Origin of the sequence: Methanoregula sp., assembly GCF_050010295.1 — an archaeon.
GTDB lineage: Archaea > Halobacteriota > Methanomicrobia > Methanomicrobiales > Methanospirillaceae > Methanoregula.
Genome location: NZ_JBEKLH010000009.1, coordinates 56,747 through 102,607 on the forward strand (window position 1 = coordinate 56,747; position 45,861 = coordinate 102,607).

General features: G+C 53.1%; 55 protein-coding genes (1 of these 55 running past the window's edge). 29 read left to right on the forward strand and 26 right to left on the reverse strand.

The window, feature by feature from the left end:
- Both ABSB80_RS11215 and ABSB80_RS11220 read left to right on the forward strand, forming a co-directional pair.
- Positions 1 to 82, forward strand: the 3' portion of a protein-coding gene (locus ABSB80_RS11215; RefSeq protein ID WP_428370708.1) for a hypothetical protein. 44 nt of this gene lie to the left of the window's left edge; only the last 82 of its 126 coding nucleotides appear in the window; its start codon lies off the left edge, out of view; it ends in the stop codon at positions 80 to 82.
- A gap of 116 nt (positions 83 to 198) precedes the next feature.
- A complete protein-coding gene (locus ABSB80_RS11220) occupies positions 199 to 1,200 on the forward strand; it encodes a mechanosensitive ion channel family protein (protein ID WP_428370709.1) in 1,002 nt (333 codons plus the stop codon).
- Positions 1,201 to 1,401: 201 nt separating this feature from the next.
- Here the strand turns inward: ABSB80_RS11220 and ABSB80_RS11225 are convergent, their stop codons facing one another.
- A complete protein-coding gene (locus ABSB80_RS11225; protein WP_428370710.1) occupies positions 1,402 to 2,841 on the reverse strand; it encodes a carboxylesterase/lipase family protein in 1,440 nt (479 codons plus the stop codon).
- Positions 2,842 to 3,480: 639 nt separating this feature from the next.
- Between ABSB80_RS11225 and ABSB80_RS11230 the strand changes: the two genes are divergently transcribed.
- The gene (locus ABSB80_RS11230) at positions 3,481 to 4,479 is read left to right on the forward strand and encodes a ligand-gated ion channel (RefSeq protein ID WP_428370711.1); all 999 of its coding nucleotides are present in this window, start codon (positions 3,481 to 3,483) and stop codon (positions 4,477 to 4,479) included.
- A gap of 530 nt (positions 4,480 to 5,009) precedes the next feature.
- Here ABSB80_RS11230 and ABSB80_RS11235 read toward each other — a convergent pair.
- The gene (locus ABSB80_RS11235) at positions 5,010 to 5,471 is read right to left on the reverse strand and encodes a DUF1016 N-terminal domain-containing protein (RefSeq protein ID WP_428370712.1); all 462 of its coding nucleotides are present in this window, start codon (positions 5,469 to 5,471) and stop codon (positions 5,010 to 5,012) included.
- Here ABSB80_RS11235 and ABSB80_RS11240 point away from each other — a divergent pair.
- The 3 genes from ABSB80_RS11240 (at position 5,403) to ABSB80_RS11250 (ending at position 6,468) form a co-directional block, all read left to right on the forward strand.
- On the forward strand, positions 5,403 to 5,762 hold the full coding sequence (locus tag ABSB80_RS11240) for a hypothetical protein (protein WP_428370762.1): 360 nt from the start codon (positions 5,403 to 5,405) through the stop codon (positions 5,760 to 5,762). The genes ABSB80_RS11235 and ABSB80_RS11240 overlap by 69 nt on opposite strands.
- A gap of 10 nt (positions 5,763 to 5,772) precedes the next feature.
- Positions 5,773 to 6,048 (forward strand): hypothetical protein, encoded by a 276-nt coding sequence (locus ABSB80_RS11245; RefSeq protein WP_428370713.1) that lies wholly within the window; start codon positions 5,773 to 5,775, stop codon positions 6,046 to 6,048.
- A 198-nt stretch (positions 6,049 to 6,246) separates the two neighbouring features.
- Positions 6,247 to 6,468 (forward strand): hypothetical protein, encoded by a 222-nt coding sequence (locus ABSB80_RS11250; protein WP_428370714.1) that lies wholly within the window; start codon positions 6,247 to 6,249, stop codon positions 6,466 to 6,468.
- Positions 6,469 to 6,981: 513 nt separating this feature from the next.
- On the opposite strand, the gene ABSB80_RS11255 is transcribed toward ABSB80_RS11250, so the two are convergent.
- The gene (locus ABSB80_RS11255; protein WP_428370715.1) at positions 6,982 to 7,155 is read right to left on the reverse strand and encodes a hypothetical protein; all 174 of its coding nucleotides are present in this window, start codon (positions 7,153 to 7,155) and stop codon (positions 6,982 to 6,984) included.
- Between the two features lie 149 nt (positions 7,156 to 7,304).
- Between ABSB80_RS11255 and ABSB80_RS11260 the strand changes: the two genes are divergently transcribed.
- Positions 7,305 to 8,120: a methyltransferase domain-containing protein gene (locus ABSB80_RS11260; protein ID WP_428370716.1), complete on the forward strand. Its 816-nt coding sequence runs from the start codon at positions 7,305 to 7,307 to the stop codon at positions 8,118 to 8,120.
- A 39-nt stretch (positions 8,121 to 8,159) separates the two neighbouring features.
- Here the strand turns inward: ABSB80_RS11260 and ABSB80_RS11265 are convergent, their stop codons facing one another.
- From ABSB80_RS11265 to ABSB80_RS11275, 3 genes are read right to left on the reverse strand one after another with little or no spacing between them, the layout of a single operon-like run.
- Positions 8,160 to 8,909, reverse strand: coding sequence for an ABC transporter permease (locus tag ABSB80_RS11265; protein ID WP_428370759.1), 750 nt, complete (start codon positions 8,907 to 8,909; stop codon positions 8,160 to 8,162).
- A 2-nt stretch (positions 8,910 to 8,911) separates the two neighbouring features.
- Complete coding sequence (locus tag ABSB80_RS11270; protein WP_428370760.1) at positions 8,912 to 9,907, reverse strand: ATP-binding cassette domain-containing protein; 996 nt, start codon at positions 9,905 to 9,907, stop codon at positions 8,912 to 8,914.
- A gap of 60 nt (positions 9,908 to 9,967) precedes the next feature.
- On the reverse strand, positions 9,968 to 10,744 hold the full coding sequence (locus tag ABSB80_RS11275) for an MBL fold metallo-hydrolase (RefSeq protein WP_428370717.1): 777 nt from the start codon (positions 10,742 to 10,744) through the stop codon (positions 9,968 to 9,970).
- 17 nt (positions 10,745 to 10,761) lie between these two features.
- Here ABSB80_RS11275 and ABSB80_RS11280 point away from each other — a divergent pair, with 17 nt between their 5' ends.
- Together ABSB80_RS11280 and ABSB80_RS11285 are read left to right on the forward strand one after the other, a co-directional pair.
- A complete protein-coding gene (locus ABSB80_RS11280; RefSeq protein ID WP_428370718.1) occupies positions 10,762 to 11,208 on the forward strand; it encodes a winged helix-turn-helix transcriptional regulator in 447 nt (148 codons plus the stop codon).
- Between the two features lie 76 nt (positions 11,209 to 11,284).
- The gene (locus tag ABSB80_RS11285; RefSeq protein ID WP_428370719.1) at positions 11,285 to 11,854 is read left to right on the forward strand and encodes a flavodoxin family protein; all 570 of its coding nucleotides are present in this window, start codon (positions 11,285 to 11,287) and stop codon (positions 11,852 to 11,854) included.
- A 1,655-nt stretch (positions 11,855 to 13,509) separates the two neighbouring features.
- Here the strand turns inward: ABSB80_RS11285 and ABSB80_RS11290 are convergent.
- Positions 13,510 to 14,097, reverse strand: a complete 588-nt coding sequence (locus tag ABSB80_RS11290; RefSeq protein ID WP_428370720.1) for a DUF4352 domain-containing protein — start codon at positions 14,095 to 14,097, stop codon at positions 13,510 to 13,512.
- A gap of 156 nt (positions 14,098 to 14,253) precedes the next feature.
- On the opposite strand from ABSB80_RS11290, the gene ABSB80_RS11295 reads away from it, so the two are divergent.
- Complete coding sequence (locus tag ABSB80_RS11295; RefSeq protein WP_428370721.1) at positions 14,254 to 14,904, forward strand: flavodoxin family protein; 651 nt, start codon at positions 14,254 to 14,256, stop codon at positions 14,902 to 14,904.
- Between the two features lie 90 nt (positions 14,905 to 14,994).
- Here ABSB80_RS11295 and ABSB80_RS11300 read toward each other — a convergent pair whose 3' ends face one another.
- Complete coding sequence (locus ABSB80_RS11300; RefSeq protein WP_428370722.1) at positions 14,995 to 15,234, reverse strand: hypothetical protein; 240 nt, start codon at positions 15,232 to 15,234, stop codon at positions 14,995 to 14,997.
- 755 nt (positions 15,235 to 15,989) lie between these two features.
- Between ABSB80_RS11300 and ABSB80_RS11305 the strand changes: the two genes are divergently transcribed.
- Positions 15,990 to 16,160 (forward strand): hypothetical protein, encoded by a 171-nt coding sequence (locus ABSB80_RS11305; protein ID WP_428370723.1) that lies wholly within the window; start codon positions 15,990 to 15,992, stop codon positions 16,158 to 16,160.
- Between the two features lie 355 nt (positions 16,161 to 16,515).
- Complete coding sequence (locus ABSB80_RS11310) at positions 16,516 to 16,941, forward strand: flavodoxin family protein (protein ID WP_428370724.1); 426 nt, start codon at positions 16,516 to 16,518, stop codon at positions 16,939 to 16,941.
- A gap of 217 nt (positions 16,942 to 17,158) precedes the next feature.
- Here ABSB80_RS11310 and dinD read toward each other — a convergent pair whose 3' ends face one another.
- The gene (gene dinD, locus ABSB80_RS11315) at positions 17,159 to 18,040 is read right to left on the reverse strand and encodes a DNA damage-inducible protein D (RefSeq protein ID WP_428370725.1); all 882 of its coding nucleotides are present in this window, start codon (positions 18,038 to 18,040) and stop codon (positions 17,159 to 17,161) included.
- A gap of 160 nt (positions 18,041 to 18,200) precedes the next feature.
- Here dinD and ABSB80_RS11320 point away from each other — a divergent pair, with 160 nt between their 5' ends.
- The 6 genes from ABSB80_RS11320 to ABSB80_RS11345 all read left to right on the forward strand — a co-directional run bounded on the left by ABSB80_RS11320 (position 18,201) and on the right by ABSB80_RS11345 (position 24,067).
- Positions 18,201 to 18,488 (forward strand): hypothetical protein, encoded by a 288-nt coding sequence (locus ABSB80_RS11320; protein WP_428370726.1) that lies wholly within the window; start codon positions 18,201 to 18,203, stop codon positions 18,486 to 18,488.
- A gap of 79 nt (positions 18,489 to 18,567) precedes the next feature.
- Positions 18,568 to 19,599 (forward strand): hypothetical protein, encoded by a 1,032-nt coding sequence (locus tag ABSB80_RS11325; RefSeq protein ID WP_428370727.1) that lies wholly within the window; start codon positions 18,568 to 18,570, stop codon positions 19,597 to 19,599.
- Between the two features lie 122 nt (positions 19,600 to 19,721).
- Positions 19,722 to 20,171 carry a hypothetical protein gene (locus ABSB80_RS11330; protein WP_428370728.1) on the forward strand — a complete coding sequence of 150 codons (450 nt, stop codon included), beginning with the start codon at positions 19,722 to 19,724 and terminating at the stop codon, positions 20,169 to 20,171.
- The gene (locus ABSB80_RS11335; RefSeq protein WP_428370729.1) at positions 20,168 to 21,583 is read left to right on the forward strand and encodes a hypothetical protein; all 1,416 of its coding nucleotides are present in this window, start codon (positions 20,168 to 20,170) and stop codon (positions 21,581 to 21,583) included. The genes ABSB80_RS11330 and ABSB80_RS11335 overlap by 4 nt, the downstream gene beginning before the upstream one ends.
- A complete protein-coding gene (locus ABSB80_RS11340; RefSeq protein WP_428370730.1) occupies positions 21,580 to 22,731 on the forward strand; it encodes a DUF6159 family protein in 1,152 nt (383 codons plus the stop codon). The genes ABSB80_RS11335 and ABSB80_RS11340 overlap by 4 nt, the downstream gene beginning before the upstream one ends.
- Before the next feature lie 289 nt (positions 22,732 to 23,020).
- Positions 23,021 to 24,067 (forward strand): hypothetical protein, encoded by a 1,047-nt coding sequence (locus ABSB80_RS11345; RefSeq protein WP_428370731.1) that lies wholly within the window; start codon positions 23,021 to 23,023, stop codon positions 24,065 to 24,067.
- Between the two features lie 148 nt (positions 24,068 to 24,215).
- Here the strand turns inward: ABSB80_RS11345 and ABSB80_RS11350 are convergent, their stop codons facing one another.
- The gene (locus ABSB80_RS11350; RefSeq protein WP_428370732.1) at positions 24,216 to 24,857 is read right to left on the reverse strand and encodes a DUF1847 domain-containing protein; all 642 of its coding nucleotides are present in this window, start codon (positions 24,855 to 24,857) and stop codon (positions 24,216 to 24,218) included.
- Between the two features lie 104 nt (positions 24,858 to 24,961).
- Between ABSB80_RS11350 and ABSB80_RS11355 the strand changes: the two genes are divergently transcribed.
- Positions 24,962 to 25,306, forward strand: a complete 345-nt coding sequence (locus ABSB80_RS11355) for a winged helix-turn-helix transcriptional regulator (protein WP_428370733.1) — start codon at positions 24,962 to 24,964, stop codon at positions 25,304 to 25,306.
- 225 nt (positions 25,307 to 25,531) lie between these two features.
- Positions 25,532 to 26,407 carry a CPBP family intramembrane glutamic endopeptidase gene (locus ABSB80_RS11360; RefSeq protein WP_428370734.1) on the forward strand — a complete coding sequence of 292 codons (876 nt, stop codon included), beginning with the start codon at positions 25,532 to 25,534 and terminating at the stop codon, positions 26,405 to 26,407.
- Between the two features lie 550 nt (positions 26,408 to 26,957).
- On the opposite strand, the gene ABSB80_RS11365 is transcribed toward ABSB80_RS11360, so the two are convergent.
- On the reverse strand, positions 26,958 to 27,248 hold the full coding sequence (locus ABSB80_RS11365; protein WP_428370735.1) for a 50S ribosomal protein L30e: 291 nt from the start codon (positions 27,246 to 27,248) through the stop codon (positions 26,958 to 26,960).
- A 625-nt stretch (positions 27,249 to 27,873) separates the two neighbouring features.
- On the opposite strand from ABSB80_RS11365, the gene ABSB80_RS11370 reads away from it, so the two are divergent.
- Positions 27,874 to 28,143 carry a hypothetical protein gene (locus tag ABSB80_RS11370; protein ID WP_428370736.1) on the forward strand — a complete coding sequence of 90 codons (270 nt, stop codon included), beginning with the start codon at positions 27,874 to 27,876 and terminating at the stop codon, positions 28,141 to 28,143.
- A gap of 15 nt (positions 28,144 to 28,158) precedes the next feature.
- Here ABSB80_RS11370 and clpB read toward each other — a convergent pair whose 3' ends face one another.
- Positions 28,159 to 30,750 (reverse strand): ATP-dependent chaperone ClpB, encoded by a 2,592-nt coding sequence (gene clpB, locus ABSB80_RS11375; protein WP_428370737.1) that lies wholly within the window; start codon positions 30,748 to 30,750, stop codon positions 28,159 to 28,161.
- Positions 30,751 to 30,889: 139 nt separating this feature from the next.
- Between clpB and ABSB80_RS11380 the strand changes: the two genes are divergently transcribed.
- Positions 30,890 to 31,063 (forward strand): hypothetical protein, encoded by a 174-nt coding sequence (locus ABSB80_RS11380; protein WP_428370738.1) that lies wholly within the window; start codon positions 30,890 to 30,892, stop codon positions 31,061 to 31,063.
- 303 nt (positions 31,064 to 31,366) lie between these two features.
- Here ABSB80_RS11380 and ABSB80_RS11385 read toward each other — a convergent pair whose 3' ends face one another.
- The 6 genes from ABSB80_RS11385 to ABSB80_RS11410 all read right to left on the reverse strand — a co-directional run bounded on the left by ABSB80_RS11385 (position 31,367) and on the right by ABSB80_RS11410 (position 33,503).
- Positions 31,367 to 31,564: a DUF2283 domain-containing protein gene (locus tag ABSB80_RS11385; RefSeq protein ID WP_428370739.1), complete on the reverse strand. Its 198-nt coding sequence runs from the start codon at positions 31,562 to 31,564 to the stop codon at positions 31,367 to 31,369.
- A gap of 82 nt (positions 31,565 to 31,646) precedes the next feature.
- On the reverse strand, positions 31,647 to 31,856 hold the full coding sequence (locus tag ABSB80_RS11390) for a hypothetical protein (protein WP_428370740.1): 210 nt from the start codon (positions 31,854 to 31,856) through the stop codon (positions 31,647 to 31,649).
- The gene (locus ABSB80_RS11395) at positions 31,853 to 32,065 is read right to left on the reverse strand and encodes a PIN domain-containing protein (protein ID WP_428370761.1); all 213 of its coding nucleotides are present in this window, start codon (positions 32,063 to 32,065) and stop codon (positions 31,853 to 31,855) included. Before ABSB80_RS11395 ends, ABSB80_RS11390 begins: the two co-directional genes overlap by 4 nt.
- 6 nt (positions 32,066 to 32,071) lie before the next feature.
- Positions 32,072 to 32,290 (reverse strand): hypothetical protein, encoded by a 219-nt coding sequence (locus ABSB80_RS11400; RefSeq protein ID WP_428370741.1) that lies wholly within the window; start codon positions 32,288 to 32,290, stop codon positions 32,072 to 32,074.
- A gap of 341 nt (positions 32,291 to 32,631) precedes the next feature.
- Positions 32,632 to 33,246, reverse strand: coding sequence for a methyltransferase family protein (locus ABSB80_RS11405; RefSeq protein ID WP_428370742.1), 615 nt, complete (start codon positions 33,244 to 33,246; stop codon positions 32,632 to 32,634).
- A 77-nt stretch (positions 33,247 to 33,323) separates the two neighbouring features.
- On the reverse strand, positions 33,324 to 33,503 hold the full coding sequence (locus ABSB80_RS11410) for a YgiT-type zinc finger protein (protein ID WP_428370743.1): 180 nt from the start codon (positions 33,501 to 33,503) through the stop codon (positions 33,324 to 33,326).
- A gap of 242 nt (positions 33,504 to 33,745) precedes the next feature.
- Here ABSB80_RS11410 and ABSB80_RS11415 point away from each other — a divergent pair, with 242 nt between their 5' ends.
- Positions 33,746 to 34,234 carry a hypothetical protein gene (locus ABSB80_RS11415; RefSeq protein WP_428370744.1) on the forward strand — a complete coding sequence of 163 codons (489 nt, stop codon included), beginning with the start codon at positions 33,746 to 33,748 and terminating at the stop codon, positions 34,232 to 34,234.
- A gap of 72 nt (positions 34,235 to 34,306) precedes the next feature.
- Here the strand turns inward: ABSB80_RS11415 and ABSB80_RS11420 are convergent, their stop codons facing one another.
- From ABSB80_RS11420 to ABSB80_RS11430, 3 genes are all read right to left on the reverse strand, one after another.
- Positions 34,307 to 34,525 (reverse strand): type II toxin-antitoxin system HicA family toxin, encoded by a 219-nt coding sequence (locus ABSB80_RS11420; RefSeq protein ID WP_428370745.1) that lies wholly within the window; start codon positions 34,523 to 34,525, stop codon positions 34,307 to 34,309.
- A complete protein-coding gene (locus tag ABSB80_RS11425; RefSeq protein ID WP_428370746.1) occupies positions 34,525 to 34,743 on the reverse strand; it encodes a type II toxin-antitoxin system HicB family antitoxin in 219 nt (72 codons plus the stop codon). Before ABSB80_RS11425 ends, ABSB80_RS11420 begins: the two co-directional genes overlap by 1 nt.
- Positions 34,744 to 35,422: 679 nt before the next feature.
- Positions 35,423 to 36,280 (reverse strand): alpha/beta fold hydrolase, encoded by an 858-nt coding sequence (locus tag ABSB80_RS11430; RefSeq protein ID WP_428370747.1) that lies wholly within the window; start codon positions 36,278 to 36,280, stop codon positions 35,423 to 35,425.
- Positions 36,281 to 36,701: 421 nt separating this feature from the next.
- On the opposite strand from ABSB80_RS11430, the gene ABSB80_RS11435 reads away from it, so the two are divergent.
- Positions 36,702 to 38,723: a PAS domain-containing protein gene (locus ABSB80_RS11435; RefSeq protein ID WP_428370748.1), complete on the forward strand. Its 2,022-nt coding sequence runs from the start codon at positions 36,702 to 36,704 to the stop codon at positions 38,721 to 38,723.
- Positions 38,724 to 38,774: 51 nt separating this feature from the next.
- On the opposite strand, the gene ABSB80_RS11440 is transcribed toward ABSB80_RS11435, so the two are convergent.
- From ABSB80_RS11440 to ABSB80_RS11455, 4 genes are all read right to left on the reverse strand, one after another.
- Positions 38,775 to 39,167, reverse strand: a complete 393-nt coding sequence (locus ABSB80_RS11440; RefSeq protein WP_428370749.1) for a Rieske (2Fe-2S) protein — start codon at positions 39,165 to 39,167, stop codon at positions 38,775 to 38,777.
- A 54-nt stretch (positions 39,168 to 39,221) separates the two neighbouring features.
- The gene (locus ABSB80_RS11445) at positions 39,222 to 39,878 is read right to left on the reverse strand and encodes a CDGSH iron-sulfur domain-containing protein (RefSeq protein WP_428370750.1); all 657 of its coding nucleotides are present in this window, start codon (positions 39,876 to 39,878) and stop codon (positions 39,222 to 39,224) included.
- 190 nt (positions 39,879 to 40,068) lie between these two features.
- Entirely contained in the window at positions 40,069 to 40,506 is a 438-nt protein-coding gene (locus tag ABSB80_RS11450) for an ester cyclase (RefSeq protein WP_428370751.1), read from the reverse strand.
- 265 nt (positions 40,507 to 40,771) lie between these two features.
- On the reverse strand, positions 40,772 to 41,281 hold the full coding sequence (locus ABSB80_RS11455; protein WP_428370752.1) for a multiprotein bridging factor aMBF1: 510 nt from the start codon (positions 41,279 to 41,281) through the stop codon (positions 40,772 to 40,774).
- Between ABSB80_RS11455 and ABSB80_RS13160 the strand changes: the two genes are divergently transcribed.
- The 4 genes from ABSB80_RS13160 to ABSB80_RS11470 all read left to right on the forward strand — a co-directional run bounded on the left by ABSB80_RS13160 (position 41,178) and on the right by ABSB80_RS11470 (position 44,641).
- A complete protein-coding gene (locus ABSB80_RS13160; RefSeq protein ID WP_490356198.1) occupies positions 41,178 to 41,402 on the forward strand; it encodes a hypothetical protein in 225 nt (74 codons plus the stop codon). The two genes, ABSB80_RS11455 and ABSB80_RS13160, sit on opposite strands and share 104 nt — an antisense overlap.
- A 7-nt stretch (positions 41,403 to 41,409) precedes the next feature.
- The gene (locus ABSB80_RS11460; protein ID WP_428370753.1) at positions 41,410 to 42,720 is read left to right on the forward strand and encodes a proteasome-activating nucleotidase; all 1,311 of its coding nucleotides are present in this window, start codon (positions 41,410 to 41,412) and stop codon (positions 42,718 to 42,720) included.
- A gap of 547 nt (positions 42,721 to 43,267) precedes the next feature.
- Positions 43,268 to 43,396, forward strand: coding sequence for a hypothetical protein (locus ABSB80_RS11465; protein WP_428370754.1), 129 nt, complete (start codon positions 43,268 to 43,270; stop codon positions 43,394 to 43,396).
- 546 nt (positions 43,397 to 43,942) lie between these two features.
- Positions 43,943 to 44,641: a TIGR00266 family protein gene (locus ABSB80_RS11470; RefSeq protein WP_428370755.1), complete on the forward strand. Its 699-nt coding sequence runs from the start codon at positions 43,943 to 43,945 to the stop codon at positions 44,639 to 44,641.
- A 113-nt stretch (positions 44,642 to 44,754) separates the two neighbouring features.
- Here ABSB80_RS11470 and ABSB80_RS11475 read toward each other — a convergent pair whose 3' ends face one another.
- On the reverse strand, positions 44,755 to 44,919 hold the full coding sequence (locus ABSB80_RS11475) for a hypothetical protein (RefSeq protein ID WP_428370756.1): 165 nt from the start codon (positions 44,917 to 44,919) through the stop codon (positions 44,755 to 44,757).
- 466 nt (positions 44,920 to 45,385) lie between these two features.
- On the opposite strand from ABSB80_RS11475, the gene ABSB80_RS11480 reads away from it, so the two are divergent.
- A partial coding sequence (locus ABSB80_RS11480; RefSeq protein ID WP_428370757.1) for an IPT/TIG domain-containing protein occupies positions 45,386 to 45,861 on the forward strand: 476 nt, incomplete at its 3' end.

Consider the following 45,861-nt stretch of genomic DNA (forward strand, 5'->3'; position numbering starts at 1 on the left):
TCTCAAAGGCGGCACAGCATACACCGGCAAGACGGTCAGCCAGCCCGTAACAGTCGTGATCCGGTACCCGCCCCCCCGGTGATTCCGGAGACTTCAAAAAATTTTTTTAGTGTACCCATTTTTTTAAAAGGGTCAGTGGGTATTTGTGACTTACTGTATCTGAAATCTTCATCATCACAGAATACAAAGACTTCGTCCATGGCTGCTATCATGGATACAATTCTCTACCTTGCGGCAGGAATTTGTGCTGCCGTTGTTGTCCATTTTGTTTTCTTCTTCCTCAAAAAAAAGTCAGAGAAGACAGAGAATTTGATGGATGATTTATTGGTGCACTCGCTTGGCGCACCGCTGACACTCCTCGCATTTTTTATTCCATTCTTTTTTGCGATCCAGCATTTGATCGATATCTACCCCCAGTACGAATGGATTCTGAATGAGAACTTACTCCATTCCGGATACATTGTTGTCGGAACGTGGATTGCTGCAACGTTTCTGGACGATTTCCTGCGGACCTATGGAAAGGCCTGGGCCGAGACGACCGAAACTGACATTGATGACCAGATCGTGGATATCCTTCAGAAAATCGGGAAGTACGTAATCTGGTTCGCCGGCATCGTCTGGATCCTGACACTGTACAATATCAATGTCACGCCGCTCATTGCCGGAGCGGGGATCATCGGCATAGCGATTGCCCTTGCCGCCCAGGACCTCATTTCCAATTTCTTCGGGGGTGCAGTCATCATCACCGACCAGCCTTTCAAGGTGGGGGACCGTGTGCTGATCAACGATATCCTTGGGGACGTGATCCATATCGGACCCCGCAGCACCCGGATCATTACGCTCGATTCCGATGTCGTGACCATCCCCAATACCAAGATAGCAACAAGTGTTATCCATAATTACTCGCTGCCAAACCCGCAGGTCCGTATCCAGATTCCGGTTACCGTTTCGAACTCAGAGGATATTCCCCGGATCAAACATGTGCTTGGCGATATCTGTAATGAGGCAGTGAAGAACCGGGATGATATAATCGCTCACGATCGCGTCCCGACAGTATATCTTATGGGGATGAACAAGTCATCGATGACATTCCAGATCACCGTTTTTGCCGCTGGATTTTCGTTCAGCAATGACATTCAGGATTACATGAACAGCCAGATTATCGAACGGTTCAGGAAAGAGGGAATCCTCCTCTCCTGATTATTCATTGCAGAGTGCCACCATGAATGTTCCTGTTCCGGACAATAGTCAAACGGCATGCGATGACCGGCTTAAGGCTGGGCCGTTACGCGGAGACCCGGCCAGCCCCGGGTTTCGGAGGTGACGGGTGGGGCCCGGGCCCGGGAAGAGCAACCCGGGATTTTTCCGGCCCGCTCATTTTATCCGGCTAAAAAAGGAGATCTAATACCCGCTCTTCACGATGGGGACAGCCCCGATATCGAGATACCGGCCCCCGTCCCGGGTATACTTCGGCCAGGTGACATTCATCCCACCGTTCGGGTTCCCGGTCTTTGCGAACCGGGTCCAGAGATCCACGAGATTGTCAGAGACCGAGTCCGTCACCGGATCCGGTCGTTTCGGGACCTTAAACAGTAAGACAGCTTCGCTCCCGTGGAACGCCCCATAAGGCTGACCGGGCAAGACATAGGAGTACCGGTACAGGTACGTGCTCGTATTCAGGTCTGCCATCGATCCCGCTACAAACTTCGCAGCGTCTTTAAATTCGTAGTCCGTCAAGATCTGTTCGAGGCGGATCTGGACCTCTGCGGTTGAATTAGCAGGATACTTTGCGAGAACCGTATCTGCATCCTTCCCGAACCGGTTCTGGACGAGTGTTTTGTATTCCGGAACGGTCATGTTCGCATCCGCAGCAAGTGTGGCCCCTTCATCGCTGTTCGTCCCGATGATAAGGGGAACCGGGTTCTCACGGTGGAGACGGTACAGGGTATCCGGGGAGTCGGGGATCAGCCACCCGTCAATCACGGGCTTGAACCGGAGGGTATGCACGAGCCAGAACGACGATGACGGCCACGGTGTTGCATTAACCAGATCCCCGGAACTCACATTTCGCATCTGCCGGATTGCATCCGGGCCCTGGTATCCAAGGCTTTTTGCGTACTCTTCCCCCCACTGTTCAGCTTTTACTTTTGGATCGACAATGCTCGCGATACTCCCATTCGTCCACAGCGGACCGCTCTCGACAATAGCCTGCCGGTAAAGCCCCGTGCTTGCCGGGCTGACAAGATGTATGAGGGTGCTTGCTGCTCCTGCCGACTCCCCGAATACAGTCACCCGGGACGGGTCACCGCCGAACTGTCCGATATTACGCTGGACCCACTGCAGAGCAGCAATCTGGTCGAGGAGCCCGTAATTGCCTGAGACATTATACGGGGACTCGTTATCGAGCTGGGGATGGGCGAGGAACCCGAGAGCGCCAACCCGGTAATTGGTCGTAACGACAATAACTCCTTTCTGTGCGAGAGCTGTGCCGTTATACAGCGGCATATTTCCGGCTATCGTTCCAAATGCCCCGCCATGGAAAAAGACCATGACCGGCAATTTCTCGTCAGCACTCTTTGCAGGCGTCCAGACATTGAGATACAGGCAGTCTTCGCTCATATTCAGGGTGGGATCTACAGCAGCCGGCTGAGGACAAGCCGTTGAGTATAATTTCGTTTCCTTCACACCGCTCCAGGGCTGTACTGGCGCGGGCGGTCTCCACCGCAGGTCTCCGGTCGGGGGAGCTGCGAACGGGATGCCGGTGTAAACCCGGAGACTGCCCTGCTGTAATCCTGAAACCGAGCCGGCGTCCGTCTTGACAACTATGTCATCTGTTTTCACAAGACCGGCATCAGGTCCCTTCTGGGTACATCCTGCCAGGAAAGAAAATCCGATAAGGATTAGGCAGATTACCAGAACACTACTTGTTACTTTACACGATTGCATACGATTTCATCCCTCTCTGCTTTCAGACAAAAAGTGCCAGGGTTCCGCTGAATGGCAGATTGTTAAGGGACCCGCTTTCTCTTTGTCATCTGGATCAGACCAGAGAACTTTTGTGAATATTACGCTACAATATTTTTAACGCTATGTATCTGCCATTTTCTTAGCCTCCCTTCCTTTCTGGTAGTGCTCAGTCGTTTCCGGTGTTCACTCTCCCAAAATCTCCGTTACCCACACGTCCCGGTGCCCGTTCATGTTCCGGGCAATTGTCAAACGGCATGCGATGACCGGCTCAAGGCTGGGCCGTTACGCGGAGACCCGGCCAGCCTTCGGGTTTCGGAGGGGACGGGTGGGGCCCGGGCCTTCCGGTACCGAAATAGCCCCGCCCTTTCCGGTACCGTTCACTCTCCCAAAGGCTCTGTTACCTTGTTATGGGATAATCAATTTTTCAACGCTTGAAAAAATTTTCAATCCCACGCCACGGTAACAGAACCCCGGATCCAATAATTCTTTATTTATCAAAGAAAATATTCAGCAATGCGATATACCTCCCGGAACATGGTAATGGGTATCCTGTTCCTGCTCATGGTTCTGGTACTGGTACCCTGCGTTCAGGGAGAATTTTCCTTACCGCCGCTCCCCCCCGCAGATAACTCATCGAACGACACTGCCTCCAAAATGCAGGTCGGGATCTACGTCATCTCTATCGATAACCTCGATATGGTCAAGGGATCCTACACCGCAGACTTTTATCTCTATTTCCAGTGGACTGATCCCAGCATCGAGGAGGCCCATTTCGAGCTTATAAACGGTGAGCCATCACAGGGTGCAGATTCAATACAGTTAAATTCTGAGAATAAATCCGGGCCGATAAAATATGAATGGTACCGGGTCCGGGGGGATTTCAGGATAATCCCGAATAACATGGATTACCCCTTCGAATCCGGGACCCTGAAGATACAGATCGAAGACCTGGACCACGACCGTGCGCATCTCAAATACGTCCCCCTGACCGAAGAAAGCGGGATTGAACCCGGGTTTGTTATCCCTGGCTGGAAGTTAGGTGACCCGACGTTCTCGGTCACAGACCCCACCTATCCCGGGGCCCCGACCTATTCCCGTCTCTCGTACAATATCCCGATAACCAATGATATGCTGGCCTCGCTTCTTCAGACGGTTGTTCCCCCCCTTCTCTTCTGTTTCATCGCCGGACTCTCCTTCCTGATCCATGTCAGGGAAACCGATCTGGTCGGCCTGCGGTACTCCCTTACCACGGGCATGCTCATCTCCGCGGTGATGTACCACTTCAGTCAGGTCGGTCTGGTCCCGGGTCTCGGGGTGCTCAAGTTGTTCGACAAATTCATGATAGCCGTGTACCTGTTCCTTGCCATAACTGTCGTGGTTACCACCTTCTGTTATCTCGCCGAGCACCAATGGAAGAGGTCTGATCTGGTGACACCCATCAACCGGTACGGTGCGGTGGCGGCTATACTCATGCCGGTCGTTTTGTTCTGGATGCTCGTTACCCTGGTATAACACCCTTTTTTGCATAATCCATTGAAAAGAAACAGTACCGGAAAACCCGGATGCTTTTTTTTATAACACACAGTTGACTGTGGATGAATCGAAAAGAAAATTGACGGTTACATGCTGAAACACTATCACGGTATCTCCCGGCTAACCCCTCAAAGCCGGAAATTACCGGCTCCGGCTCAGGGAGGGGAACGGTCATGGACTTAAGTCAGAAAACAGGCATGTCGGCCGGGGTTCCCGATCTCTCTTTTTCATCCTCCATCTCGTTCCTCTCCCTCTTATTCCGCCCCTCCGTCACCCACATCACCGAGGGAAAGCCGGTGGATTCATGGCCTGTGCCCGTACCGAATACGCCAACCCGGACCTTTCTCCAGAATGACAGGGGCCGGTCTCCCCCTCCATCAACGCAAGGGGTGGGTACCCTCCCCCCTTCCGGTTCTGTGGAGAGGGGACCCCCCCACCCCCTATCAGCGAATGAGGGGGGACCCCCCAACGATCCCGCATTGACCTGGAACACCCGTCCATTCACCCGCTCACGTCCCCGGCCGGTCCCGGGCTGGCCGCCGCATAATCTCCTTCTCCCGCTCGAAAAAGCCGGCTGAAGCAGGGACATCCAGAAACTCGAGCACGTAGGGGTCCCGGATAAATTCTTCCGGCTGTTGCGGGGAGGACCTGGATCGCTTCGGGTTTTTCCGGCCGGCAGCTTCCCCCGCCCGGCTCGCGAGAAGCCGTTCGTAGGACAGGGAATCGATCTGGCGTTCGAGTGTCCTGACGGTCCAGTTCTGGCTGACGGTCTCCCGGATATAATACCCGCGGGCATCCGGGTCCTCCACCCGCATCAGGTAGCGGTAATGCGACCAGCTCAATTCGCTACACACTGTGTAGCAGATCTCCTCACCGGGAATTTCCCCTTCGCGGAACCCTTTATGAAAGACCAAGTAAAACTGCCGGAAATTCTTCAGGTTTGCCGCAGAGAAACCCCGGCCCCCTCCCATTTTTGCGAAACCAGATCTCGAAGATCCACGCTCCGTTCTCTCCCAATCCACGATTATCATTCCCGGATTTCCCTCCGGAAAATTTATTCAGCCAAGACCATTACCTTTGGCAGTCTCATACTTTTGTCCAAGGAGTTCTTCAGAACCCCGCGGACGAGAAGAATGTTGAAGGTCATCAGACCTGAAGCAGGAGAGGACCTCAGGTCTTCGAATGCATCAGAATTCTCCGAGTTCCGACAGGTTTCACAAAACCTAGAGGACGAGAAGAACGGTACAGCGTTCTTCGAGTAAAGGGGTACCCATGACAAATGCAGGATTGGACAGAAAGATGAAAATGGAGAAAACGCCGGAGGAACATTTTATGTACCTTCAAAAGAAGCGGGTATCAAGCCCCGACTCTTTCGGGCCGCTCGCAATTCACTCAGTTTTCCGGAAAGATCGCGTTATAATAAAAGCGCTTAAAGTATCCAAACCCATGCAATTCAAGTCAAAGGGCCCGATGACGCAAGAACAGAAAAACAGGGAGGTGAAACAAACCATGAAAGAACCAACAAACTGCACGGGGAGGCCGGCATGAGCCGCGGTCCCCGCCCGCACCGGGCGCTGGCGGAAGCGATCCCGATCGCAAAGGCGCGTGGCATCGTGCAGCTCGCACTGAGCGGGCCGGAGCGGGTCTTCGACATCCGATGGGTTCACACGAACCCGGAGGAGGAGAAGACCGCAGGTCTTCGACATCGCAATCGTCTCGAAGATTCCGGTCACGTTCACCCGCGTCATGTTCGCGCCGGAGATCCTCGCGAGCATCCAGCAGTTTGCCGAAGATTTCAAAGAAGAGATCGCCCAGCTCCGGGTCATTGCCCGGGATAAGGCCATCACGGCCGAGCTCTGGCTCCGGTCAAAGCACGGGACGTGGCGGTTCTTCCTGGTCACGCCGAACTCGCTGGTCGAGATCGACCGCGAGGGAAAACCGGTTGTGTCGGGACAGACGATTGGGTGAAGGGCCGGGATAATTTTCTGATTTTTTTCATGGCAGATCTTTTGTAAAATTTTTCCGGAGAATTTTTCCTGAAGGATTGCATGCGGGCCGGAATTTTTCCGGTACCGTTCCGATCGCAGAGGGCTCCCGGAAAATTTTCAAGATTTATTTCATACGTACCATCCGGCCGAGGTTGGGAGACCTGAAACTCCATCAATACCTTGGCAAGAGGTTACCGTCGGAGGAAGGGATTATCCACCCCCTGAAAACCCCTGCGGGAATTCTGGTACAACCGGGTTCGCAAAGGGTCCGGTTGTACCACTTTTACCTTAACATCCTGATTGTAGAGGTCATAATTCGGAAAAACGCGGAATCCGGGCCGGAATAATCAGGCAGTTACCGGCGGGAATGGATGAGGTTATATTTAGCAACGTTACGGTGGCTGAAGGGGGGAGTGGATGTGGTTTGGGACGTGGGGCGGCCCTGGCCGGATCGCCCGGATCGGAGATATAGGAGAATGACGGATCTCAGCCGTCACTGTTTTTTATTCCTCATCCACATGACCCAGGGAAAGCCGGGTACCTTTCTGCCGATGCCCAGGTCAAATAATGCCAGGCGGATCTTTCTTGTCAGGGAACGGGGCCTGGTGCCGGCAATGATCGCTTCCCTCGTGACCGGACCGGATGGCGGGACAAGTGCCGGAGACATAGCTGCAGATAGGGACTGCGGGACAATAATAGTTCGTCCGGCAATTGTTGATTTCCTGACCGGGATCGGACGGCAAAATACGGCACACAACCGCACCCTATTCCCATTTATATGAACGGTCCGGAATATTCTAAAGAGGCAGTACACCGATGTCTCCATCAGATCCATCAGAGACATTTACCTGGAACCCGGCCGATTACCACAAGAGTTCCGGGGCCCAGCAACAATGGGCGAAGGAACTGATTGCAAAGCTCGGGCTCCGGGGGAATGAGCGGGTGCTGGATATCGGCTGCGGGGACGGGAAGGTGACCGCAGAGATCTCCCGCAACCTGCCGGGAGGGAACGTAACGGGTGTGGACAGTTCACCGGAGATGATCCGGTTTGCCTGCAATCATTTTCCGCGCAGTGAATACCCGAACCTCTCGTTTATTCAGCTGGATGCCCGGGCCCTCCCTTTTTCCGAAGAGTTCGATGTGGTATTTTCAAATGCAGCACTGCACTGGATCACGGATCACAAGCCGGTGCTTGCAGGGATTGCACGGGGCCTCCGCCCGGAGGGGAAACTGCTGATCCAGATGGGTGGCAAAGGGAATGCAGAGCAGGCGCTCGGCGTTGGCGATATCATACAGAAGAGACCGGAATGGGTGCAGTTCTTCCACGGGTTCGCCTTCCACTATGGTTTTTTCGACAGGACAGAGTACCGCCGGTGGCTTATCGAATCGGGATTCGAACCGTTACGGGTCGAGCTGATCCCCAAGGATATGACCTATACATCCCGTCAGGATTTTGCGGCTTGGATCCGCACTACATGGCTTCCCCGGATGTCGAGGCTGCCAGAGAGCAGGCGATCAGGATACATCGAAGCAGTCATGGATGAATATCTTAAAAAATATCCGGCAGACTCCGACGGGATGATTCATATCCGAATGGTACGGCTGGAGGCCGAAGCAAAAAAACCGGCCTGAGTCTGGACAGACAATTAGGTGAGCGGCTGGCAATTTTTTTTAATAATTCATCCTCCTGAATAAGAATGCCCCCAATATCGTCATCACTATCGCGAAAAACCCCAGTACTGCCAGGCATAAAATTGGGTTGATTTGAGATATTCCTGTTAATCCGTACCTGATTCCTTCAACACCATAGGTCAGAGGATCATAAAGGGTAATTGGAGCGATCCACGCTGGAAGACTGCTGATCGGAAATAACGCCCCTGACAGGCCGAATATCGGTAAAACGACAAAACTCATGATAAACTGGTACCCGGTCGGGTCTTCCATTCTCGAAGCGATCGCAATCCCAAATGCAGTAAATGCGATGCCGATTAATACCATAAATCCGAAGGCAATGAGAAAACCAATTACGTTTACTCTATGAAGCCCGATGAAGAGTGATATCACCATGATGATGATACCTTGCAGAAATGCCGTTGTTGCGCCTCCAAGTGTCTGTCCAAACATGATATCAAACCTTGAAACCGGGGCGACAAGCATCTCTTTAAGGAAACCGAATTGTTTATCCCATAATATCTGGATGCCCGATTGAAAGGATGTGTACACTACCATGAAGCAAACTATTCCTGGGATAATGAACAGTGTATAGTTCTGACCGAGCCCGGGTATGGTTACCACGGAATCCAGACCCAAACCGAGGAAGAGCAGAAAGAAGAGAGGCATGCCAACACTCCCGATTATTCTACTCTTCAAACGGATGTACCTCTTCATGGTCCGTAACCAGATGGTATAGATAACGTTCAGGTTCATCGATGCCTCATCCTCTCATACATCTGCATATTCTGCAGATTCCCCGTAGCATCCGCCTCCTGTTCGCGGATTGTCTTGCCGGTAAACGAGAGGAATACGTCCTCAAGTGTCGGTTTGTTAATTGCGAGGGAATCGATCGGTATCCGTTTTTCGTACAACAACGTTACAATAGCACTGACATGGAGTTCGGCATTCTGAAGGCTGATGGTTACCTCCCCGTTTTTTTGCTCGATATGAGAAACCCATGACTCTTTCAATGCCTCGACAATCGCTTCCGGCTTCGGGGACCGGATAGTTACTACATCCCCCCCGATTCCATCTTTCAGGTTCTTTGGAGTGTCGAGGGCAATTACCTTCCCATGGTCGATAATGGCGATCCGATTGCAGAGGTGGTCCGCTTCTTCCATGTAATGGGTGGTGAGAATGATCGTGATCCCCTTCTCCCGGGCGAGGGTCGCGATGTACTGCCAGAGGTGGTTTCGGGTCTGGGGATCGAGACCGAGAGTTGGCTCGTCGAGGAAGAGGACGACGGGATGGTGGAGCAGCCCCCTCGCGATCTCGAGACGCCTTCTCATCCCTCCGGAAAATGTCTTGACGAAATCATCCTTTCTGTCTGTGAGCTCTACAAGTCTCAGGAGTTCAGTAATTCTCTGATTTCTCTGTGCGGAGGGGATCTGGTACAGACGGCCGTGGAAATCCATATTTTCCCATGCGGTCAGCTCATCGTCGAGGCTCTGGTTCTGGAAAACAATTCCTATTGACTTCCTGACACCGTCCTCTTCACGTTCAATATCCATTCCATTCACGGTGGCAGACCCTGACGTAGGTTTTAGCATAGTGGCGAGCATCGACAATATCGTAGTTTTGCCGGCTCCATTTGGTCCGAGGAGTCCAAAGATCTCCCCGTGTTCTATATCAAATGAAATTTTATCTACAGCCACAAGGCTGCTAAAATGCTTTGTCAGCTGATCGATGTGTATTGCGACAGACATGTTACGAGGTCCCATGTAAATTTCCAAAACACTCTTCAAATATTCTCATAGTCTTCCTTCTCATTTTTCCGGGAATCCATTTTTCCGGGTATTTTTCTTTGCAAACTCCCGGACCTTTGCCGATGCATCGGGTCTAAGAGGTATTCCATGTCCCGACAGCATGATATCAAAATCAATTGCGGCGATTTTATTGATTGATTGTTGTACCTCACTTGTGTCTAACGGCGATACTCCAATTTCGATTTTACTGCCGTTAAACCTCAATAGGTCCCCGGCAAACAGAATTTTTGATGCCGGATCAAAAAGACAAATACTTCCCGGTGTATGTCCTGGTGTATGAATGGAAGTGAGACCGGCGATGGTGTCACCGTCGTTGAGTTTTATATCCGGATCAACAGGCCTTGATCCGAAAAACAAGGGGATGAGGACCTTAAAGATCATTCCCATAACACTTCTCGGTACAGGCGGGGTTTTTCTACCGGCAACGTAGTCCGCATCCGCTTCATGAATGGCCACCTTCGCACCGCTAAGTTTTTTGAGATCGCTAGCGTCGCCCACGTGATCAATATGAAAGTGCGTCAGGACAATCGTTTTGATTTCTGAAGGTTTACGTTTAAGAATTTCCTGAATATATTTTACTATTTTTGCGCTGTTTTTGGGCATTCCCGTATCGATAAGTGTTAGATCGTCCCGAAAAATAATGAAACAATTACCATTTACACCATCGACTTGGTGTATTCCAGGTACTATCTCCATAATCCTCCAACTCCATTTTTTGTAGTATCCACCGTATGTCAATTTATAGCAGATACCAACAATTTTGGCCTGTGCTAACAAAATATATAGTGACTGAAATGGCGAAGAACAAGGATTTTTGGCGATGGATCGAGGCTGCACTTAATGTGATCGGAGGGAAATGGAAACTGCTGATCGTTATTGCATTAATGAACGGGACTCAGCGGTATAGCGAGATCTCGCATAGGCTTCCGGCAATCAGCGAGAGGATGCTCGTTAAACAGCTCCGTGAGATGGAGCACGATGGTATTATCACAAGGACAGTCTATGCAGTAGTCCCCGCGAAGGTTGAATATTCGCTTACGCAGTCAGGTGAAAAACTGATTCCGGTTTTGAAGATTCTCGGCATATGGAGTATAATCTACCTTGGATCCGATGTTGTCGGTGAGGGGTTGTCCGAGCCAGTGGAAGTAGATCCCGCCAAACTTAGTCAGCTGCTCGAAGATCTCGACGGTATACTTAAAGATGTCGACAAAAAACTGAAACGCAAAGGCAATCCCGGTTAAGGAGCATCTCGTTAATCACTCGGATTTTTCTCTTACTGCAGGTTATATATTCAAGCCAGACACTCAGGGAGGAATAATGAAAATCATGGGAATTATCGCCAGTCCGCGAAAAGTTGGCAATACCGCATGGGTAGTAAACAAAATACTCGAGGGTGCGAAAGAACAGGGCGCTTCTACTCAATCCTGGTCTTTCAGCGATCTTGATATCAAACCGTGCAGTGGTTGTCTCTGCTGTCACAGTGATGGCGATCGCGGTTGTATTATCAATGACGACATGCAGGAACTGTATGGCGCGATTGAGCAGGCCGATGTCCTGATCCTCGGCTCACCGGTGTACATGGGGCAGATGAGTGCCCAGGCAAAGATTTTCACCGACAGGTTGTTTGCGCAAATCTCTCCGCGGTTCTCACCGCATTACAAAGAAAAAGCCAGAAAACAGAAGCTGCTTCTTGTGTTTACCCAGGGTAATCCTGATCCCGGCATGTTCCAGGTATATTTCGATTATACGAAACATATCTTTCAGATGCTGGAATTTGATGTTAAGGACGTCGTCGTTGTCGCGGGCATGCGAAATGAACCGGCGCAGGAAAGAAAAGATCTGGACACGGTCATGAAGGATATCGGCTCATCGCTGGTTTCGGGATGATTCCCGGAATAATGAGGAAATTGCAATCGCGGACTTAAACGTCGCGGCCATCACGGCCGAGCTCTGGATCCGGTCGAAGCACGGGACGTGGCGGTTCTTCCTGGTCACGCCGAACTCGCTGGTCGAGATCGACCGTGAGGGGAAACCGGTTGTGTCAGGTCAGACAATCGGGTGAACGGCCGGAAAATTTTTTTAATAGCACACTGTTGACTGTGTTTAAGTAAAAAGGAGATTTTGATCTTCCCTCTGACTTATACTCTATGTGCTAAATTAATGTCGTAACCATCAGGACGGGAATAAATAACAAAGTCTTTAAAATTAGCATATATATTGGAATTCGAAGTTTGCATGACGCAAAAGAAGTATAACTTACCAATGATGGTAGTCCTCCTTACCCTTCTGGAGGGACTGGTTATATACCTCAATATGGTGGTACATCCTGATAGTCAGCCCGCCCTCACCATTGTCATCGTCATTCTTTTTGCTATCGCAAGCGGATTCGGGGTATGGTATCGAACCAGAGTTCGTGGCATGATAATCTCCTGACGAATGCAAGGATCAAATTACAACGGTTTTTTAATTTTTTCATTGCGGAATTTTTGTAAATTTTTTCTGGAGAATTTTTCCCGGAGGATCGCTTGCGGGTCGGAAATTTTCCGGTAACCGGCCCGACCACAGCGAGCTCAAATTTTTTTTGATCGTGTCAGGCTTTTACCCAATCCTAGAAACCTGGAGACCTGAGCCTCCACATCGTACCCGGGCAGGGATCCGCCGTCGGAGAGTAGGATCGTTCACTCCCTGAAAACCCCTACTGGAATTCTGGTACTCCGGAGCCCTCTGCGGGCCCGGTTGTACCTCTTTTCCCTCAATCCCAAAATTTCAGAGGTCATAATTCGCAAAAATGCGGAACCGAGCCGGAATAATTGCATGTTGTCCGGCGGGAATGGATGAGGTCGTATTTAGCGATGTTACAAGGGACAGGTAACCAAGGGCACAGGATTTGGAACGTAGCCGCGGCGGGAGAGGGACGCTCTGGACCACTTTATGGTTGAGAACCCTGCCGGGGTTATCGTCTCCTTTTCGGGTACCCCCCCCTTCCGGTTATGTGGAGGGGTTACCCCCCTCCAGGTTCCCATCTGCCACAACCCGGCCACGTCCCAAAACCCGTGGCGGGTGACTTTTGCCATCCTAACTCTCCCATATTGTCCCATGCTCCGGACAAGATTTTCCGGCGAAATTTCCGGCGGAATTGTTGTGGACTTTGCGGAAACTATTCTGCATTTTCGCGAAACTGTCGTATTTTCAGGGTGCCGGATCGTGATCTGGCCGGATATCTCCGTCGGAGGCTTTCCGGACAGTGCGCCGGTGCGGGAAAACGTCCGGCCCGGGTGCTGGGGATCCCAAAAAAAGATCGGATCAGGTGCTGAGAATCGAAAAAGGATCGGGTCGCGGGCCGATAATTTCAAAAAAATCTGGATCGGTTGCTGATAATTACGGTAAAAAGGCCAGACCGATCCTATGAGATGAGAGTGACGTCTCCCTTCTTCAGGCTCAGGTCACCACCATTCCGTGTGCAATTTCGGGCGATCAGAAGAGCACGTGACCTGTGAAAGCAAGGAAAAAATGACACGGTAAAAAATAAGAGAAAATCCAGATTATGACGGACTGATATTGTCAGTTTCAGAAACAACCGTTCCTGCTGAATTTACCACGGTAAACTTAAACATATTTGCACTGTCAAGAACCGCAAAGACAATTTTGCCGGTTAACTCCGAGTTCGCCGGGATAGTCCCGGAATTAAGGTCGGACGATAAGAACGAGGCTCCGTGCGATGACCCGCCGTAGCCATATCGTATAATCTGAAAGGTATCTTTTGAGAACGCAAAATCCTTCGTGTCATTATTTTTAAGAGTGACATCTAATACCAGCACGGCATCACCTTTCGGCGGAAAAATACCCATCCAGTTTGTTACTTTTTTTGCTGAATTAACGGTGACCCCAATAACCTCGTCTGCCGGTGTCTGGCTGGCAGATGCAAGCGTGGCCTTGACCGTCGTTGGAACAGGTGTTGTCACCAGGGATGTAGCAGGTGGCGCCTGCGTAACGGAGGTTGCAATTGATTCTGCCGGGGTTGGAGATATCTGTGCAACAGCATTTGTCGTGTTTGCTGATGTGCATCCGGAAATCAAAACACCGGAAATAAGTAACACAATACAAATGACGCTAATATCTGATTTTTTCATAACTATATATATCACTAAAATTAGGATATATAGTTTTTTAACTGAAATGAGCAGACACCGATGAGTTTGTTGATACCTATTTTACCTCGTTAGAATTTTTAAAAAAATCCTCCTCCTGCCTCAATCTTTTTTACCGCAAGCCCCCAACCGATAACTATGAAACTTCTTGCATTCAACGGGAGCCCCCGGAAAAAATGGAACACGGCACAACTCCTTGAGCATGCGCTGGAAGGCGCGGAATCGGAAGGGGCAAAGACAAAACTGTACCACCTGTACGACCTTGACTTCACGGGCTGCATCAGCTGTTTCGCCTGCAAGCGGGCCGGCGGGAAGAGCTACGGGCATTGCGCAGTAAAAGACGATCTTGCACCGATCCTTGAAAAGATCGGGAAAGCCGATGCAATCCTGATTGGCTCGCCCATCTATCTCGGGATCACGACCGGTGTCACCCGCTGCTTCCTGGAACGGCTCATCTACCCGTACCTGGTCTATGACGCGGAGCGGTCCTCGCTCTTCAAGAAGAAGATCCAGACTGCCTTCATCTACACAGCCGGGGCAACGGACGAGATGGTACAGGAGATGGGCATTGAACGGAACGTGAAAGGAACCGAGATGGTAATGGAGAAGATCTTCGGGTCGTGCGAGTCCTTCTTTGTCACCGACACGCTGCAATTCGATGATTATTCGAAGTTTGTAGCCACCCGGTTCGATCCGGAGGCAAAGAAGAAACGGCACGAGGAGCAGTTCCCGCTTGACTGTAAGAAGGCGTACGAACTCGGGGCCCGGCTGGTCCGGGAAGACTCATAATTAAAAAATCCGGAATATGTGGCCGGATCCCGGAAAGAATTTTACATTTTTTTTCATTTTTCACCCTGGCATTTCATGCCCTTCATCGCTTCACATGCCAAGGAATTTCAGCACCCCATATACCAGGAAAGCGGGCCAGACGAGCGCTTTAAGGAATCCCAGGAACCCGGCCAGGAGGCTTGTGGCAGTGGTGAGGTAATACACCAGGGCACCGAGGAAGCCTAATCCGTACAATGCCCCTCCCGATCCATGGCAGCACACACGCTGCTTCATAGTACTCTTGAACCCGCACCAGTCTTTCGTACCTTGCTCAGATGTTTCTGTCTCCATATCACTCAACTCACTGATTCTGATACCATAACTCTTTTTTTATGAATAAAAAAGGATTTTCAAACGGCGTTCGGCTGTAATCCATGACAGAACACAGTTCGATTGATCAACTCTATCGACATGTATCTTTTTGGTTTACTCCCGGTTTTCTTTAACCGGACAACTTTTTTCCTCCCAATATTCTCTATTGAAATCATAGCCGGATAGAGAATTTGTCCGGGGTAAAAATCAGATCGAATCGTTCATACGATCCAGTGGTAAGGATTTGAACGGGGGTATACGTATGTCACTCATTGCAGAACAGGTGACTGATGAAAGAAAAAGAGTACTGCATCCGGATCCGGACGAACAACCCTTTTCTCCCGGATGGAAATCATCAATAACAGAATTTTCAGGCGATCACCCATATCGTCGTCGCCGGCTATAACGAAGTATTCCTGTTTAATGCTGGTACAACCGGGGATGCAGGTACAGCAGACACTGATCGGCAATGGCCAGATCTTTCGTGGGAATTACAGCTCTCTGGAAGCTTCCGCCCATCGTCGCGGCTACTGAATAAAGTGAAATTTGAGCCTTTTTAGCGGGGAAATCCATTCTATTTTGATCGAAGGCCCGGATTCAAGCAAAAGATACAGTATCACGGGCACCTGCCCGCCGGCGGTGACCTAGAGGGATATATAAGCTGGGACTATGTAGCCGACTATAGACCTCTAGTGCTCTCCGTCGGAAACCATAAAATATTCCGGGGGTACAGGATGGGATTAACTGGTATGGAACTGAAGCACAGCATAGATCTGATTCATCTCAGCGCACAAAATGCGTCGCGGGACATCCGCAGGAAAGCCATTGCTGAATACCTCAGGGGTCACCCGGAGATCGATAAGGAGGAGGTCATAGCGATGATGGCGGAAGCTGACATTGACTGATACGGGCGGTTCACTGCCGCCCCTCCGGAAAACCTCCCGCCCACCTTAGCCTTAACCCATGTGACCCTGAGTTCCGCCTCCCCAATTCTGCCAAATACTGCTGTCATTATCCGGTGTGAAACAGCACGTTTTGGCCTGAAACCCTGCTGTTTTTCTGAAAAACCCTGTCATTTTCCGGAAAAAAGGGGCTATCCGGGGCCTTACATGGCCCGGATTGAGACCTGGGGGAGATGATATCCTAAACCCCCAGCCCTCCCCATTCTACTGTCGGAGAACCCGGACCGGCTGCCGATCCTGCCAGACGGATTCCTGGCACTATCCCAAGCGGTAAATTCCGGAACTTTCAGGATACTGTATGGACGGCATAGCAGTACTGGTGGATTCACAGGGCGGGAACACGAAGAAGATCGCGCGTGCCATCGCCGAAGAGCTGGGTGTCGTGCCGGGAGACATCGCGGCGCCCGTGCCGGAGGATGCGCAGCTCCTCTTCCTTGGCAGCGGAACCTACAGCGGCCATACCCCAGGTGACGCAATCATGCGTTTCATCCGGAACGGGACCTTTGCGGGACGCCGGGTTGCCCTCTTCGGGACCGCGGGATATGAGAATGACGGGCAGCGGATGATCGGCATCATGGCCGATGCGCTGGAGAAGAAAGGGGCGACCATCATCGGGGTCAACGGCGGCCGGGGAAGGCTCTTTGTCATCAAGCTCGGGAGACCCCATCAGGAGGACTTCGACGGCGCAAAGGCGTTTGCCCGCGAAGTGGTCGGGAGCGGCTGAAGCGGCCGCGAGCCGCGGAAGCGGACGGGTACCCCCCCTCCGGTTTTGAGGAGAGGGGTCCCCCCTGCCCCTCTGAGAATGGGCGGGGTAGGTACCCCCTCCCGCTCCAGGCATCCGGCTCTCTTGATCTCATGACAAGTTGCCGGCCACTGCAACTACCCGCCCCGTGTCAGAGGGCGGGATTGAATTCTCTTTGCGAGTACGTAAGTGATACCATTTATTGCGGGTCTTCCGGTTTCTGCAACGGTTCGATGAATTCCGGAGTAATCTTCCCCGCCCGTCCTGCGATCTGTTTCTCCTGCAATTTTACCCGGCGCTCAAGTTTTATGAGATCTTCGTCCGGGGGGAGGGTTTCGGGCCGGATTCCCCGCTTCAGGAGCAGCTCGCGGACATCCTGGTTGTTCTGGACATGTTCGACCGTAATCGGATCTTCGCCCTGCATGTCTTCCTTGGTAACATTGAGGTTCGTGATCTCCGTTGCGAGATTTTTGGCGGTGATAGTAACCGTTGGGAGAAAATCAGCGAGCGGCCGGTTGTCCGGAACTTCCATACGTTCTTTCATCACGAGAGTGGAATAGCCCCCGAAGAGGGCCATGTCGCCTTTACTCCGGATACGGGCAAAACCCGATTCATCTACCCCGCGTTCGTAAATATTCCGGGACAACTCTCTCTCGGAATCCTTCAGATGTTTTCTCGCTCTCAGCCGTTCAGCAAGCCGGATATGGTCTTCGATGATCTCCTGCTTTCGGGTCTGTACTGCAAAATAACTCTGGGCAAACGCGATCTCTTCTTTACGGGGATCACCGTTCTGGGCGATGAGATAACAGGCATACCGGGTCAGAAAGAGATCTTCGATCTTCCGTTTGGCACCCGATCCAAGTGAAACCATTTTGTTGGCGTCAACAAAATGGTCCGGAACGGTATTACCGGATGTCTCACAGGATTCTTTGGCTTTTTCAATAACCTTTAAAAAATTTCTCCATTCATCATAACCGAGAAGGTTTTGTAAATCCCGGGCAAACCAGAATTCAACGCCATCCTGTACGTGAACGTAGTCCTCGAAATTTTTGTGAAGGCATCGGATAATCGCTGGTTTCATGACATGGTTCCCGGTTTGAGAATATACTTTCTACAACTATATACCGGAATTACTGGCACATATAGTGTGACGATGCGGGGTGAAAATAAACATCAGGTTCCGGTTCATCGGAATTTTCCGTTTGGCTCTCCCCTCCTTCATCGCATCACCTGGATCCGCCATGCGATTTTCATGGAGTGTCGTCGGCCACATCAATCCCAAGCCCCGTGCCCCTCACAGGGCCGGCCCGGCACAGCCCCCTCCGCCGCTCTCACCAGCGATGTGCTCCCACCCCCTTTCGGGATCCTGTCCGAATGCCGGGAAATATACCGGCAAATTCCGCGATGGTACCCCAATCACGTTCCGGGTCGTTCCGGACATCCCAGTCCCGGTTCGGCTCCGGTTCCCCGGTAACTCCCTTGAAGGAGAAGACCCGGTCCAGGCGTTTGAGCTGAAGCGGTGGGAATGAACACGGTGCTCTTTTTTCAGAATTGTATCGACTCCCAAAACTCATAATTTTTATATAGTAAACATCAATAAATTTACTTATGGTACTACAAAGCAACAACAACCGATCCGCTTTCTGGAAAATCCTCCTGCTGCTCATCATGGCAGGTGCAGCAGTATTTCTGATCTCTCCCGTATCTGCAGAGACGTGGGTTACTATTGCCGCGAAAGGGGGCCAGTCCTATTATCTTGGGGAAGAAGTAGTTTTTTCCGGTATGAATACTGATTCAGATTCCACGTACCTCTTCATAACCGGACCCAACCTTCCGGATGGTGGCGGGAAACTTTATTTGCCGCATCAAAATCCGGTTAGTGGAGATCCCGGTTCATTCACCATGGCGAAAACAAAACCGGATACAACGTGGGAATATACCTATTATACGTCTAATGTTGAGCTGGGTGCCGGGGCATATACTTTTTATGCAGTGAGCCAGCCAAAAACGAAAGACCAGTTCAACGATGTAACAACCTATGGTACGACCAGTATAATACTCAAAAAACCCTTCATAACTGCAGGGATCTCACCTTCATCCGTCTCAAAAGGACAGCCTTTCACGATCACCGGATCTGCGGAAGGGAACCCCTCTGCGGTCCAGATATGGATTATTGGCGATAACTACGTGTATACCACAACAACTCCGGTAAATCCTGATTCATCATATACTTTTAATGGCGATACGCACCTTTCAGGAAAACTTCCCAAAGGACAATGTTATCTCATCGTCCAGCACCCGATGCAGAACAACACGTTCGACATCGTTGTCAGCGGAGATTACGTCCGCAACCTTCAACTTAACAACGGTACGTATATCTTCAGGATCAACGGCCCGGGAAGCCTGCAGGGCAACGACGCGGCAGAGGCACTCATTGCTGCGATCAGTGACCACAATAATGGTGATGACACCTATACCGAGATCCCTTTCCTGGTTGATGATGCGGGCATTTCAACGCCTCAGGCACAACCAGCCACGACCGCTCCGGTTCAACGCCAGACCCCGGCATCCCCGCTTCAGTTTGCCCCGGTCGGAGCAATCGTCCTGATTTTGGGAATTGCAGTGTGGCGCCGGCGTTAGAGATCCATTTTTTTTAGAAATCGTCTGGAGACCCGCATCCCCCATCATCTTTTGTCAGGATTGCCGGGATACACCGGTATCCCCCCAATATTTTTATATTGTAAATGTCCATACATTTACATATGTTCTTACCCACGAATGAGAAACAGTTCGGGTTCTGGAAGATGCGGCGCAGCGGGATGTCCAATGTCTCTATTGCAAACCTGCTCGGAATAACAAGGCAGGGGGTATCCCAGGCACTCCTCGTGATGAACGAGAAGATCGATGCCTCGCTGCGGGAGATGGCGCAGGCAAACCGGATCCAGATCGAGAAGATCGATGTGGAACGGGGCGTCCTGTTCGGGCGGTCCATCCCGTTCCAGACCAATGCCTATATTTTCGTGTCGGAGAAGCACGGCATGCAGGTCTGGTACGAGCATGACGGCGAATGCGGGTCATGCGACGAGTACACCAAGTGTATCGAATTTATCTGGGATTTCGCTTCAGAACTCGGGATCAAAATTGAGAGAACTGCCGACCCGACAAAAATGGCTGAAGAATTGCTCGCAAAAATCAGGGAGAGCGTAAAATGACCCGGGTATCTGAAATTGCCGAACACTGGTTCGGCCTGTGCCGGAAACCGCCGGTGTTCCATGCCTCGCATGCAGATATTGTTAACCTGCCTGAACCCGCCCATGAGGGCCGCCCGGACGGCGGGGCCGGCGGACCGGAAACGATCCGGCGGGGAATCGGAGCTGCCCTGTCAGGTACGAAAACCCTTATCCATAACCCGCAGCTCCTCTGGTTCTCACTCCTGGTCGGACTTGTGCTGGCCGTGCACCTCATCGCCCAGGCGGGGCTCTATGGATTGCCTTTCCCATCAGAGTGGCTGTCCTTCGTGATGCCGACTCTATCCTTTGACCTTGTCCTGACATTTGCGGCCGGGCTCCTCACGGTGTTCTGCCTGGTATTCTTACTGGCGGGCCTCGCCTTAAGCCTCTCGTCAAAGAAAGACGGTCCGGTCTCATTCTTTCAGGGACTCAGGATGGCAAAAAAATACCTGATACCTCTTACCGGGGGGTCCGTGGTCGCGGCACTCGCAGGGATTCAGCTCTTCGTTCATCCCTTCATCGCCCGGGGGGAGCTCTTCGTTCGTAACCCCCGGTGGCTGCTCTTTGATCCTCACTATGCCGGTATACCTTCATTGCTTGTCCAGACATTTGCGATCGAGTTCCTGACGGTGTTCTGCCTGGTATTTTTGCTGGCTAGCCTTGTCTTAAGCCTCTCTTCAAAGGAAGGCGGTACGGTCTCATTCTTCCAGGGACTCAGGATGGCAAAAAAATACCTGAGGCCTCTTACCGGGTGGTCCATAGTCGTGGCACTCGCCGGCACTCTGATCTTTATCGCCGGCATGTATTCCTATGTGCCGACGTGGCTCTCGCCATTCAATATAATCTCGGCACTCTACTTTAAACTCGCGTATTTCCTGTTTACCGTGCGCTACACGTTCCCCTTCAACTTCGTCCTCGTACCGTCGTTCTACGTTCCCAACCTGCATCCTGGCGGGGGTGAGTGGCTATTCAGCTGGGCGCTCGAGTGTACACTGATCCTTTCAGCAATCACGGTAATCCTGTTCGTCCTTACCTTGTTTGTAGTGCCCCTCCTCGTGCTTGAGAGGAAGAGCCTGAAGGAAGCGGTTTTGGGATCGTTTACCCTGATGAAGAACATCTGGGGTGAAGTGGCGGCCTGCGTTCTGGGCCTTGGAATGGTAGTATTCGCTGCCTGGCTCGCGTTCCTGCTCTTCCGGTTTTCCGTGGTTGATATTGTGTGGTGGGTTGCCGGCCCAATGAACGCTACGTTCACGCACCCCAGTGAGGCGTGGATTGCAGCCGGCCTCCTGTACGTTCTTGCCCTGTCCGGCCTTGTGTTTGTCGTGGCAACGGTCGGGGGGATTGCAGCACTGAACCTCTACACCTCTGCAAAGGTCAGGGAGAGTACGGCATGAACCGGCATTCTGATGCACGCTGGTGGCTCGGCCTGTGTCGGAAAGCACCAGCGGTCCGTGCCGCGCAGGCAGGGATGGGTAACCAGCCTGAACCGGTCCATGAGGGGCGCCCGGATGGCGGGGGCGGGGGATCGAAAACAGTCCGACGGGGGATCGGGGCCGCCCTGTCCGGCACGAAAACGCTGATCCATAACCGGCAGCTCCTCTGGTTCTCGCTCCTGGTCGGACTCGTGCTGGCCGGGCACCTCATCGCCCAGTGGATGCTCTTCGTTCTCAACCCCTTTCCCTTCTATGGACCCGATTTACTCCAACCACTTGTCCTGACATTTGCAGTAGAGTTCTCAACGGTGTTCTGCCTCGTATTCTTACTGGCGGGCCTTGCCTTAAGCCTCTCTCCAGAGAAAGGCGGTTCTGTTTCATTCTTTCATGGACTCAACAAAGCAAAAAAATACCTGAGACCTCTTACCGGGTGGTCCGTGGTCGTGGCACTCGCGGGCACCCTGATCTTCACAGCCGGCCAGGACGCAGGCACTCTGCTCTACATCGCCGGCCGGAATTCGTATTCGCTGGACTCAGCGTGGTTCCAGCCTTTCACCATGATCTCGACCGTCTGGTCGGCCATCTGGCAATTCCTGTTCAACGTGCTCAACCAGATCCCCTTCAACTACATCCTCTACCCGGACCTCTACGTTGCCAACCTGCCTGGCGGGGAGAATGGAATTGAGTTTGCGTTCGTATCCACCCTGATCCTTTCAGCGATCAACGTAATCCTGTTCGTACTGACCCTGTTTGTAGTACCCCTCCTCGTGCTTGAGGAGAGGCGCCTGAAGGAGGCGGTTTCCGGATCGTTTACCCTGATGAAGAACATCTGGGGTGAAGTGGCTGCCTGCGTTCTTGGCCTTGGAGTGGTAGTATTCGCTGCCTCGCTCACGTTCCTTCTCTTTCAGCTGGCAGCCGGGATTGTCGCACTCGATCTGACCTGGCGCCCCGGCGATTTGTGGATCGCTTCCGGCTTCCTGTACATTCTTGCCCTGTCCGGCCTTGCGGTTGTCGCGGCAACGGTTGGAGGGATTGCAACGCAGGACCTCTACACCTCTGCAAAGGCCGGGCACATGCCCGGATCCGCTGAAACGGAATCCATTGCATGATTTTTTTTAGTCCCTTACTCCCGCTGGAAGATATCCCGTATCAAAAAATGGTGCCCGGAAAAATACGCACAACTAAAAAACCCCAAAAAATAAACCTGTACAAACGATAAGAGAGCCTGTCCTGGATCTTTTTTTATTTTTCATTTAAGTTTTCTCGCGCTTGATCTATTCTGCAGAAGGGAGATCTCCATGGTGAATAACTGTGAACCCCCCATCTTGTTGAGAATGGTACCGGATAAAAACCTGGTTTCAGAATAATTTTATATTGTAAATGTGCATACATTTACATATGTCCAAACAAACCAGCAACAACCCGTCCGGGTCCTGGAAGATGATCCTGCTTCTCATCATAGCAGGTGCAGCAGCCCTGATGATATCCCCCGTATCAGCAGACACGGGAGTGACTATTTTCGCAGGAGGAGACCAGTCCTATTATCTGGGAGAAAACGTAGTTTTGAGTGGCCATAATTATGATTCGGATTCCACGTACCTCTTCATAACGGGACCCGGCCTCTTCGTAACCGGACCCGGCATCCCCAATGGCGGGGGAAAACTTACCTCGCCTCAACAGAATGTAGTCAGCGGAAACCCGGACTCATTCACGGTAGTGAAAACAAAACCGGATAAAACCTGGGAATATGTCTATTACACCGCCAATCTCCCGGTGGATGCCGGGACGTATACCATCTATGCCGTGAGCCAGCCAAAAACGAAAGACCAGCTGGGTCCCGACGCTGCCAATGTCGGGATTATCCTGAAAAAACCTTTCATAACTGCAGCGATCTCCCCGGCAACAATTTCAAAAGGAGTGCCCATTACGGTTTCCGGAGTTGCGGAAGGAAATCCCGAAACGGTCCAGGTCTGGATCCTTGGTAAGAACTACTTCTCAACGTCAAAGGTACCCGTCAGCTCTGATGCCTCGTACCAGTATGTAGTGCCCGGGGAGGTCACCAGCCACCTTGAAAGCGGACAGTACTTCGTGATTGTCCAGCATCCGATGGAGAACACCACATTCGACATCGATGTCAGCGGAGATTACGTCCGCAGCCTGCAACGTAACAACGGTACGAACCTCTTCAGGATCTCCGGCCCGGGAAGCCTGCAGGGCAACGACGCGGCAGAGGCACTCGTTGCTGCGTTCAGTGACCCCAATAATGGTGATGACACGTATACAGAGATCCCGTTCCAGGTTGATGCTACGGGCATTTCAACACCTCATGCACAACCAGCCACTACGACTCCGGCTCAAAGCCAGACCCCGGCATCCCCGCTTCAGTTTGCCCCCATCGGGGCAATCGTTCTGGTTTTGGGAATTGCAGTGTGGAATCGGCGGTAGGGTTCCATATTTTTAGAAATTATCATGAGACCGATTACCCCCATCATCTTTTGTCATGATTGCCGGGATAAACCGGCATCCCGCCCCAATGTTTTTATATTGTAAATAGTATCGATACCGTGCAGTTGGTCCCTCCTCCGGTCCACGCTTATCCTCTGGTGAACCTGTCCCTGAAAAAACCCTGGTTCAGATACAACGCGGCTACGGGGTTATGCCCGAGAGCACGGTCCTTGACCACGAGAGGCGTTGTCTCCGCTTTGCAATGACGCAGGAAGAGTATGTCATGTCCAAGGCAAAGCCCTACCATGATGTTCAGTTCTGTTTTTTCACGGTTGAGGACTTCTGCTTGCATGATCGGGTTGCAGAATATATCCCCCGGCATGCCGACATCCTGCGGGTTTACTTCCCCACAGAGGCATGATACGGAGACGACGTCGAACCCGTTACGTTCAAGAATATCAGATAACGACCTCGATTCAGACATCAGTGCATAACACGTAGCGATGCCTATCCTTTTCATTCCGCGTATCTTCGCGTACTCGATAATTTCATCAACCCTTGTCCAGGAAAATTTCTCTCTCGGTTTTTCCGGATCCACCACTTTGTTCATCAGAGCAAGCCAGCCCTGGTTTATGGCCTGGTTTTCGGGAAGCATGAATTTATCAATCGTTTCCCTGACCAAGTCCGGGTACTTTTCTGTAGGGCAGGATGCCGGCACTTTCCTGTTCTTCTCTGGAGAACCGCACCGGAGAATGGTACATTTTACGCACTGTGGACTCTGTCTCTCCATTTCTGACCTCTTTAATAATACTCATCCGTTCATCCTATAGTTACTTATATTATGCAGAAGGAAAAAAGTAATACTGTTACGAAAAAATAACTATTGGGGAATATATGTCTGAATCCAAAACAGAATCCAAATGTCCCGTAGAATTATTTATTGAGGTCATGGGAAGCAAGTGGAAGATCCTCATCATCTGGAAACTTAAGAACCGTACGCTCAGGTTCTCCGACCTCCAGAAAAAGATGCATAATGTGAACTCGAAGACCATCACAACGCATCTCCGGGAACTTGAGAACCTGAAGATCATTTCAAGGGTCGCGTTTCCTGAGGTACCTCCCCGTGTTGAGTATTCCCTGACTGAATATGGCAAGGCCCTTTTCCCGATATTTGATGCAATGCGGATATGGGGTTTACATTACCTGGAATGTGAGGGAATGAAGGTGAAGGTCTGCTAGACCGGATGGTATGGATGTGGTGAAATTGATAATCTTTATTGGTTTATTTATTTCATCTCCAACGATTCTGCCGCAACAAGTATGTCACGGGTTATCAAAGACGTACATAATCAATCATCGCACTTGTCAACCCCTCTCCCCCCTTCCGGTTCTGTGGAGGGGGGTCCCCCCTACCCCTCAAGCGAACAGATACCCTTATCAGCTTCCGGTCAGGGAATTGTTTACATGGAAAAACCTGCAGGGTCCGGGTCACCCGGCACTCCAGTACGCCCGGCCAACCCGAAGATCACCGTACTGACGTTTATCATCCTCACATTCGCGTTTTCATCGGTATTCTGGTACCTGACCTCGATAACGCCGCCCGTTTCTGCGAACAGCACCATGCTCCTGGTGAACACCGTGGGTGTCATGTGGTGCCCTGCCATTGCCGCGGTTGCCACTCGGCTCGTCTTCCAGCGGAACCTCAAAGGGTTTGGCATCCGCCCCGGAAAGCCGGTCTGGCTTGCGGCCGGGATCCTCATCCCGGTCGCTGCCGGCATCCTCATGTTCGGCTCCGCGTGGCTGTCCGGGATTGCACCGTTCAACTCCGGCAATGCCACTCTCATCTTCTCCCTCTCGTTTGTCCCCGCGTTCCTCTCTGCTCTTGTCTTCAACTGCTTTGCCGCAGCGGGCGAGGAGTTCGGCTGGCGGGGCTTCCTGGTACCCGAACTCGCCCGGTTCCAGGGTTTCACCACGCTCGCGCTCCTCTCCGCCGCCATCTGGACCGCGTGGCACATCCCGCTTATCCTCTTTGGTACCTACCATGGCGCAGGACCGGTGTGGTACTCGCTTGCCGTCTTCATCCCCTCGGTGATGGGAGCAGGGGTGATCCTCGCATGGCTCCGGCTTGCGTCAGGGAGCGTCTGGGTTGCCATCCTCTTCCACGCGTTCTGGAACTATTTCATCCAGCAATTTTATCCCGGACTTACGGTTACGACCCCCGGCGGGACCATGATGCTGGGCGAATTCGGGTGGTTCGTTGCGATCCTGTATGTGGCACTCGCTCTCGTCTTCTGGCACTTCCGCGACCGGCTGCCGAAACTACCGGCAGATGGGCTGTGACAGGAAAATTTTCTAAAAATTTCTGGGCGCCGGGATTTTTCTTATACAAATCGCCCTCCCACACATTTCTGCCGGCCGGTAGCACCATACTAAGGCATATAACCTCATTCATGCAAGAGACCACGTCAAGTCTGATACATTTTCCAGACAGGAGATCGTACATGAGCAATTACCATTTTTGTGTAGACTGTGAACACATCAAGACCAGGATGGTTCCGGGACTCCATGGATCGGCAGTTCAACAATTGTCATGCCCGGCCCGGTTCAACCCGCGGGAAGGGAAGTGGATTCCGGTGAACGGGGTGAATCCGCACGAATGCCCGCGGAATGAAAATTTCATGCGGATTCAGAAACAGAGTGATGAACGCAGGCTCCGGTGAATCCATAGCATCGAAGGGTCTTAATCGTAGTCAGCGCGGTAAAAGTAATCCATACGTATGATTAATTTTTTTATTACTATTCAGCCGGATCCCTGCACTTCTCCCGCAGGGTCTCGGAACCTGCGATACCGGTGCGTAAACATAACAATGAGACGTTTACCCCGGTCCTGTCATGCCCGCATATAGGAAAGGATATCCGATTCGCCGGGATTGACGATCGCGAGCGTGCTCACGGAAAACGGTTTTCCACAGACGTTTCCAAGAGCTGTGCTGGAACCTTCAAAGGTGTGAATGAACGGGTTCTGGTTCTCGGTAATTCTTGTTCTGATGTTTGCCGGGCAATTACCCGCAACGACGATCATCCGGGCTCTGCCCTCTCTGACACATTTCTCGGTCCTTACCGGGCCAAGAACGACACTTCCGGTTTTTAAGGCTCGTAAGAGTGAAGTATTGAAATCCATGTGAACATCTCCAGATTCCGGGTGCCTGATCCCAGACTGCCTGAAGCAATGTGTCTGGAATCGCCGGTAACCCATCTCTTCCCTGAGATGTATCTGGGTTTAACCTTTCATAATCCAAGATACAACCGACGGGAAAAACCAGGAACTACCTTTTGCCTGACATCGGACTGCATTCATCGGGATTGAGCACGAAGTCACAAGGATCCGATCCGATCGTATGCCGGTGTGTTCCTTCAGAAATAGGAATGTCACATCCGGTCAGATGCGGACATCGTGTACAATTCAGATGGTTTTGCGGGTCATAATGTCATTTGATATCCAGTGAAACGTGTGCTGCCCTGATAACCTTTATTGCCGTTTGCAAATTTTGCGATATCTTCAGAAGGATGTTCAATTGCCGTTTTCCTGAAAATCTTAAGGCCGGTGGAGGTGCCCTCCCGCTTCCATCCCGGGTTGCTCTTCCCAGTCTCACGCTGACCCGTCGGCCATCTCAATCGCGAGGCCCGTGCCGGAAGGAGGTACCGCATTGTTGTTTAGCTGGAAGGGATGCGAATGGCGTTCATATGGCACGTTCCGTTGTTTTATATGTCCAGGGATCAAGAAGCATCCATTGCAGGAAACAGGGATGAGCGTTTTCCGGTTTGATAAAAACTCTGCCCCAACCCGGGAGCAGCGCGAGCGGTATATGATCGGGGAGACCGATGAAAAGCACTTCGGTCCCGGGGGACAGGTAGTACTGATCGAATACCCTGAGGCCGTATACCTCAGGGACGACAGGGAACATACCCGGATCCTCTACACCGGGTCCAAGGACAAACACAAGGCCTTTGAAGAGGTGACGCGGCTGATGGGCCGGCACGACCCCGAACGTCATCCCTCAACAGGAAATGCATGAAAAAAGTCTGAAGGTTCAGCTATTCCTGAACACCAGCTTCCCTTCCTTCTCATCCACCACGATCTCATTCTCTTTCTGTACGTTTCCTTCCAGGATCATCTTTGACAATTCATTCAGCACGTTCTTCTGGATCACCCGTTTGATCGGCCGTGCACCGAACTGCGGATCAAAGCCCTGGGTGGCGATGAACCTGATGGCTTTCTTCGTCGCCGTAAGCCGGATATCGTTCTTCCCGAGCATCTTCCGGACGTTCCCCAGCTGGAGCTCGACTACCGTCTGGATCTCATCCTTCGTGAGCGGCCTGAACATGATGACCTCATCGATCCGGTTGAGGAACTCGGGACGCAGGGTCTTCCTGAGCAGTTCGAAGACCTGCTCGCGGGTGCGGTCGTATACCTCGTCCCGGTTTTTGTCGGTGACATGCTCCAGGTTCTCCTGGATGAGGTGCGACCCGATGTTCGAGGTCATGATGATGATGGTATTCTTGAAATCCACCGTACGGCCCTTGTTGTCGGTCAGGCGGCCGTCGTCAAGGACCTGCAGCAGGATGTTGAACACATCCGGGTGGGCCTTCTCGATCTCGTCCAGGAGTACAACAGAGTAGGGCTTTCTCCGGACCGCTTCGGTCAGCTGCCCGCTCTCCTCATAGCCGACATAGCCCGGCGGCGCCCCGACCAGCCTCGAAACGGTATGCCGTTCCTGGTATTCCGACATATCGATCCGCACCATGCTGTTCTCGTTGTTGAAGAGGAATTCTGCCAGGGCTTTTGCCAGTTCCGTTTTTCCGACACCGGTCGTCCCGAGGAAGATGAAGGAACCGATCGGGCGTTTGGTGTCCTGCAGCCCGGCACGGCTCCGGCGGATGGCATCGGCAACTGCCCCGATGGCTTCATCCTGGCCCACGACGCGCCTGTGAAGTTCGGTCTCGAGGTTCAGCAGTTTCTGCCGCTCGCTCTGCAGCATCCTGCTCACGGGAATGCCGGTCCAGCGCGAGACTATTTCGGCAATCTCCTCTGCACCAACCTCCTCGTTCACCATCGGGGAATCCTTCTGCAGTACGGTCAGTTTTCCTTTGAGCCCCTCGATGACCTTCTCGGTATCCGGGATACGGCCATAGCGGATCTCTGCCACCTTCCCGAGGTCGCCGCTGCGTTCGGCACTTTCGGCCTCGAACTTCAGGTTCTCGATCTCATTTTTATGCAACTGGATCTGTTCAACAAGCTCTTTCTCCGACTGCCACTGTGCCTTCACCCGGTTGCGTTCCTCGCTCAGGTTCCCGATCTCCTCGTTCAGGCCCTTCAGCTTTCCCTGGTCTTTCTCCCGTTTGATGGCCTCGCGTTCAATTTCCATCTGACGGATCTTCCGTTCAATAATCTCCAGTTCTTCCGGCACCGAGTTGATTTCGAGGCGGAGTTTCGATGCAGCCTCATCGATCAGGTCGATAGCCTTGTCGGGAAGGAAACGATCGGAGATATAGCGCTGGGAGAGTTCGACGGCAGCAATGATCGCCTCGTCCCTGATCCGTACATGGTGATGGGTCTCGTATTTCTCCTTGATTCCCCGGAGGATGGAGATGGCATCCAGCGTATCCGGTTCATTGACCATCACCGGCTGGAAACGCCGTTCGAGCGCTTTGTCCTTCTCGAAATATTTCTGGTATTCCTTCAGGGTCGTTGCCCCAATGACATGCAGTTCTCCCCGGGAGAGCGCGGGTTTGAGGATATTGGCAGCGTCCATTGCGCCCTCGCCGGCACCGGCCCCGACCAGGGTATGGATCTCGTCGATGAAGAGGACGATCTCCCCTTCAGCTGAGACCACTTCCTTGATCACACTCTTCAACCGCTCCTCGAACTCTCCCTTGAACTTGGCCCCGGCGATCAGGGCTCCCATGTCGAGGGAATGGATCTGCTTGGTCTTCAGGTTCTCCGGTACGTCCCCGTCGATGATCCGGTGGGCGAGCCCCTCGGCAATGGCGGTCTTTCCCACGCCAGGTTCCCCGATCAGGATCGGGTTGTTCTTCGTTCTCCGTGAAAGGATCTGCAGCACCCTGCGGATCTCCTCGTCTCGGCCGATGACCGGGTCGAGTTTCCCGCTCCGGGCAAGTTCATTCAGGTTCCGGGCATATTTTTCCAGGGAGTTGTAGGTCTCTTCCGCGTTCTGGTTGTTCACCGTCGCTCCTTTCCGCAACTGGCTGATGGCGGTCTTCAGGTCTTTCTCTGAAACCCCGTTCTCCTTCAGCAGCCGCGAGGTTTTGTCGTTCACCGACAGGATTCCCAGGAGCAGGTGCTCCAGGGAGACAAATTCGTCCCGGGATTCCTGGGAAAGTGCCACCGCTTTCTGCAGGGCTTTTGTGGCATCACTGGAGAGGAAGTTCTCCCCGCCGCTGACCTTGGGATAGGCATCGATGATCCGGTCGAGCGCCGGTGTGAACACATCAAGGTTCACGTTCAGTTTCTTCAGGAGGTACGGGATGACATTCTCGTCAACCATGAGCATCCCCTTCAGGAGATGCGACGTCTCGATGGCCTGGTTCTGTTTTGCCGTTGCAAGTTCAGTTGCTTTCGCTACGGCTTCCTGCGATTTGATGGTGAAATTGTTGAAGTTCATGATCGTGGTGTCCGTTCTTCGGTGTTCGCAATTCCCTGTCCGTTATGCGTAAATAGCGCTTCTTCCTGTCAAATAGTTTGGCAATGCGACAGGTCATCAGACCTGGAGTAGGAGAAGAATCCAGAGGATTCTTCGACTTGTGACAGGTTCGAAGATTTCCTGGGGAAATCTTCTCTTCCTCGACCTTCCGAAGAAGGTCTCGGATTCATCAGAAGTCGAAGACTTCGTCTTCTTATCGTTCAGCCCTGTCGGGCTTGGCTTCACGAAGTCGAAGTTCGGCATTCTGCCTCACTTCTCCTCTTCGGGGTTTTGATAAACCCCTCAGAACTGGAAGAGGAGAATGCTGAGGGTCGCAAGACCCGAGGCAGGAGAAGACCATCAGGTCTTCGAAGACCGCAGGTCTTCGACCGAGTCATCAGACTTTTCGACCAATCCGAACGTTGATTCAGACAGAATGTATGAGCAACCGGGTGGTTCCGGTATATCCGCAGAATAATTTAAGCGACTCTCTACGTAATATCCGACAAAAGACATAAAATAATTACGTGGTTCTATTAAAAGAAAAAAAGGCATAGCGGCCCGATCATCGCGTGCCGGAGATCTGCCAGTCTCTTTGCTATGCAGATTCGACCAGGACGGATTTCAGGGTCGCAGACGGCACGCGCTCCGATACCCGGAGGATCTCTCCGGTGAGGTTGTTCTTGTCGTCATAATCAGGAATAACGCCGGGTTTCACCTCTTCCGAGTCGTGGATGCGGGTATCGGAAAGACGCATATACCGTGCGTCTGCTTCTTTGTCAACGGTAACTTTCATGGCTGCACACTCCTGCCAAAGAATACCGTGATCACGCGGGGAGGGGAAGCTGAGGGATTTACGATTACCCGCAGGGTTGTGTTCACGGAGCAGGTACTTTTTTTCTCCGCTCCATAATGCTTTTGATAATTTTATCCGGGTCGTTCTCAAGATATTTTTTCCGGTCTTTTGTCCAGTCGCCGCTTCCCGGCTCGTAGATCTGGAGGAACCGGATTGCGTCGTCCGGGCCTAGTTTATCGACCAGTACTTCAAGTCCTTCCTGCTGGATCTGGTGTAGTGTTCTGGCGCTCATCTGTTTTCCTCCTTTAACCATGAAACCGGGTTTACTATATGTACCTGTATGTTCTGGTGCAACTTAAAAAATGTTATCAGGTCATCATCAGTAGTGAGGAGCACCGCTCCGGCCCGTTCGGCACAGGCAATATGAAGCGAGTCCATCGCATCGCCGCCTCTGGAAATTAATTCGTGCATCCGCGAAATTATTCCCTCGTCAATGAGTATGGATTTTTATGCTACGGATGCGATCTTCTCCACACGCAGCCGTTTCTGCATGTCCGGGATTTTTGAGAGTTCTTCGGTTATTGCTTCACTGGTAACCAGGGTGAATTCCTGCGTTGAACAGCGGCGGATGATTTCCTGTATTGCAGTTACCTCCAGACGGATTCGTCCCCTTGTCTGATCATCAAACGGCCTGCACAGGCAGCAGACATCCATGTAGATTTTCATTTCGTACTCCCTGCATCGCTATATTCTCAATCTCATCCGGATGTCCAGGTTTTTATACTGTGTTGACAGGGTGTGAAAATATGCAGAAATCTGTATGCGTGATACCAATAACACTGAGTATCCTTAAACTGGGAATAGAACCCCTGCCCCCTATCCTCTCACATCCCGGGTTCCGCCTGCCTGATCCGTATGCCAGCCCGCTGGCCATCCCCCTTGCCCGGCCCATGCCAGAGTGTAATCGCAAACACAGCCCCCTCCGATCCCGGTTGCGGTTTTCCCCCCACCCCCTGCGGCGACCGCGAGAGGTTGTGACCGTATGATCTTACCAGACAGCGATTTCTTCAGAGAATAAACGGGATCAGCATTTTTGTGGTATTCATGTACGCAACATATTCATTCCCGAATTGCTCAACGAGGGCTTTCTCTTCGACACCGATCCGGTACTTGTACACGATGCCAAACATTACCACCAGGGTGAGTAACGCTCCCCACGACTGGACGGCAAGTCCTATCCCGGTCAGTGTCAGAAGTGTCCCGGTGTAGGACGGGTGGCGGATGAACCGGTATGGCCCTCTCCGGATTATTGTCTGCCCTTCCTGGACGCTTACCAGCACGGAGAAGAATCCGCCGAGTAGCGCGATGGACCACTGGCGGACGATGACCCCTCCGAACATGAGTGCAATCCCGGGATAAAATACCCAGTCGGGCAGTACGGCAATTCTGACAAGGGAAAAGCCAAAAGCAATGTAAATTGATGCGATTATACCGATATTCACTGCCAGCCCTGAACCCTGGTCCTTCCTTTCCAGTTTTATCCCGTCCCGGCGATGGCGGAGCCTGGGAAGGAGTATCGACCCGATGATCTCACTGGCGGCCCATCCGAAGAACGCGATGCCGAACAGGACCACTTCGGTGGCTGAAGAAAGCGAAACAGGCAGCCAGGGACTCATTACCATGTATACCATCACCGGGATTCTGCCAGGAATATCGGTATCAATCAGATATAGGGTTACTGACTCCGGATCCGGGATGATTATTGAAAAAATGCATCTTTGTCCGGGTTCTGATCAGTCTGTCGAATCCGGATGAGTCCGATGTTTTTATCATGTAAGGCGGGGACAGCCTTCACGACAAGAGTCATTCCGTCCCGATCAAAGGTGACGGTGGTCGCGCCCTCTCTGGTCTCGCCGTGTTTGCAGATGACACACTTCATAAATCCACTGAATTATCCTTTCAGTGACACTTCACCGGCCGGGAGCGGGCGCATGCACAGTTTTGTCTGGTGTGCATCCCGCATGACAGGCCGGTGGCGGTCTCACCAGTCCGGTCCCTGACGGAACCAACTCCTTACTTTAACATGTCAGGGCCACCAGTAACTCTCTGTATGCACAGTCTGATGCAAAGATCACATTTCCTGGGTATGAATCCCATCACAAGGAGAAACTGATTACGATTATGGAAATTTCAGGAACCGGTGTATCAGAAGACCGGATAGCGGCACTGGAGAAGAGGTTACGGGAGATGGATGCGCTGGTCAAGGGATTGCTCGACGAGCTGCTTGACTTTAAGGCAGTCGCCATGACGCTGTCCCGCCAGACTGCGGAAGATCGCCGCCAGGAGCTTAGGCAGGGGCCGGTTCTGCGGGGCACCGCATCTCCGCCGCTTGCGGGACTCTCCGCATCCCCGTCCATTGCAGCCTCCTCCGATGGCCTCACCGTGATCCGGCCGAGGGGCGCACGCCAGCCGGATATCCCGGCAGAGCCCGCAATGGCCAGGATCATGCAGGACGACGGTACGATGAAACTGGAGCCCCGGTACGGGGACCGGAGCCCTATTGACTCATCCGCGGGATACGGGGGCACCGGGAAGGGCACCTCTGCCCGGAGCAGACAGAACCCCCTGATCTATGCCGAGGAAGACAAATCCGGCCCTGCAAAGGTGTAAGGGTTATGAGGGGGGTCCTCCCTCTTTGCTCATGGTGGATGACCATCTCCCCCCTTTTACCGGAACCTGATCTTATAAAAGTTCCAGAAATTTTTCAACGGTAAGATCGGCATCCCTGATGATAATCCGCAATGTCCCGCGGGCAACTTCCGGGTGGTTGGGAACGGTCAGCGGTCTCCTGACCGGATGCCTGAGATGGAGGTGACTTCCTTTCTGATCATTAACCGTATAGCCCAGTTTGCCAAGAGCTTTTACGACTTCCTTACCGGAAAGGATGGGGAGTCTGTCCATCATATATCAACGGCGATAAAGGTTTCTTTTGTACCCGGACGGTGATAGAGAGGGATTCCGTCGCGTGCGAGTGCACTGAGATGAAGTTCGATGGCTTCGGCAATATTTTTCTTCGCTTCCTCCTCGGTCTTTCCCTGGGAGATACAGCCCGGGAGTGCCGGGACGGTGACTATATACCATCCATCCTCATCCTGTTCAATGGCTATTTTGAAATCCATACTACCGTATACAAATATTATATTCCGGTATTTAAGAGAGTTTATCACCCCTTCATGATCGTAATAACCTCCTCCGTCAACCCATAGAGCTCAAACACTATCTTATACCCCTCAAATAATATTCCCGGCCCAACCCCGACCGCCCCAAACAGAGTTTTGCCCCGTACGGGATAGGGCCGGAAAAATATCCGGCGCGGTCAGGATCCGGTCGTGAAATGGACCGGGACCCGTACCAGATCGATCCAACTCCTTTCCCGGAAATAACCGGGGGGCTGCCACCGATCCCCTCCCTTTTGCGCCACTATCCAGATCCATGATAGGAAAAAAGTCCCGCGGAGTTTTCAGTATATTTTTCAAAGAAATACACAACAGGCCCGGCCGGGATTTCAGGGTCACGGAGATGCTCCCTTTCATCTTCCCGCCTTCCCGGGGGAGAACGGGGGTCACCCTCACCATCTTTCAAAGATATTTTAAAAGCTGTGCCAATACGGATTTCACCAGAGCATTTTTTTTTAATCCCCCGCTATGCCAGGAGTTTTTTAAAACCGGCCCGCCCCCGGGATTCCTATCAGGGATCGAACGTTCCGGATACTCTGGTTTTTTGTCCGTCCCGATCGATCAGAATCGATCCGGAACATCCCGGCAGGCATCGGTCAGGGTGTCACCATCAAAAAAAAAATTATACCGTGGCGTACGGCGGAGACTCATTCGTGCCGAGGAATGAGAGGGCATTCTCCCCATATTCGACCGGGGCGTATTTCGACCCTATGTGCGGGAGATCCTTGAACCGCACGAGCCGCGAGCCGTTGATCTGTCCTGCCATCTGGACGGTAACCGCCTGAGGCGTCAGGACGTCGCTGGTGCCGACGACGAGCATGACATCCTTGTTGATCCCGGAGAGACCGGCCCAGGATCCGTTCCACGCGAGGTTTGCCTGCGACTCCCGGCGGACGCCTTCCGTCTGGTTCGGGTCGACCCCGGATACTTCGATGACACCGAGCAGCAGTTTTGTCTCGGGAATCCGGATGCTGTAGGTCACGGAATCCAGGACCAGTTTTCGTACACGTTCAGGATGATCGATGACCAGCTGCTGGGCGACGGTAGACCCCATGGATTCCCCGTACACATGCATGCTGTCATAGCCCAGTGCGGTCATGAGCGCAGCGGCGTCGTCGCTGTATTGTGAGATGGATGGCGTGGCGTTATTGTCGCTGCTGTACCCCATCCCCCGGTGGTCATAGGTATAGACATGGTACTTCGAGGCAAGGATTCCGATGAAGGTCTCGTTCCACGCGGTATCGATGGTTGCGCCGAACCCCTCGAGCATCAGGAGGGGTTCACCGGATCCGAACTCACGGTACCCGAGCGTGACCCCGTTGACCTTGGCGTACCTGACAGGTGTCGTATTGAACGATACGGTTGGATAATGCTGCGATGCCGAACCTGCAGGCTGACTGGTGCCGGAGGTACCTGTGCATCCTGCCGCAGCGATAAGACAAAAGGCGACCGCGATAACCAGCATGAATTGGGTTGTCATTTTCATAAAAAAATCCTCCGGACCAAAAGAATGATTCTTTCGAATGACCGGTTAATCTGCTATTGGGCAGATCCTTAAAAAATGTTGTGCTGTGAATTCGGGAGTAATCCGGATAAAAATCATTGACCGGTGTAAGGGGGTGGGATCCGGCTTCGTACAAAGATAAAACCCTTACTTTTTTCGGTTCTGTTGCATCTGCGGGTGCTGTTGCGTTCACGGGACTTAACGGAAATGATACAGTTGTAACCCATCAATATTGACTATTTAACGTCCCGACAACGCAACAGAACGAAAGAAAACTACAATTAAAAATATTCAACAATTAATTGTGTATTTCTTCAAAAAAAATCATGAATTTTTTCCGGTGACAGACATATCGAAGTCTTTATCGTTTAAAATTTTATAATCATCAACCATTGAAATGAAAGCCGGCCCGACACCGTTTGACCAGAAGCTCTTCCTTGTCTTCATCGTGACGTTTGCGTCGATGACGGCGTTCGAATTTGCCGGGCATTCTCTCTCTCTTTTTCCTCCCGACCTGCGCTCGGACCTGGTTCTCAGCCTCTTTGTGAGCGGGCTTGCCATCATCATCGCCTACTTTCCTCTCAACTCCAACTATGTCAAGAATGTCCAGTTACTCTCGGAGATGGAGAGACGCCATTCCGTGGAAAAAGAGTTACGGGAGAGCGAATCGCGCCTCGGCAGCATCATACGGGTTGCCCCCGTGGGTATCGGTGTCGTCTCCGACCGGGTCATCCGGACGGCCAACGACCAGCTCTGCCATATAACCGGGTACCCTGCGGAAGAACTCACCGGGAGATCCGTCCGGTTCCTCTACCCGGCGCAGGAGGACTATGATTTTGTCGGCCGGGAGAGTCGTGCCCAGATCGTACATAAAGGGTCCGGTGAGGTCGAGACCCGGTGGCAAAAAAAAGACGGGACGATCATTGACGTCCTCATCTCCTCGACCCCGGTCGATCCTTCGGACCTCTCCTTTGGTGTCACCTTCACTGCGCTGGACATCACCGAGCGGAAGCGGGCGGAGACGGTGTTGCGGGAATCAGAGAGCCTGTACCGGACGGTCTTTGAAAATACGGGAACCGCGATGGCCATCCTTGAGGAGGATACCACCATATCGCATGCCAATGAAGAGATGGAAAAGATCCTGGGATATTCACGGGAAGAGGTCGAGGGGCGGGTGAAATGGCCGAACCTGGTTGCAGAAGAGGACCTGAAGAAGATGGTGGAATATCACCGCCTCCGGAGGACCGATCCTGGTTCAGCGCCAAAGAGTTACGAGTTCAGGTTTGTCCATAAAAACGGGGAGGTACGGAACGCCATCCTGTCTGCTGCGATGATTCCCGGTACGGGAAAGAGCGTGATATCCATCCGGGATATCACCGAACTGAAAAAGACGTACCAGGCGCTCGAGAAGAGTGAGGGTATCTTCCGGCAACTCGAAGAGGAGCTTCCCGATTATGTCATCATCCATGAAGGGGAGACCATCGTCTTTGTCAATGCAGAGGGAGCGCGCCTGATGGGAAAATCTCCCGGACAGATCATCGGCACGTCAGTACTGTCCTATGCAGCCCCTGAATACCATGACCTGATCAGAAAGAACATCGGGCTCCGGCATACGGGAGCCGCAGTAGAACCGTATGACATCGAGATCCTTGCACCTTCCGGGGAACGGCGGTGGGTCGTGACACGGGCTACGCCGCTTCGCGGCCGGGAAAAACCGGCTACATTGACCGTCCTTACCGACATCACGGAGCGCAAACGGGCGGAAGAGGCGCTCCGGCAGGCCAACAAAAATCTTAACCTCCTCTACGGTATCACCCGCCATGACATCAACAACCAGCTCCAGGCACTGAACGGGTTTGTCGAACTGCTGCACGTGAATGTGTCCGATCCCGCGGTGAAAGACTATTTCTCCCGTATCACCGAAGCAAGCAGCCAGATCGCTGCCATGATCCGGTTCACCAAGGACTACGAGGAGATAGGCGTACGTGCTGCTGTCTGGCAGGATCTCCGGGCCCTTGCAGATAGTGCGGGAACGGGTGCCGCTCTCGGGCAGGTCGCGCTCAGGAACGATCTTCCTGCCGGCGCCGAAGTGTTCGCCGACCCGCTGATCGTCAAGGTCTTCTTCAACCTGATAGATAATGCCCTGCGACACGGGGGCAGGATCACGACAATCCGGTTTGCCTTCGAGTCACGCAATGGGGACCGGATCATTATCTGCGAAGACGATGGCGACGGTGTGGCCCGTGGGGAGAAAGAGAAGATATTCGAGCGGGGGTTCGGGAAGAACACCGGTTTCGGGCTGGCCATCTCCCGAGAGATCCTCGACATCACCGGTATCACGATCCGGGAGACCGGGGAGCCGGGGAGGGGGGCGCGGTTCGAGATACTGGTGCCGAAGGGTGCATACAGGATCCTGTGAGCCGCCTGCAGTGCCGATCTGGTCTGGCTGGGCCGGACACCCCCGGACCCGCTATACTTTTACAAAGATGCGGTTGCCTGCGACCTTCACCGGAAATGGCGGGAGGTCATGGGTTTTGATGTGGCTCGTCAACTCCCCAATCGCTTTCAGCGCGTCCTGGAACTTTTTTGGCGTCCGGTCCATCCCGGGCAGCGAGAGCTCGACCATACCTGAGACCATCTTACCGGTGGTGACATCGAACTGCGCGTGATGGAGCGGGCAGGTGATGATCTTCCCGTCCAGCTTCCCCTTCGAGAGCGAGGCGTTCTGGTGGCCGCAGCGGTCGCTGACCGCATAGACCGTCCCGTTCACGTTCGCGAGGGCGATCTCGATTCCTCGTATCTCGACATGCTTCATCGTTCCGACCGGGAGATCGTCAACGGATGCTGCTTCAATGAAACTCATATGCCCAACCTTCCTCTTTCCAGTCTTTCTCTCTTCTGTCCACCCTGACCGCACTCATGGTCTGATGTGGCTGCCGTCGCAGAACGGTTTGTTCCCCGACTTTCCGCACCGGCAGAGCGTGACCCGGTTCCGGACCTCGTAGGATTCACCATCGGCAGATACCACCGGTATGCCGCCCCGGACCCAGAGCGGGCCGTGCTCGTGCCGGGCAGGGTATTCGATCAGCACGATGGACTTTTCCAGTTCCGGCTCGATTGCCCTGCCGCTCTTCCGGTCCCGGACAACGAGCCGCCCCGACGGACAGTTGCAGGCTTCCTCGATCGCCGTATCGCGGGCTTCCGGGATACCCGAATTCCTGGTCAGGTTCCAGATCCCGCCGGCCCGCATGCAGAACCGGGCATGGACGCAGAGGTTCCCGACATCTTCCAGACGCAGTTCCTCGCCCTCGATGGAGTCCGGGTGGCGGAGGTAAGCTTCATTCCCGGCGGTCTCGGTCCCGTCGAAGTGGATCTTCGCGTGGGTCCCGTCACAGAACGGCTTGTTCTTCGAGTGGCCGCAGCGGCAGAGGGCGTACTGCTCCTGCAGCGGGAACTCGTGAACCGTCTTCCAGGTGCGGCAGTTCCCTTCGGCATCGTTGCAGATCTCCATCGTCCTGAGCGGGACGCTACCTGTCACGATATAGGGGCCGTTCCGGCTTACCGTAACGTTCATGGTATCCGGTCCGGATCCTGATGGTTTTTTATTCTCGGGTGTCATGATGCAGATTGTGTCGCTCCAGGAAAGCTCTCACCCGTGCAGGTAGATCGTCTTTCCGGAATGAGAACAGTCTTCTCAGGTTTTTGTTCTTTCTCTTCTCTCTTTCACGTTTCACGGGAATGAAAAATTGCTATTTTTCCCCTTCTCACATCAGCCCGACCTGCTGCATCAGGGAGATCTTGTCATAGAAGAGCTTCTCTTCGACGATCTCCCCGTTCTTCCATCGGGCGACCGTGCAGAACTCGACCCTGAACTTCTTCCCGGTCGGCGGAATTACTTTCCCGTCGGGGGTGGTCATCGGGCCCTTGAATGTCCCGGTGAACTCGGCGACCGAGCACGTGTAGTCGCCTTCCCCAAAGAATATCCTGTAGGGGCGGTTCCCGACCTTGTTGTCCGGGAAGATCCTGAAGAAGGCTATCGCCTCTTCCTTGTGGGAGGGGCGGCCATGGGTCGGCAGTGCCTGTCCCGGCCAGAAGACATCGACCTGTGCCGCATGGCGTTTCTCGAACGTTGCCCAGTCCTGGGAGTTCCAGGCATCATCCAGCGTCTGCATGAGACGCATATTTTCCTCAACGGTTGACATCACCATTCTCCTGTATCGATGGTATCTCTGAATGATCTTATGGATGCCGGATACCAGCGATAGATTATGTGGGGGAGTGTATAAAGGCGGTGTTTGGGGAAAAATTACGCCGGTTCGACGCCGTAGTGATGATCCTGGCAGGGGGGCTTGTGGACCCGGATGGCTTCTCTGACTGCGAACGGAGGGTGCCTGCAGGACACGCCCGGCAACCTTCCTGATGCGGTTCCCGTGCCTGCATAAAAAATGAAGCGGGCCGGTCGTCCCGTTATTTTCTCGCTTTCCGGATGGTGGTGAGATCCCCGAGTGTCGGGGCGAGTCTGGACTGCACTTTCTTTTCCGATTCGGTGACCGGGGCATCGATCAGCCGTATCCCCAGTGTCTTTTCGAATTTTTTGCGGACATCCTCTTCCGGGATCAGCTCGCGGTTCTCGATCTTCTTGATGAGGTGCTCTTTCTCCTTCATCTGCATGGCAAGGTCTTTCTGGGAGAGCCCTTTTTCCATGCGGGCATGGCGGATCCGTTCGCTGTAATCGTCGACGATCTCCCCCTCCATATAGTCGAACAGGTCCTTCTTCCGGTATGCCGTGGCGACCGGTGCCGGGGCCCTGGCCCCTGCCTGCCGCGGGGCCGCCGGCCGTACAAGGTCGGTACGCCTCACCTGCTGGACCGCCGTGCCGAATTTTTCGCATTTGCTGCATACCTGCAGTTCGGCCCCCTCTACCCGGACCAGCTTGGGGGGTCCGCGAATCGTTTCTCCGCACATCTCGCACTGCATGATCTCACAAAGAAGGTGGGCGCGGGAATATAAATTCTCACTGTTGGATGCGGCATGCCGCTTTTGGGAAAATGCCCTCTCGCAAACACTTTATAGGCAGTTTCACCATATAGGTATTTGAAGCGAGAATGGCCGACATCCTCCACCAGTCATCCGATCCGCAGACTCCCGAAGAACTGTACCGGCTGTACCGGACACTTTCCGAGCAGCTGCGGGAACAGCTGATCCAGATCGAGAGCGACAAGCACGAGCTTGAAGCCCAGATGATGGAGCGTGTCGGAAACCTCGAGTCCCGCAACCTCGAACTCCGCGAACAGCTGCGGCAGGTGGAGGCGGACAAGCGGTATATCGAGACCCAGAAGATCCGGTACGAGCGCGAAGTGCGGAAGCTCAAGAGCGAGAGCGAACAGCTCCGGAGCCCGCCGCTGATCATCGGCACGGTCACCGACGTGGTCGATGCATCGCGGGTCATCGTGCGGAGCAGTGCGGGCCCGCGGTTCCTCGTGCGGAGTTCGCCGTCGATCAAGGCGGACGATCTCAAGCCGGGCGCACGCTGCACGCTCAACCAGCAGTCGCTCGCCATCGTGGAACTGCTCCCGACCAGTTTCGATGCGCAGGTCTATGGCATGGAGCTGGTGGACTCGCCGCAGGAGACGTATTCCGATATCGGCGGGCTGGACCAGCAGATCAACGAGATCAAGGAAGCGGTCGAACTGCCGCTGAAACGGCCCGAGCTCTTCCTCAGGATCGGCATCGACCCCCCGAAGGGCGTGCTGCTCCACGGCCCTCCCGGTACCGGCAAGACCCTGCTTGCAAAAGCAGTCGCCCACGAGACCAACGCCCACTTCATGAGGGTTGTCGGTTCGGAGCTGGTCCAGAAATACATCGGGGAAGGGGCCCGGCTCGTCCGCGAGCTCTTCGACCTGGCCCGGAAGAAGGCCCCGACCATCATCTTCATCGACGAGATCGATGCCGTGGGTGCGAGCCGCACGGAAGCAAATACGTCCGGAGACCGCGAAGTCCAGCGGACGCTCATGCAGCTTCTGGCCGGCATGGACGGTTTCGAGAACCGGGGCGATGTGAAGATCATCGGTGCAACGAACCGGATCGACATCCTCGACAAGGCCCTCCTGCGGCCCGGGCGGTTCGACCGGATCATCGAGATCCCGCTCCCGGACGAACGGGGCCGCCTCTCCATCCTCAGGGTGCACTGCCGGGCACTGACCATCGACGATAATGTGGACCTCAAGGAGGTCGCCGGCATGACGGACGGGAAGAATGGCGCCGACCTCCGCGCGATCTGCATGGAAGCCGGCATGTTCGCGATCCGCAAGGAGCGGCCGGCCATCATGCAGGAAGATTTCCTTGCCGCCATAGCAAAAGTAGGCCTGGACTTCCACCGCGGGCCGGTGGACGTCGAGGGCGCGATGTTTGCGTAAGACTGTCGTTCCCGTAGGGAAGGGCAGGCTGGAGAATGCTTCATCCTTTAAGGATGAAGCAGAGGGATTTGAAAAATCCCTCTTGTCGAAAGTCATCAGACTTGAGACAGGAGAAGAACCCGAAGGGTTATTCGACGGAACGCGTCAGCGTTCTTCGACTTGTTTCATCCTGTTCGGATGAGACATTAGAAGAATGCACAATGATTCTTTTTTCACGAGGTCACTTACAGTGACTACATTTTCATTGCCAACCGGTGCTCATCCCTATCCGAATATTTTGATGTTCTAACCCGGGAGTTATGATAATCCCCTCCCGGGTGAGAGGATATCACTCTCCCTATTTTGGCATTATATAACCAGCCGCAACGGATTCTGGTACAACCAGTTACGGTGGTGCAAAATCATGACCCCTACCGGCTCGCCATTCCATCCGGTGGCCGCGAGGTTCTGTGGTTTTGGCATCCACCGGCCCGGAACCTCCGGAAGATCCCGGACGGGTTTTCCATGGAGGATTCCGGCACGAATGATGGTAAAAAAAGGAAACAGCATGACAACAACCGATCTTATCCGGAATTCCGCACTCTTCCTGCGGGCCATTGAAGGAGTGCCGCTCCTCATCGTGGCAGCGATATTCCTGGCAATCACCGTGTATATCAGGCACGAACCGCTGATCTGATGGTTCCACGGCCGGGAACTCCGGCCGCCGGTCCGTCGGGACAGGGAAAATCTTCTTTTGTTTTTCTATCGGAAAGATCGTTAACAGAGATTCGAGAAAGGAGACGAGGGTTTCGAATTCCCGACATGATGAACGACGCCGCCCTCGGCAAATCAGTAACTAAAACGGGAAACCGGCCTTGCCCCGCCGTGTTCGAAGAACCCAATGGTTCTTCTCGACATCGTAGTCCTGATGAACCACTCTGTCCCCGTAGGGGCCTGAGGCGGGGAGCCCGCTCGCAAACAGTTCATCGACCGGGTATCAGAACTCCCTTCCGGCCCCGCTGCATTCGAAGAACCTAGCGGTTCTTCTCATCCCCGTGGTCGGAGAGGTTTGCTAAAACCTTGACGTTGAGAAGGAGTGTGTAAGCAGGCCTTCGAAGTTCTGATGAATCACTCGCGCTCGAAGAACGCTGACACGTTCTTCTCAAGCTCGTGGTTCTGATGAACCACTTCGTATCCCACAATACATTTGTACTTTTCCGGTGAATGTAGTGTCTGGGATTCCATGAACTACGAGATCATTGGCGACAACCTGCAGATGGTCAGGATTGGCCTGCAGCCCGGGGAGGGAGTCTATGCCGAGGCCGGATCGATGGTGAACATGAGCGGCTCCGTTGCGATGGAGAGCCAGCTCAAAGGCGGTATCCTATCGGGACTGAAACGTGCGGTCAGCGGTGAGAGTATCTTCCTTACCCGTTTTGCGGCGGGGAGCGAACCCGCGTTCGTCTCGTTCGCCGGTTCCATGCCGGGAAAGCTGGTCCCGGTTCCCGTATCCCCGGGGGACGTCTTCATCGCGCAGAAAGATTCCTTCCTTGCCTGCGAAGAGGGGGTCGAGCTCGATATCGCTTTCACCGAGAAGATCCGGGCCGGGCTCTTCGGGGGCCAGGGATTTGTCCTGCAGCGCCTGAGCGGGCAGGGAATGGCATTTCTCCAGTGCTGCGGCGACATCATCGAGATGGAACTGAAGAGAGGCGAGGTCGTCAAGGTGCAGACCGGTCTCGTGGTCGGGTTTGATGCCACGGTCAGGTTCGATATCGCCGTTGCCGGCGGAATAACCACGGCCCTGTTCGGCGGCGAGGGGTTGTTCGTCACCACGCTGACGGGGCCGGGTACCGTTGTGCTCCAGTCGATGGACATCGCAAAACTGGCGGCCTGCATCATACCGTTCCTGCCGAAGCCGGAGATCACGGTAAAACCGGCCTGATCGCCCGGCACCGGTTACTTTGCCCATCCCAGGGTCTGCAGCAGCGCCCATGTCTCGTCCTGGGCCTTATACCCCGGTCTCCGCGGCTGGACAACGAGCGTGATGGCATCTTTTTAGGGAATGCTCTTCCCCTTCTCCCTGCATAAAATATACTCGCCGTTGAAACGCCCGAGGGCCTTTTCAAACGCGTCAAGGATCTTCTTCCTGCTCTTCAGGTCACTCTTCCTGAGCGCCATCAGGTGCTCGAAGATCGAGACATCGATGAGGGTGCTGGTCATCCACCCGATCTCGCAGGTATACCCGAAGTCCGATGAGCGTTTGACAGGATGAATGGATTTCCCTCGAAGAAATTGACAAGCGATACAGAAACGTTTGAATTGTTGCGGAAGTATTTCGATAATTTATAGATTTCTGATCAGTTACATTTGATCGATCGGAGTGAGGGTGCTCAATTTTACCGTTGAATCTTTATACTCCGTTGACAATCTTCATCAGGAAGTCGGTGGGCACGATGGGCTGGAGATCTAAACTGATAAGGTATTATCGCTCTATTCGGTGCGGCGAGAAAAACAAGTCCCCTCTCATCGGAAAGATCGACAGAGTCCAGGAAGAATTATCACCTTTTAAAATACAAGACTGCAGTGGACCGTGGAGAAAAACCGGCCATTGATCGCATCTCCTCCCTTTATGACGGATATGCAGGGAACGCACTTTTTTCTACCACGACCGACAGGTGGCATCCCGATGATCCGGACTGAACCGGTCTCTGCACTGCTTATAGAAATTCCGGCGAAGCAGGTTCGACCCAAGATCAGATTCTTCTGGACATGTTTCTTTTTCCTGTTCCTGCTTCTCGTTCCTGCTGTATCAGCACAAGCCATCACCGGCATCTCACCGCCAAACGGCACGATCCTTGGCGGCACCTCAGTATCCATCGCCGGCAGCGCGTTTACCGGGGTGACTGCTGTAAAGTTTGGATCCACTCCGGCAACCTCGTATACGTTTAACAACGATACTTCCATCACCGCGATCGCCCCGGCTGGTACAGGGACCATTGACATCACCGTCATCACGCCCGGTGGCACATCCGCGACTTCTGCTGCCGACCGATTCACCTATGTGCGCCCGGCCCAGCCGGTCGTCACCGGCATTTCACCGACAACCGGCACAAAGCTGGGAGGCACCATAGTATCCATCTCCGGCAGCGGTTTTACCGGAGT

What these genes read in the sequence shown, in the direction of transcription:
- ABSB80_RS11220 (WP_428370709.1), top strand. Translation starts at nt 199, where the DNA reads ATGGCTGCTATCATGGATACAATTCTCTACCTTGCGGCAGGAATTTGT.
- ABSB80_RS11445 (WP_428370750.1), bottom strand. Translation starts at nt 39,878, where the DNA reads ATGAACGTTACGGTAAGCCGGAACGGCCCCTATATCGTGACAGGTAGC.
- ABSB80_RS11360 (WP_428370734.1), top strand. Translation starts at nt 25,532, where the DNA reads ATGGAAAAACCTGCAGGGTCCGGGTCACCCGGCACTCCAGTACGCCCG.
- ABSB80_RS11300 (WP_428370722.1), bottom strand. Translation starts at nt 15,234, where the DNA reads ATGGAGACAGAAACATCTGAGCAAGGTACGAAAGACTGGTGCGGGTTC.
- ABSB80_RS11340 (WP_428370730.1), top strand. Translation starts at nt 21,580, where the DNA reads ATGAACCGGCATTCTGATGCACGCTGGTGGCTCGGCCTGTGTCGGAAA.
- ABSB80_RS11440 (WP_428370749.1), bottom strand. Translation starts at nt 39,167, where the DNA reads ATGAGTTTCATTGAAGCAGCATCCGTTGACGATCTCCCGGTCGGAACG.
- ABSB80_RS11435 (WP_428370748.1), top strand. Translation starts at nt 36,702, where the DNA reads ATGAAAGCCGGCCCGACACCGTTTGACCAGAAGCTCTTCCTTGTCTTC.
- ABSB80_RS11455 (WP_428370752.1), bottom strand. Translation starts at nt 41,281, where the DNA reads ATGCAGTGCGAGATGTGCGGAGAAACGATTCGCGGACCCCCCAAGCTG.
- ABSB80_RS11430 (WP_428370747.1), bottom strand. Translation starts at nt 36,280, where the DNA reads ATGACAACCCAATTCATGCTGGTTATCGCGGTCGCCTTTTGTCTTATC.
- ABSB80_RS11230 (WP_428370711.1), top strand. Translation starts at nt 3,481, where the DNA reads ATGCGATATACCTCCCGGAACATGGTAATGGGTATCCTGTTCCTGCTC.
- ABSB80_RS11405 (WP_428370742.1), bottom strand. Translation starts at nt 33,246, where the DNA reads ATGGTAATGAGTCCCTGGCTGCCTGTTTCGCTTTCTTCAGCCACCGAA.
- dinD (WP_428370725.1), bottom strand. Translation starts at nt 18,040, where the DNA reads ATGAAACCAGCGATTATCCGATGCCTTCACAAAAATTTCGAGGACTAC.
- ABSB80_RS11285 (WP_428370719.1), top strand. Translation starts at nt 11,285, where the DNA reads ATGAAAATCATGGGAATTATCGCCAGTCCGCGAAAAGTTGGCAATACC.
- ABSB80_RS11260 (WP_428370716.1), top strand. Translation starts at nt 7,305, where the DNA reads ATGTCTCCATCAGATCCATCAGAGACATTTACCTGGAACCCGGCCGAT.
- ABSB80_RS11290 (WP_428370720.1), bottom strand. Translation starts at nt 14,097, where the DNA reads ATGAAAAAATCAGATATTAGCGTCATTTGTATTGTGTTACTTATTTCC.
- ABSB80_RS11280 (WP_428370718.1), top strand. Translation starts at nt 10,762, where the DNA reads ATGGCGAAGAACAAGGATTTTTGGCGATGGATCGAGGCTGCACTTAAT.
- clpB (WP_428370737.1), bottom strand. Translation starts at nt 30,750, where the DNA reads ATGAACTTCAACAATTTCACCATCAAATCGCAGGAAGCCGTAGCGAAA.
- ABSB80_RS11295 (WP_428370721.1), top strand. Translation starts at nt 14,254, where the DNA reads ATGAAACTTCTTGCATTCAACGGGAGCCCCCGGAAAAAATGGAACACG.
- ABSB80_RS11425 (WP_428370746.1), bottom strand. Translation starts at nt 34,743, where the DNA reads ATGGATTTCAAAATAGCCATTGAACAGGATGAGGATGGATGGTATATA.
- ABSB80_RS11470 (WP_428370755.1), top strand. Translation starts at nt 43,943, where the DNA reads ATGAACTACGAGATCATTGGCGACAACCTGCAGATGGTCAGGATTGGC.
- ABSB80_RS11250 (WP_428370714.1), top strand. Translation starts at nt 6,247, where the DNA reads ATGTTCGCGCCGGAGATCCTCGCGAGCATCCAGCAGTTTGCCGAAGAT.
- ABSB80_RS11325 (WP_428370727.1), top strand. Translation starts at nt 18,568, where the DNA reads ATGGTACTACAAAGCAACAACAACCGATCCGCTTTCTGGAAAATCCTC.
- ABSB80_RS11350 (WP_428370732.1), bottom strand. Translation starts at nt 24,857, where the DNA reads ATGGAGAGACAGAGTCCACAGTGCGTAAAATGTACCATTCTCCGGTGC.
- ABSB80_RS11335 (WP_428370729.1), top strand. Translation starts at nt 20,168, where the DNA reads ATGACCCGGGTATCTGAAATTGCCGAACACTGGTTCGGCCTGTGCCGG.
- ABSB80_RS11415 (WP_428370744.1), top strand. Translation starts at nt 33,746, where the DNA reads ATGGAAATTTCAGGAACCGGTGTATCAGAAGACCGGATAGCGGCACTG.
- ABSB80_RS11270 (WP_428370760.1), bottom strand. Translation starts at nt 9,907, where the DNA reads ATGTCTGTCGCAATACACATCGATCAGCTGACAAAGCATTTTAGCAGC.
- ABSB80_RS11305 (WP_428370723.1), top strand. Translation starts at nt 15,990, where the DNA reads ATGGGATTAACTGGTATGGAACTGAAGCACAGCATAGATCTGATTCAT.
- ABSB80_RS11255 (WP_428370715.1), bottom strand. Translation starts at nt 7,155, where the DNA reads ATGTCTCCGGCACTTGTCCCGCCATCCGGTCCGGTCACGAGGGAAGCG.
- ABSB80_RS11245 (WP_428370713.1), top strand. Translation starts at nt 5,773, where the DNA reads ATGACAAATGCAGGATTGGACAGAAAGATGAAAATGGAGAAAACGCCG.
- ABSB80_RS11370 (WP_428370736.1), top strand. Translation starts at nt 27,874, where the DNA reads ATGAGCGTTTTCCGGTTTGATAAAAACTCTGCCCCAACCCGGGAGCAG.
- ABSB80_RS11355 (WP_428370733.1), top strand. Translation starts at nt 24,962, where the DNA reads ATGTCTGAATCCAAAACAGAATCCAAATGTCCCGTAGAATTATTTATT.
- ABSB80_RS11385 (WP_428370739.1), bottom strand. Translation starts at nt 31,564, where the DNA reads ATGAAAGTTACCGTTGACAAAGAAGCAGACGCACGGTATATGCGTCTT.
- ABSB80_RS11345 (WP_428370731.1), top strand. Translation starts at nt 23,021, where the DNA reads ATGTCCAAACAAACCAGCAACAACCCGTCCGGGTCCTGGAAGATGATC.
- ABSB80_RS11330 (WP_428370728.1), top strand. Translation starts at nt 19,722, where the DNA reads ATGTTCTTACCCACGAATGAGAAACAGTTCGGGTTCTGGAAGATGCGG.
- ABSB80_RS11240 (WP_428370762.1), top strand. Translation starts at nt 5,403, where the DNA reads ATGAAAGACCAAGTAAAACTGCCGGAAATTCTTCAGGTTTGCCGCAGA.
- ABSB80_RS11465 (WP_428370754.1), top strand. Translation starts at nt 43,268, where the DNA reads ATGACAACAACCGATCTTATCCGGAATTCCGCACTCTTCCTGCGGGCC.
- ABSB80_RS11450 (WP_428370751.1), bottom strand. Translation starts at nt 40,506, where the DNA reads ATGTCAACCGTTGAGGAAAATATGCGTCTCATGCAGACGCTGGATGAT.
- ABSB80_RS11420 (WP_428370745.1), bottom strand. Translation starts at nt 34,525, where the DNA reads ATGGACAGACTCCCCATCCTTTCCGGTAAGGAAGTCGTAAAAGCTCTT.
- ABSB80_RS11410 (WP_428370743.1), bottom strand. Translation starts at nt 33,503, where the DNA reads ATGAAGTGTGTCATCTGCAAACACGGCGAGACCAGAGAGGGCGCGACC.
- ABSB80_RS11460 (WP_428370753.1), top strand. Translation starts at nt 41,410, where the DNA reads ATGGCCGACATCCTCCACCAGTCATCCGATCCGCAGACTCCCGAAGAA.
- ABSB80_RS11390 (WP_428370740.1), bottom strand. Translation starts at nt 31,856, where the DNA reads ATGAGCGCCAGAACACTACACCAGATCCAGCAGGAAGGACTTGAAGTA.
- ABSB80_RS11320 (WP_428370726.1), top strand. Translation starts at nt 18,201, where the DNA reads ATGCGATTTTCATGGAGTGTCGTCGGCCACATCAATCCCAAGCCCCGT.
- ABSB80_RS11310 (WP_428370724.1), top strand. Translation starts at nt 16,516, where the DNA reads ATGGACGGCATAGCAGTACTGGTGGATTCACAGGGCGGGAACACGAAG.
- ABSB80_RS11235 (WP_428370712.1), bottom strand. Translation starts at nt 5,471, where the DNA reads ATGGGAGGGGGCCGGGGTTTCTCTGCGGCAAACCTGAAGAATTTCCGG.
- ABSB80_RS11365 (WP_428370735.1), bottom strand. Translation starts at nt 27,248, where the DNA reads ATGGATTTCAATACTTCACTCTTACGAGCCTTAAAAACCGGAAGTGTC.
- ABSB80_RS11475 (WP_428370756.1), bottom strand. Translation starts at nt 44,919, where the DNA reads ATGACCAGCACCCTCATCGATGTCTCGATCTTCGAGCACCTGATGGCG.
- ABSB80_RS11400 (WP_428370741.1), bottom strand. Translation starts at nt 32,290, where the DNA reads ATGAAAATCTACATGGATGTCTGCTGCCTGTGCAGGCCGTTTGATGAT.